Source organism: Klebsiella sp. GW_Kp181, from assembly GCF_040062315.1.
Classification (GTDB): Bacteria; Pseudomonadota; Gammaproteobacteria; order Enterobacterales; family Enterobacteriaceae; genus Klebsiella; species Klebsiella oxytoca.
Window position 1 is genome coordinate 1 of record NZ_JBEAFR010000058.1, and the last position, 57,170, is coordinate 57,170.

The window sequence follows — 57,170 nt, forward strand, 5'->3', positions numbered from 1 at the left end:
CTTGCGCGGGTCAACGGTAGCAGGTTGCTCTGCGTCCGGGGCAGGTTCAGCCGGGACTACCAGCTGCTCAGCCCTGCGCGCCCGCGCCTCGGCCTTACGGGCTTCGCGAGCGGCGATGGCTTCGCTGTTATCCGGTTTCTCGCCGGAGAGCACGATAATCGGCTGCGCCGCGTTGCGCTGCTTTTCACGTACGCGGGCAAGGGCGGCGTTAATCGCATCCTGATCTTTCGCTGCTGGCTGTACTGCTGCCTGCTTATGACGTTCCAGCCTTGCGGCTTTATCCCGTTCCAGGCGAGCCTGACGCGCCTCAAAGCGGACTTTCGCTTCCGCTGCGCGTTTCTCTTCTTGCGCAATGGCGTATATCTCGGCTTTCTCCTGGCGGAAGTACTGCACCAGCGGGATATTGCTTGGACAAACCCAGGCGCAGGCGCCGCACTCGATACAATCGGCGAGGTTATGGCTGGTGGCTTTGTCGTGCTGCTGCCCTTTGCTGAACCAGTATAACTGCTGCGGCAGAAGATCGGCCGGGCAGGCGTCCGCGCAGGCGCTACAGCGGATACAGCCTTTTTCCTCTTCCGGTTCGCCCATTTCGCTCGCCGAAGGCGCCAGCAGACAGTTGGTGATTTTGACCACCGGCACGTCGAGCCAGGGCAGGGTGAAGCCCATCAGCGGGCCGCCCATAATCACCATCGGATCGGCGCCTGGGCAGAAACCGGCATCTTTTAGCAGATGGCTGACCGGCGTACCCAGGCGCGCCCAGACGTTGCCCGGACGCGTGACCGCTTCGCCGGTTAAGGTGACTACGCGCTCCGTCAGCGGCTCGCCGTCTATCACCGCACGTTTCACCGCATAGGCGGTGCCGACGTTTTGCATCAATACGCCGATATCAGAGGAGCGCCCACCGTGGGGCACCTGTTTACCGGTGAGGATTTGCGTCAGCTGTTTTGCACCGCCTGAGGGGTATTTCGTCGGGATTACGCGCAGCGAAATACCGTGCGTGTCGGCGAGTACCGCGCGGAGCATCGAAATCGCCTGCGGTTTATTATCCTCGATGCCGATCAGCACCTGTGCAGGTTGCAGAATATGGGCAAGGATGCGAATTCCCTCAACGATTTGCGCCGCGCAATCCTGCATCAGGCGATCGTCAGCGGTGATATAGGGCTCACACTCCGCCGCATTGATGATTAATGTTTCGATTCTGTCGCCGCCCCCGCGCAGCTTAGTGCCGGTGGGGAAACCGGCGCCGCCAAGCCCGGCTACACCAAACTGGTGAATGCGCTCAATCAGCTCTTCGCGGGATTTATTCTGGTAATTGTTCCAGCCATCGCGCTCAATCCAGCGGTCTTCGCCATCGGCATCAATAATGACGCTCATTTCCGCCAGCGCGGAAGGGTGGGCGGTCGAGTGGGGGGCAATCGCCGCCACGATGCCGGACGTTGGCGCGTGCACCGGCAGCATTCTGCCCCAGCCGCGGGTTAGCGGCTGGCCGCGCAGGACGCGATCGCCCGGCTGGACGCAGAGCTCACCTTCCGCGCCGATGTGTTGTTTCAGCGGGATGACAAAACGCTGCGGCAGGGAAACCTGACGCAGCGGGGTACCGTTAGACTGGGTTTTCATTTCCGGCGGATGAATGCCGCCGTTGAAGTCCCAGACTTTGTCTTTGCGAAATGCGGAAAATAACTTAAACATGTTGTTCCATGGGAATAATGCGTACCGGGATGGTTTGAAGATCCCATTTCCAGGTTTCTGTCGTCGCCGCCACCGGGCGCAGTTCAATACATTGCGTCGGACAAGGCGCGACGCAAAGATTACAGCCGGTGCAGAGGTCGCTCATCACCGTATGCATAGCACGGGTGGCGCCGACGATGGCATCCACAGGACAGGCCTGAATGCATTTTGTGCAGCCGATGCAGTTCGCTTCGTCGATCACCGCCAGCATTCGCGCAGGTGCGGCTTCTTGCGCATCGCCGTCCGTAGGCTGCGGGTCGACGTTCAACAGCTCAGCGATTTTGAGCATCACCGCTTCGCCGCCGGGCGCGCAGCAGTTAATTTTCTCACCCTGAGTGCCTACGGCTTCCGCGTAGGGACGACAGCCGGGGTAGCCGCACTGACCGCACTGGCTCTGCGGTAGCAGGGCGTCAATTTTTTCCACCACCGGGTCATCTTCCACCTCAAAACGGCGCGAAGCGTACCCCAGAATTAAGCCGAAAATCAGCCCCAGCAGGCTAATGGCAACCACGGCTATCCAGACAGCATTCATTACAACTTCACCAAACCACTAAAGCCCATAAAGGCGAGAGACATTAAACCGGCAGTGACCAGCGCAATGGCATTACCGCGAAACGGCGCCGGCACATCGGCAACCACCAGACGCTCGCGGATGGAGGCGAAAAGCACCATCACCAGCGAAAAGCCGACGGCGGCGGCAAAGCCGTACAGCGCAGACTGCAGGAAATTATGCCCGAGGTTAATGTTGAGCAGCGCAACGCCGAGCACCGCGCAGTTGGTGGTGATCAGCGGCAGGAAGATGCCCAACAGGCGATACAACGCCGGACTGGTTTTACGCACCACCATTTCGGTAAATTGCACCACGACGGCGATAACCAGGATAAAGGCCAGGGTCCGTAAATAGACCAGGTCCAGCGGAATAAGGATCCAGGTATCAATCAGCCAGGCGCAAATTGAGGCCAGCGTCATCACAAAGGTGGTGGCGAGCCCCATTCCCATAGCGGCTTCCAGCTTTTTGGAAACCCCCATAAACGGGCACAGTCCCAGAAACTTCACCAGCACGAAGTTGTTAACAAGAACGGTGCCAACAAAGAGCAGTAAATAATCAGCCATTATTCGACCTGAAATAGAAAAAGCCGTCTATTATCGAATAAATCGATACCGGCGACAACAGGTTAACTGTGTGGTTATTACGGATTCACAAAGGTCCGCTTAACCCGTTCAGAACGCTTGAAATAGGGAGCCAGCAGCGCCGCAGCGAGAAGGGGAAACAGCAGCTGGCGCAGCGCCAGAGCGTCTGATATTGGGGAAAAGGCAAATGCTTTTACCGCCAGCAGAAGCGTAATCAGCAGCCAGATAATGTAATGCTTTGGCACCCCTTTCCGCCGCTTGAAAAAGGCAATGGTCAACCACAGCGTGTAGTACCACATGGCGATCGCGAAGGCCAGCGAAGCAATCCACAAGGCGAGATGTTCAGTACTCATATTGCGCAGCAGGGTATAAGTCTGGGAAGACGTCAGAGCATCAGCAAAAAACAGCAGCGACAATGAGGCGCTAAGCAGGGCCACCAGGAGCCATGCCAGCGGCGCCAGAAGCCATCCGCCAATACGTTCCACAGAGTCAGAGGACATTATTACTCCCGAATTTAACGCCAGTTATCAATAAAAGCAGGGCCGGAAGTATAAGCAACTGGCGTGAATGATGACAGTCTTTATTGCACGTAGCGCCAGACGGACTTGGGCACCTCGCCAATGTTGAACAATTTGCCGCCAGAAACCAGCTCCGCCCGACGATGGTCTGCGGCGCGATACATGTTGACGATCTCTTCGTTATCGGTCAGGGAATAGTTAAGGTGATCAAAAAGTTTTTCCAGACTTTCCAGCGTGCTGATTTTACGAAATTTTAATAAGTAGTCCTGAACGGTCATTTGCGTATCCATTTTATAATCAGAATAATTTAAGTTGAATATACCCATTCTGTGTAAACCTGTTCTCAACCGGCCGTTCCTTTTTTTCAGTAAACTGTATGGAATTATTTCGGTTGTAAATACCCGGAACAAGAACAGATGATGTTTCTGGCCTGGTAAAAAGGAATTTAAGAGTATTCCAGAACTGAATCAGGCGCCGGATGGCGCCTGGGAGAGAAGATTAACGCTGTTCGCCTCGGCTGGCAATAACGTTTTGGTACCAGAAAAAGCTCTTTTTACGTTTACGCGCCAGATTGTTCTGATGATCGACATAAACAAAGCCGTACTGTTTTTTATAACCGTTGAGCCAGCTTAATAGATCAATAAAGGACCAGGGATAATAGCCGCGCACGTCAGCGCCCAGTTCCAGCGCTTTTTCCAGCGCAGTTATGTGGCTACTCAGATAGTCAATACGCGGGTCGTCGACGATTTCGCCATCGATGATCGGGTCAATGGCCCCGAGTCCGTTTTCGGTGATGTAAATCGGTATGTCACCGTAGCGCGCTTTAATCATCATGATCCCGTCGGTTAACCCCTGAGGCCAAATTTCCCAGCCCCATTCGGTATAGGTACTTTGCGGGTTGCGTACAAAATAGAACAGCCCCTCGACGCCAGGTTCGCCGCCGGTCGGAACCTCCGGGGGCTGCGCTGAGACGGTTTCGCGGCGGTAGTAGTTCAGGCCGATAAAATCACAGCGGTTTTCACGCAGCAGCGCATCGTCGCCCGCGGCAAAAGCCGGAACGCCCCACAGCGTCTGGGTTTGTTGCAGGAGCTCTTCAGGGTATTGACCTTTTAGCACCGGATCGTAAAGCCAGTGGGTGTGAATAGCATCCGCCATCGCCGTCGCGCGCATATCCTCCTCGCTGTCGGTTAAAGGGGTATGCGGCTGCAGTACGTTGACAAAACCTATCTGCCCCTCGACTGCCATTTCACGAAACGCTTTCACGGCCAGCGCATGGGCGATAAAGACGTGGTGGCAGGCTTGAATCGCGCGCGCAGGGTCGCGCACCGCTGGCGGGTGGATGCCGTTAATATACCCATGCCCGATAAAGACGATAGTCTCGTTGAAGGTCGCCCACAATTTGACCCGCGAACCGAAGCGCTGATAGCAGAGGCGGGCGTACTCAGCGAACGCTTCCGCCGTACTGCGCGCTTCCCAGCCGCCTTCCTCCTGCAGCGCCTGCGGAAGATCCCAGTGATACAGGGTGATCATCGGTTCTATATTATGCGCCAGCAGCTCATCAATCAGATCGCTGTAGAACTGAACCCCAGCCTCGTTAACCTCGCCGCGGCCTCCGGGCAGCAGACGCGGCCATGAAATTGAGAAGCGATAGCTTTGCAGACCCATTTCCGCCATCAGCGCAACATCTTCGCGAAAGCGATGGTAATGGTCTACGGCGATATCGCCGGTGGTGCCCTGAAAAGTGGTGCCTGGGAGATGGGAGTAGATATCCCAGATAGAAGGGCCTTTGCCGTCGGCATCGTATCCGCCCTCAACCTGCCAGGCTGCGGTAGCGGCTCCCCATAAAAAATGCTGCGGAAATCCGGACATGAAGAAACTCCTTATCGATTGATAAGGAGAGTGTAATAAAACCCTGCACTGCTATGCAACCGGTTTCAGAAACCGGTTGCATAGTTGCGAAGCGGGTCACTGTTTATTTCGCCAGCGGCTTCGCCTGAACAGTATCAACGGTAGGTGGGGACTGGTAGTTATCAATATGATGAGCGATAACTAAAAGCAGGGCTGAGACGCCCAAAACAATCCAGCCAATAAGTTCTACAATACGGTTAAAAACGTTTTCCATAACTCTGTAGCAAATTGTGAAACCAGAAGGAAATGGTACTAGAGGATTGAAGTAACGCAAGTGTTACATGAACTTAGTTGCGCAAATGACGTAATGCTGCGCGATAACGCGGGCAACATGCGTTAACAGAGGTCATATCCGCAGCGTAACTGGGACACCGTTATTCTCATTAAGGGGGTAAAAATGAGTGATGCTATCCGGGTAGGATTAATCGGTTATGGCTACGCGAGCAAGACCTTTCATGCGCCGTTAATCAGCGGTACGCCAGGGATGACGCTGGCCGCCGTGGCCAGCAGCGATGAAAATAAAGTGCATGCCGATTGGCCTGCAATGCCGGTGGTTAGCGGGCCAGAGCGGATTTTGAACGACCCCAATATCGATCTGGTGGTGATCCCGACCCCAAACAACACCCATTTTCCGCTGGCAAAGGCCGCGCTGGAGGCGGGCAAGCACGTAGTCGTCGATAAACCCTTTACCGTGACGCTGTCACAGGCGCGTGAGCTTGAAGCGCTGGCAAAAAGCGGCGGGCGGCTGCTGTCGGTATTCCATAACCGCCGCTGGGACAGCGATTTTCTGACGGTAAAAGCGCTGATTAACGAAGGGCTACTGGGGGAAGTAGGATACTTTGAGTCTCATTTCGATCGCTATCGACCGCAGGTGCGTAATCGCTGGCGTGAACAAGGCGGACCGGGGAGCGGCATCTGGTACGATCTTGCCCCGCATCTGCTGGACCAGGTGGTAAATCTCTTCGGCCTGCCGGTTAGCATGCAGGTTGATCTGGCGCAATTACGTCCGGGCTCCCAGTCCACCGACTATTTTCATGCGGTTTTAGCCTGGCCGCAGCGTCGCGTCGTGCTGCACGGAACTCTGGTCGCTGCGGCGGAAACGGCGCGCTTTATTATCCACGGTTCGCGAGGAAGCTATGTGAAATACGGTCTCGACCCGCAGGAGGAGCGGCTGAAAAGCGGCGAACGCCTGCCGCAGGAAGACTGGGGATACGATATGCGCGACGGGGTGCTGACGCGAGCGGAGGGCGAGGACATAACCGAGGAGTCGTGGCTAACGCTGCCGGGTAACTATCCGGCCTATTATGCCGCTATTCGCGATGCACTTAACGGAAGCGGCACTAATCCGGTTCCGGCAAGCCAGGCGATTCAGATTATGGAGCTGATTGAGCTTGGCCTCGAGTCGGCCAGGCATCGAACGACGCTGTGTCTGAATTAGGTCATCCCGGCGACAACAACCGCCCGGCGTTGAATGACCCCCGTTTATCACGGGGGAGTCGATCAAGCCTGCTGAATGCGCTGCATCAGCGCTGCTTTTTCCCCGGCGCTTAAAAAGGCGAGTTCCAGGCCGTTGATCTGCGCCTGGCGAATCTGCTCGCGGCTCAGGCCGGCAGCCGGGGCGGCAACCGTATATTCGTGGATAATATCGACGCCCTGGACGGCGGGGTCGTCGGTATTAATGCAGGCCAACACGCCGTGCTCGAGGAAAGTTTTCAGCGGATGCCGGGCCAGCGACGGCACGGTGCTGGTCTGGATATTGGAGGTCAGACAGGACTCAATGCCGATGCGCTGCGCGGCGAGATAGTCCATCAGCGCCGGGTCCTGCACCGCCTTCACGCCGTGGCCGATGCGTTCGGCTCCCAGCTCGCGAATGGCCTGCCAGATGCTTTCTGGACCGGCGGCTTCGCCTGCATGGACCGTGATCCGCCAGCCCGCATCGCGCGCGCGGCGGAAGTGCTCCATAAACAGATTCCCCGGGAAGCCAAGTTCATCGCCGGCGAGGTCGAGGGCGGTAATGCCGTCGCGGTGGGCGAGCAGGGCTTCGAGCTCTTCCTCGCACGCCGCTTCGCCGAAGGTGCGGCTCAGAATACCGATCAGACGGGCTTCAACGTTAAAGTCGCGGCTGCCTTCTTTTACCCCAGCGATCACCGCTTCGACGACGCCCGCTACCGGCAGCTGGTGGGTCATCGCCATATAGCGCGGAGAGAAACGCAGTTCGACGTAATGCAGTCCGTTGCGCGCGGCATCTTCAAGGTTTTCATAGGCAACGCGGCGGCAGGCATCCAGAGAGGCGAGCATTTTTACACCCCAATCCAGCTTAGAGAGGAAGCTGACCAGGTCGGGCTCATTGCTGGTGACCTGTACATGAGGACGTAATGTTTCGAGCGTATTTGCTGGAAGTGCGAGGTTATACTGGCGGCCAAGATCGAGAATAGTTTGGGCCCGGATATTACCGTCAAGATGGCGATGGATGTCGGTTAATGGCAAAGTTAAATCAATCATGGTCGCACTCTTTTTTTAGTTAAAGTGCGCGTCATTGTACATCAGAACGATAAATGGTTAAAAGAGGAGAAAAATACCGAATAAATCAATGAAAAAGGGAGTGGTGAGGAAAGATTCCCCTCTCTCTGAGCCGCACGTCGCATTCGCTCATAGCAAAACGCTATTAATCATAGTGAATCAGTATTTAATTTCGCCCGTGTGATTTTCTATAGTCTCTGGCGCTGGTTTTCCTGCAATGAATGGCAGGCTATTTTAAAAAGGACCCTGGGAATATGATCTTTATGTTAAAAAAAATTGCAGTACCGCTGGTTGTCGCAAGCTCGCTGCTGCTGGCAGCCTGCAAACCTGGCGAGCAGGACCCTAACCACATCAAAGTGGGCATTAGCGCAGGCGTTGACCAGGAGGTCTGGGCGGTGGCGCAAAAAGTGGCAAAAGAGAAGTACAATCTCGACGTCGAAGTGGTGACGTTTAATGATTTCGTCCTGCCCAACGAAGCGCTGAACAACGGCGATCTTGATGCTAATGCTTTCCAGCATAAGCCTTATCTGGATAAACAAATTCAGGAGCGCGGCTATAAGCTGGTTCAGGTTGGCACGACGTTCGTTTATCCGATTGCCGCCTATTCGAAGAAAATCAGTTCGGTCGACCAGCTGCCCGATGGCGCGCAGGTGGCCGTTCCCAACGATCCAACTAACCTCGGACGCTCGCTGCTGCTACTGCAAAAGCAGGGGCTGATTACATTGAAGGAGGGCACCGGTCTGCTGCCCACTTCGCTTGATATCATTAATAACCCGAAAAACTTAAAAATCGTCGAGATTGAGGCGCCGCAGCTCACCCGCGCGCTGGACGACCAGCAGATAACTATGGCGATAATTAATACCACTTTCTCAAGCCAGGTGGGCCTGTCACCGTCGCGCAACGGCCTGTTTGTGGAAAGCAAAGATTCGCCCTACGTCAATATCTTTGCCAGCCGCATCGAAAACAAAGATAGCGAAAAGGTAAAAAATCTGGTGAAGGCCTACCAGAGCGATGAGGTGGCCGCGGCGGCAGAACAGCTTTATAAAGGCGATGCGGTTAAGGGCTGGTAATCGTTTCATACCCGGTATGGCGTCAGCCGCCGACGGGCAAGCGCATATAACGGCCGGTAGCGTGCTACCGGCTTTTTGATGGCTATTTTTGAATCAAATAGCGGATGGTTGGCCCATCTTGCTGAATATCGAGCACGGTATAGCCGTGATTTTTGGCATCCAGCGGGATATTGTTAATCGACTGCGGGCAGTCGCTGACCACTTCAAGAATTTCGCCTTTCTTCAGCGAGGGCATCGCTTCAAGCGTGGCGATGGCAGGATAGGGGCAGGGTTCGCCAACCATATCCAGGCGATAGTCCGGGACCAGAGTTTTCATGCGCTTTCCTTAACCGTTGAGGTGGCGAGAGATTTGCGGCGGAAAAAGCGTTTTTCCCAGCCAATAACCAAACCCAGCGCGATCAGCAGCAGGAGATAGGTCACCAGCAGGCCGCCGAAAGGCCCGAATGTCGCCAGCAGGTTGATTTTATCCCAGCTTGTGGCCAGCGCCGGGGAGAGTCCGTCCCAGTAGTATGCCAGGAGCGTTGAACCTATCACGTTGCCCAGCCCAACCCACCAGAAGTGCACCTGGCCTTCCACCGCGCGGTACATCCAGCCGGTTTCGCAGCCGCCCGCCAGGACGATTCCAAAGCCAAACAGCAGGCCGCCGATGACCGCGTTGGGGCCGGCCCACATAATTTTTGGTTCCATGCCAAGCTGCACGTAGCTGAAGATCCCGATGGCGCTGGCTGCCATACCGAAAATGATCGCCTTCGCCATATTGGTGCGTCCGGTGATCCACATATCGCGAAAGGCAGAGGTAAAGCAGATCTGCGCGCGTTCGATAAGCAGGCCAAACCCGACGCCAAACAGTAGCGCCAGGCCGAGCTTCGGCTGGTTAGCCGCGGTGAGCAGACCCCAGGCGATCATGGCAAAAAAGACCACCATCCCGAGACGGAACCGGCGTCGCGCCTGGTCAGGTTTTTGCGTCAGCGGCGACGCCTGCGACACTTTTTGCATCTTAACCGGAATACGGAAGATGGGCAGTAAGGTAAAACGCGCGCCGAACCAGGTGCCGATAGCCGTCGCGATGGCAAAGAACCAGGCGTGCAGAGAAAACTGCGGGATACCGGTGAAGAAGGCGGCCAGGTTACAACCCATCGCCAGACGGGCGCCGAAGCCGGCAATGATGCCTCCGGCGACGGCCTGCAGAATACGCACCCGGCTGCGAGGAAAACGCAGCTTCACGTTATTCGCCCACAGCGCAGCGGCGAAACAGCCGCCGAACATGCCGATGATCATCATGCCGTCGATGCGAGTGAGCGGGGTGCCCTCAAGATGAATGAGTTTGTAGTACCCCCACTCTTCGCTGTGCACGCCGATAAGTTGCAGCAATTGTCCGCCCCAGCGGGTAAATTCGCCGGTGACGGCCCAAAAAGTGCCGGTAATGCCGAAGTAGTAGGTTGAGAGAATCCCCGCGGCGATAACGGCGGGAACGGGTGACCAGAATTTAATCAGCCACGTCTGTTTGAATTGTTGCCATGTCATGAAGATGCCTCTGAACTCAGAAGGTATATTACCCGTAGCGGGTTGAAGAGGGGCGATACTACGCTGTTTAGTTCCTGAAAACGCTCGACAGGATCAAATTGACCGATAAAGAGAATATAAAAGGCCACGCGCTGGTGGCCTTTCACGACCGCTTATTCGCGGCCTGCTGTTAATGACGGTACGCGAATTCAGTTAAAGCCCAGACGAATCAGGTTCAGCGGGCTAAATAACCCTTCGTGTCCGTCTATTTCCACGCAATCAGCACGACGGATCTGCTCCGCCGTTTTACCTTCAGCGTGGATGGCCTTAATGACGCCCGTCGCGCCGCTATCGGCTACCATAACCATGCTGCCGGTAGAGATAGCATTACGGTTACGATCGTAAGTTTTCATAATTTCGTCCTCCTGATTAATACTTTGACGGGAATGAAAAGCGGCAATTAAATACACCTTTGCGGCGCGAATTTTTTTGCGTCTCGTCAAAATTTGGTCTCATTATGCCCGGAGACTCTTAGGTCGGGGGCAGGCAGGGGAGCGGGATTGAGACGGTTAATAAGCCAGAGGTTATTTTTTCCGCGGTCAGGTGAATCTCATCGGCGTGGCACAGAGAGAACTATGATTTTATTCGCGCTTAATGTTTGTACCGCGCAAAGCGCCGGTGAAATAAACGCCAGCGGTAGCGGGGAGCCCGCTACCTGATTATTGAAGGGAAAATAATTAGCGCAGCGAACGCAGGGCGGCGATTAATCCCTGCACGCCTTTTTCCAGCTTCTCGCGTGGGCAACCGGCGTTGAGACGGACAAAGCCCTTACCCTCTTCGCCGTAAGTGTAGCCGGGCATAATGGCGACCTTCTGCTCCTCGATAAGTGCTTTTTGCAGAGCGCGATCGTCAACGGCCAGCGGGCGCAGGTCAATCCACGCCAGGTAAGTCGCCTGCGGTGGCTGCCAGCCTAGCTCCGGAAACGCCTGATTCAGTTCGCCAGCGATGAAGCGCATATTTTCCTGCAAATAACCGCGCAGGGCATCCAGCCAGGGCGCTCCCTCGCGATAGGCGGCAATATGGGCGACCAGCGCCGGCACGGAAGGTGATGAGAGGCCATCGCGGCTCTTCAGCGCGTGCAGATAGCTTTCGCGCACGGCGGGATCGTCAATCAACCCGTATGCGCCGGTGAATGCCGGAATGTTGAAGCTTTTCGAGCCGGAGGTGAAGAGCGCCCAGGGGCTGCGGGCCACGTCGCACCACGGGATGTGCTGCTGCCCGTCCCAGACCATGTCCATATGGATCTCGTCGCTAATCACTTTTACCCCATGCTTCTCACACAGCTGCGCCATGGTTTCCAGCTCTTCACGGGTCCAGACCTTGCCGGTGGGGTTGTGCGGGCTGCACAGCAGCAGAACGGTATTACGCGGCTGAGCCAGTACCCGCTCCAGGGCCGCCATATCGCAGCGCCAGTGATGGTTGTCGAGAGAGAGCGGCACGGCCGCGACGCGCCGCTGGTTGCCTTCAATGGTTTTATAAAAGGCATCGTAGGCTGGAGTGTGTACCACGATGCCGTCGCCCACTGCCGACCACTGACGAATCATCTCCGCGACCATATAGATCACCGATGGCCCGTAAACAATCGCTTCGCGGTTGATTGGGCTATGAAAACGGCTGGCGAACCAGTGGCTCACCGCGCCGAGGAATTCATCATTTTTCCACCGGCTGTAGCCAAAAACACCGTGCCCCAGACGTTTGCTGACGGCATCAAGAATACAGGGGGCGGTGGCGAAATCCATGTCGGAGATCGTAAAGGGCAGCAGGTCGGCTACGCCAAAACGGTCGGCGACGTAATCCCACTGCGTGCACCAGGTACCGTGACGGTCGATCTGCTTTGAAAAATCAAACATCGCAACTTCCTTAATCCTGGCCCCCTGCCGCAAGGCGGGGGCGGAGCTTATGCCTCGACGGTATTCATCAGGACAGCCATTTCATCTTTTACCGACTGCACCTGCGGGCCAATCACTACCTGCAGGTTATGCTGGTTGAGCTGAACCACGCCGATGGCGCGATTCGCTTTCAGCGCGGCGCTGTCGACTTTGCTCATATCGTTAACCGACAGACGCAGGCGGGTAATGCAGTTATCGAGCGAAACGATATTTTCCGCGCCGCCGAGCGCGGCCAGAATCGCCGGAACGTTATACCCTGATTTGCCGGTCACGCCGGTGACAGCCTTCTCAAATGCGCTCGTTGTTTCAATATCGCGTCCCGGCGTTTTCAGGTTAAAGCGGGAGATCGCGAAACGGAAGATACCGTAGTAAACCGCAAACCAGATGGCCGCAACCACCGGTACCATGTACCACCTGGTGGACAGACCGTGCAGAATGCCGAATACCACAAAGTCGATAACGTTGCCGTCGGTGTTGCCGATTGTCACGCCGAGGATCGCCATTACGGTAAAGCCCAGGCCGGTCAGTAACGCATGGATAACGTAGAGAACCGGCGCGACGAACAGGAACAGGAATTCCAGCGGTTCGGTGGTGCCGCCTACCACGCAGGCGATAACGCCGGAAATCAGCAGGCCTTTAATCTTATGGCGATTTTCCGGACGCGCGCAGTGATACATCGCCAGCGCTGCGCCCGGCAGGCCGCCGAGGAATGCCGGCATTTTACCCTGTGACAGGAAGCGGGTCGCGCTCTCGGCGAAGCCGTGGCTGGTCGGGCAGCTTAGCTGGGCCTGGAAAATCGTCAGCGCGCCGCTGACGCTATGACCGCAAACGTCCAGGGTGCCGCCCGCTTCGGTAAAGCGGATCAGCGCCACCAGAATATGGTGCAGGCCAAAAGGCAGCAGCAGGCGTTCACCGGTGCCGAAGATCATCGGTCCGAAATCACCTGCGCTATTGATGACCTGGCCGAGTGCATTAATCCCCATGGCGAAAACGGGCCATATTAGCGGAATCACCAGACCGACCAGGCCGAGAACCACGGTCGTAATAATGGGCACAAAGCGGGTACCGCCAAAAAAGGCCAGCGCGTCGGGCAGGCGGATGTTATGGAAACGTTCGTGCAGCATCCAGACGATGATCCCGGCGATCACCGCGCCGAGGATCCCGGTGTCGATCGATTGAATACCGATAATGTTCTGGATGTTATTGGCTTTGAGGATGGCGGCATCGGTGGTCGGCAGAATACCTTTGGCCGTCAGCCAGAAGTTTACCGCCAGGTTCATTACCGCGTAGCCGACAAAACCGGCAAACGCGGCGACGCCTTTGTTTTCTCGCGCCAGACCCAGTGGAATGGCGATACAAAACATCACCGGCAGAAAGCTGAAGGCAAAGGAGCCGACTTTACCCATCCAGACGAAAACGGCCTGCAGCAGCGGCACGTCCAGCCACGGCAGAAGCGTCAGGACATCATGGCTGCTCAGAGAGCTGCCGATCCCCAGCATGATCCCGCAAAAGGAGAGTAATGCTACGGGTAACATGAAGGTTTTCCCGAGCTGCTGGAAAAACTCCCACAAGGTAATTTTGTTTGCTGTTTTCGCCGTCATAACATGAATCCTGGTTCTAAAAGTTATCGGTAGGATGCAACGCCACGAAAAGATAAAACGTTTTACCAAACTTTAGTGCGATAAAAATCACATATTCCAGCGATAATAAAGTTTATAAAGAGGGCATCCTGATAAAACGTTTTATCGACAGCCAAAGGGAGTCGGCCTGCAGTTATGGCTATCGCGAAAAAAATTACCATTAATGATGTCGCGCAGGCGGCGGGGGTATCCGTCAGTACCGTCTCGCTGGTACTGAGCGGCAAGGGGCGTATTTCGTTGGCAACCGGCGAGCGCGTCAATCACGCCATTGAACAGCTGGGCTTTGTGCGTAACCGCCAGGCGGCGTCCCTGCGCGGCGGCCAGAGCGGGGTGATTGGCCTGATCGTCAGCGACTTGTCGAAGCCTTTCTACGCGGAGATGACCGCCGGATTGACCGATGCGCTTGAGTCGCAGGGCAGAATGGTCTTCCTCACCCAGGGCGGGCACAGCGGAGAAAAAATGCTCCAGCGTTTTGATACCCTGGTTTCACAGGGGGTCGATGGCGTAGTGATTGCCGGCGCCATCGATCGGGGGGGCGAACTGCGCGATCGCGCGGCGGAAGCCGGAATGCCGCTGGTCTTCGCCTCCCGCGCCAGCTATCTCGACGATGTGGACCTGATCCGCCCGGATAATATGCAGGCGGCGCAAATTGTCACCGAGCACCTGATCCGACGCGGTCATCAGCGCATTGCCTGGCTGGGAGGGCAAAGTTCATCCCTGACGCGCGCCGAACGGGTTGGCGGCTACTGCGCCACCCTGCTGAAATATGGCCTGCCGTTTCATAGCGAGTGGGTGGTGGAGTGCGGCTCAAGCCAGAAGCAGGCGGCGGAGGCGATGACGGCCCTGCTGCGGCAAAACCCGACCATTAGCGCCGTGCTCTGTTATAACAGCGTGATCGCGACCGGGGCGTGGTTTGGCCTGATGCGCGCCGGGCGACAGAGCGGAGAGGATGGCGTTGAAAGCTATTTCGAACAGCGGGTCGCGCTGGCGGCATTTGCGGAATTACCCGAGGAGGCGCTGGATGATCTGCCGCTGACCTGGGTTACGACTCCCGCCCGGGAGATGGGGCAAAGCCTGGCGGAGTGTATTTTACGGCGTATGGAAGAGGGGCAGGGAGCGGCGCGAAACCAGATCATCTCTCCTCGGCTGATTACGCGTAAATAGCCCCTGGTGAGGGGCTATATGTCATTTATTGCTGCGGCGCGACTGGCGGTACCACTTCTTGCGGCAGCGTCTCCTGCGGCTCAGCGGGCGCCGGGACAGGGGGAAGCGCTAAACCGAACATCCCGGCAAACTCATCCAGCGGCATTTTCTGCCCGTTCAGCGTCACCTGGCCGTCAGCATACTGCAGGCTGGAGGTGATGGCGTTATCTTCCATAGTGGTAATACGGAACATCTGTCCCATCGCCGCCAGGCCTTTCACCTGCTGCTCTGCAAGCTTAGCGGCGTCGGCGGGCTGATAGCCTTCCAGCCCGGCAATCTGAGTCATAAACGCCGTCGCCATATCGACCGGGATCACCAGCTTGCCGTCGAGAGATTTGACGCTACGATCCACTTCCTCGGCCAGCGTCTGCGGCGGAGTGGTAGTCAGCGACGGATCTTTGAGCAGAATCGATAGATTCAGGGTGGTTTCGCCCTTCGCGTTGCGCCAGCTTAGCGGAGAAATGGTCAGGGACGGGCTGCCTTTCAGCATCATCGGCAGTGAGCTAAAGAAGGTTTGCGTTAGCGCCTGCTGGTACAGCTCAGGATTCTGCGCCAGCTGAGGGTCCGCCATCAGCGCCTGGGCGTCGGAATTGTACTTCTGGCTGAACTGATGGAAGGCTTCACCATCAATATTGTCCAGCTTCAGGGTCAGCCTGCCGCTACCGATATCCTGATTTTGCAGCTTCAGGCTGTTGACGGTGTAGTCCAGCTGGCTGTTAATCCCTTTGCCGTCAGCGGTCAGCGAAGAGTTGCCGTCGATTTTCATCCCTTCAAACAGCGCCAGCTCTTTTCCTTCAACGCCAATCGCCAGTTTTTCCAGCGAGATGGCCTGCTTGCCAATACGCTCGTTGAAGCTGGCCATTTCGGTGGAACCGTCGGTTTTCAGATTATTAAAGGTGAGCTGTACCTTCTGATTGTATTCGTTGACCGCGTTAATTTGCCCGCTGCCCGCTTCGCCGCTCAGGCTGAGGGTTTTTCCCTCTCGATCGGCGTTAAGCTGGAACTGGCCGCCGCTAAAAGTGACTTTCTCGTCGTCTTTCGCGTAATCAAGCGGTTTCAGCACGATAGCGGACTGGTTGTCGCCGCTGTAGGCGATGCGGGTATCGATAGTAAACGGCGTTTCGCCTTTTGCAATGTCAAACAGCGACTTGCTGGCCTCGTTGTTCACTAAGGTGGTTTTGACGGATGCCATCGCCGGGGCGAGGTTAAAGGATTTCAGTGAAGCCAGCGGGAAGGGGCCGTGATCGACAACTTCGTCAAACACCAGCGACTGTCCGGCGGCCAGCCAGCGGGGCGCTTTGCCGGCGATGGGTTTCAGGACCAGTTGTAAACGGCTGCTGAACAGACCGCGCTGATAGTCCTGATAGGTGAGCTCTACGCCAGCCTGCGGCGCGCTGCTTTGCAGCTGAGCATTCGCCTGCTGCACCATATCGGCAATGCGGCTTTCCAGCTGCTTCCCTGTGTACCACGCGCCGCCCGTCCAGACGACGCCCAGCGCGATGATAACTCCTGCTGCGACCAGCGATTTTTTCATAGCATTTGTCCATAAATGAAACCAGGCGGATTGGGCCGCCTGGTTGTGTTGTCATGATGAGTGAAAGTCTAGCAACTGTGGCTAAAAAGTTCAGTAACTTACTGGACCTTATTAAAGACGCGCGCCACGCGACCGCTGCCGCTGACCTGTACCGGTGATTCGTTGTGCGCCACGAAAGCCGACTCGCCCGGCTTCAGCGTCAGGCGCTGTTCGCCTTTCACGATCGTCGCCTCACCCTCGACGCAGAACAGGATCGCCGCGCTATCCTGGGCGATGGTTGACGCCTGCGCTGAAAGGTCGTGCAGCGAGAAAGCAAAATCGTCAACCGGGATGGGGAAGTCCAGCTCCGCGCCGTGAATGACCGGCTGGGTCAGGAGTTCGCCAGCGGGTTTGGGTTCAAATTTGACGTTTGCCACCAGCTCCGGAATATCAATGTACTTCGGCGTCAATCCCGCGCGCAGGACGTTATCGGAGTTGGCCATCACCTCCAGCGCCACACCCTGCAGGTAGGCGTGCGGCGTTTCCGCAAACAGGAACATCGCCTCGCCGGGATTCAGCTTGACCACGTTGAGCAGTAGCGGAGAGAAAAGGCCGCTATCGTCCGGATAGAACTCGGCGATCAGGCGGATAGTCTGCCACGGTTCTCCCTGCTCGCTGTCCAGCGCTCTCTGCAGTACGCTCAGGGCGTGCGCTTTTTCGTCGCCTTTCATGTTCAGCAGGCTGGCAAACAGCTGGCTCAGATGGGCGGCGTCAGGCTGCGCCAGGAACTGCGCTATTGCCGGATGTGCTTCAGCTACCGGCTGCAGCAGCTTCACGATTTCGGAAAACTCGCGGAAGGCGTTCATGGCAAGGAACGGCGTTAACGCGAAAACCAGCTCCGGCTTGTGGTTCGGATCTTTATAGTTACGTTCGGCGGCATCAAGCGGGATCCCGGCGGCATTCTCTTTGGCAAACCCGATTTCCGAGGCCCGTTTGTTCGGGTGAACCTGAATAGAGAGCGGCTGGGCGGCGCACAGCACTTTAAACAGGAACGGCAGTTCACCAAAACGCTCGGCAACTTTGGCGCCAAGCAGGGTCGTTTTATCGCTGTCGATTGCATCGCGCAGAGAACGCGGCGTTCCGGCGTCATCGAGAATTTGCGAGCTGCTCTTCGGATGCGCGCCCATCCACAGCTCCGCCATCGGCAGGTTGTTTGGGTTAGCAATGCCATAAAGTTCGGTTAAGGCGGTATGACTTCCCCAGGCGTAATTTTGCACTGAGTTGATGAGTTTTTGCATTCTCAATCCCTGTTTCCACTTGATAGTAATGGCACTATTAAACCAGCAAACGCCCGAGAAGCAACCGGTGCGAAGAAAAAGTCGTCCTTGTCTCAGTTTTTGTTAAAAAATTGTGTAGAATCGATCGACTCGCTTTTCTACGGGCAAATGGAGTGTCTGCCTGAAATATAATCAGCCAAGCAGTAAGTGAGAGCACAATGTCGAATAAACCCTTTGTATATCAGGATCCTTTTCCACTGAAAAAGGACGATACCGAGTATTACCTCCTCAGCAGTGATTACGTCTCCGTCGCCGAATTCGCCGGCCAGGAAGTTCTGAAAGTTGAACCTCAGGCGCTAACTTTACTGGCACAGCACGCTTTCCACGACGCCTCCTTTATGCTTCGCCCGGCTCACCAGCAGCAGGTCGCCGATATTCTCAACGACCCGGAAGCCAGCGACAACGATAAATACGTGGCGCTACAGTTCTTGCGCAACTCGGATATTGCCGCCAAAGGCGTGCTGCCGACCTGCCAGGACACCGGTACCGCAATTATCACCGGCAAGAAAGGTCAGCGCGTGTGGACCGGCGGCGGCGATGAAGCCGCGCTGGCGCAGGGCGTGTACAACACCTATATCCAGGATAACCTGCGCTATTCGCAGAACGCGCCGCTGGATATGTATAAAGAGGTCAACACCGGCACTAACCTGCCTGCGCAAATCGACCTCTACGCTACCGACGGCGAGGAGTACAAATTCCTCTGCATCGCCAAAGGCGGCGGCTCGGCTAACAAAACCTATCTGTATCAGGAAACCAAAGCGTTAATTACTCCGGCGAAGCTGAAAAATTACCTCGTCGAGAAGATGCGCACGCTGGGGACCGCGGCCTGCCCGCCGTACCATATTGCTTTTGTGATTGGCGGTACGTCGGCGGAGTCTACTCTGAAAACCGTTAAGCTGGCCTCAACGAAGTATTACGATGGTCTGCCGACCGAGGGCAACGAGCACGGCCAAGCCTTCCGCGATATTCAGCTCGAAAACGAGCTGTTGCTGGAAGCGCAGAACCTTGGCCTCGGTGCGCAGTTTGGCGGTAAATATTTCGCCCACGATATTCGCGTCATCCGCCTGCCGCGCCACGGCGCCTCCTGTCCGGTGGGCATGGGCGTTTCCTGCTCCGCGGATCGCAACATCAAAGCGAAGATCAACCGCGAGGGGATCTGGATTGAGAAACTGGAGAGCAATCCGGGCAAGTATATTCCCGAGCATCTGCGTCAGGCCGGCGAGGGAGAAGCGGTTAAGGTCAATCTGAACCAGCCGATGAGCGATATTCTGGCGCTGCTGTCGCAGTACCCGGTGTCGACCCGCCTGTCGCTGAGCGGTACGATTATCGTGGCGCGCGATATCGCCCACGCCAGGCTGAAAGAGCTCATCGATAATGGCGAGGAATTGCCGCAGTACGTCAAGGACCACCCGATCTACTACGCGGGCCCGGCGAAAACCCCTGACGGCTACGCTTCCGGTTCTCTTGGCCCGACCACCGCAGGCCGTATGGACTCCTACGTCGATCTGCTGCAGGCGCATGGAGCGAGTAAAATCATGTTAGCCAAAGGTAACCGTAGCCAGCAGGTGACCGACGCCTGTCACAAGCACGGCGGTTTCTACCTCGGCAGCATCGGCGGTCCGGCGGCGGTACTGGCGCAGCAGAGCATCCGTAGTCTGGAGTGCGTGGCCTGGCCGGAGCTGGGGATGGAGGCTATCTGGAAAATTGAAGTGGAAGACTTCCCGGCGTTTATCCTCGTGGATGATAAGGGCAATGACTTCTTCCAGCAGATCCAGAGTTCGCAGTGCGCCCGCTGCGTGAAATAAGCTCAGCCGCCCTTCGGGGCGGTTTTTTTATGCCGCTTAGCGGCACGAACCACCAAAACAACTTATAAATCTGACCCATACTTTACGCTTTAAGCAGGTGAGCTTTGTCGCTATTACGCACTTTGAATCCAAGGAGAAAGTAATGACAACGCATCGCAGTGAAAAAGACTCTATGGGCGCAATCGATGTGCCTGCCGATAGGCTTTGGGGCGCGCAGACTCAGCGCTCGCTGGAACATTTCCGCATCTCGACGGAAAAAATGCCGGTCGAGCTTATTCATGCGCTGGCGCTGACCAAGCGTGCGGCGGCGAAGGTGAATAACGATCTCGGTCTTCTGAGCGCAGAAAAAGCGCAGGTGATTATTCAGGCTGCGGATGAAGTGCTGGCAGGCAAGCATCCGGACGAGTTTCCGCTGGCAATCTGGCAAACCGGCTCCGGTACGCAAAGCAACATGAATATGAATGAGGTGCTGGCTAATCGTGCGAGTGAACTGCTGGGCGGGGTACGCGGGATGGAGCGTAAGGTGCATCCTAACGATGATGTTAACAAGAGCCAGAGCTCTAACGACGTTTTCCCGACGGCGATGCACGTAGCGGCGATGATTGCGCTTCGGGTAAAGCTGATCCCGCAGCTCAACATTCTGAAGCAAACGCTTAATGATAAATCCCTGGCCTTCAACGATATTGTCAAAATCGGCCGCACCCACCTGCAGGATGCGACGCCGCTGACGCTCGGCCAGGAGATCTCAGGATGGGTCGCCATGCTCGAGCATAACCTCCGGCATATTGACCATAGCTTGCCCCATCTGGCGGAACTGGCGCTGGGCGGCACGGCGGTGGGAACCGGGCTTAATACCCATCCGGAATACGCGGTACGCGTCGCCGCCGAGCTGGCGGCCCTGAGCGGCCAACCGTTTGTGACCGCGCCGAACAAGTTTGAAGCGCTGGCGACCGTTGATGCGCTGGTGCATGCCCACGGCGCGCTGAAAGGGCTGGCCGCTTCGCTGATGAAAATCGCCAACGATGTGCGCTGGCTGGCCTCCGGTCCGCGCTGCGGCATCGGCGAAATTGCGATCCCGGAAAATGAACCGGGGTCGTCGATTATGCCGGGCAAGGTTAACCCGACCCAGTGCGAGGCCCTCACTATGGTCTGCTGTCAGGTGATGGGTAACGATGTCGCGGTAAACATCGGCGGCGCTTCGGGCAACTTTGAGCTCAACGTTTACCGCCCGATGGTGATCCACAATTTCCTGCAATCGGTGCGGCTGCTGGCTGATGGGATGGCGAGCTTTAATGAGCACTGCGCGTCAGGCATTGAACCTAACCGCGAGCGCATCAGCCAGTTGCTCAATGAGTCGCTGATGCTGGTTACCGCCTTGAATACCCATATTGGCTACGACAAAGCGGCGGAAATTGCCAAAAAGGCGCATAAAGAAGGGTTAACGCTCAAGGCCTCCGCGTTGGCGCTCGGCTACCTGACGGAAGAGGAATTTGACCGCTGGGTGCGCCCTGAAGAGATGGTAGGCAGTATGGCTATTCGCTAGCCAGCCACAGGTGCAGTCGCGGAATCATTAGCCTGAGCGATTGCGCCTGCGGTTTATAACGATACTGCACGTTCCCGGCGTCATAGTTCAGAAGCTCTCCGATATCCGGCACGCTAACGCCCTGCTTGCCGGATATCAGCGCGATCATCGGCCCTGGACAGGCGTATTGCACCTGTTTTTGCTGCCCGCTATACCACACCCTGGCGATAGGCTGAACCTTTACCGGCCTCTTTATCTTCAGCTTCGCCCGCTGCGGCAGGGCGGCAATATCCTGGTACTCTCGCTCCAGCTTGCTTTGCCACTGTTCGCGCGTCCACGGCGGAACCGCGCGGGGCGACTGAAGACTTTTTTCCAGTTGCATGAGAACCTGGTCGCGGGTGAGATTTTTAATCACATGCTTATTGGCCCAGCCGAAGCGGATAGTGCTCGGGTCAATTAACGGGGTGAGCATGCGATAGGCGCTCAGCGTGATCAGTCCCGGCAGGTGGCGATGGACCCACTCAAATCGTGCGGTAGCGGGAAGACCGGAATCGACGGTGATAATCTTCTCGAAGGTCGCTTTAAGAACGTTGATATGGGCGATCTTGCGTAATAGTTCTGCCTGCTCGCAGGCCTCAGTTCGCAGGCAGATCGCGCCGGGCAAACGCACGGCAGCCTTACTGCTGCGGGTTTCCGACTGCTGCTGGATAAACAGGTGGCTATAGTGTTTGAGCGCCATCTCCAGCGCGGGTTTACCGGTGTGCTGAACCACGTTGATGTTCTCCAGCGGCTGGTGTTCGGCATCTTTGCTGACCGGCGGCAGCTCAAAGACGCGCGCAGCCAGCAGACGGCACTGGCTCAGGGCCTGTTTAAGCGCCTGCAGTTCACGCTCGAGCTGGCGAAAGGTGTCGTTCAGACGTTCAACGAGGTCATAGCTGGCCATATTTCTCCACCTTAGTTACAACATACTTTATGTTTTTTTAAACTATAGCAGACCTCAGCTCCTGCGCAAGGGCTCATCAGGCCGAGGTAAAATTCGGCAGCTGATGATAAACCGGCCAGCTAAAACAAAAACAGGCGCCACCGAGCTCGCTCGCCTGGCAATGGACTTCGCCAGCCATTGCCTGGGCAATACTGTGGACGATAGCCAAACCAAGACCGCAGCCGCCGGTGGCGCGATCGCGGCTGGGGTCGAGACGAACAAACGGCTCGAACACTTTCTCCCGCTCAGCGGGCGCGATACCTGGACCATCATCTTCGACGCGCAGCGTTGCGCGCGAACCCTGCAGCGTCAGGCTGACCTGAATACGCTGGTTACTGTAGCGCAGGGCGTTGTTCACGAGGTTATCCAGCACCCGTTCCATTAAGCGCATGTCCAGCGCGCCGTAATTTCCGTCCACGACTTCGCTTAGCGCAACGTCGCGCTGGGGATTCACCGCCTGAATATCTTCTACGCGATCGCCGAGCCACGCCGGGAAATTGGGGGTCGTCAGCTTCAGTTCATTCTGCGGGCGATCGAGGCGCGCATAGGTCAGCAGCTCTTCAATCAGGGCCTCCAGCTGGCCGATATCGCGATTTAACGCCTGTGATTCGGCTTCTGTAAGGTTCTCGCTCATCTCCAGGCGGTAGCGCAGACGCACCAGCGGGGTGCGCAGTTCATGGGCAATACCGTCGATCAGCTGTTTTTTGCTGGCGATAAGCGCATTGATATTATCGGCCATCTGATTAAACGCCACGCCCAGCCGTTCGAAGCTGGACATGCTATCGAAGTGGATCCGCTCGCTAAGATGCCCGTCGCCGAAGCGCTGAGCGGCGGTTTCGATACGCAGCATATCCTGCCAGTGGGGGCGCATCCAGATGAATACGGGAAAGGCCAGCGAAATAGCGATGAAGGCCATCAGAGCCAGATCCAGCAGGCGCATCTCATGCAAAAAATAGAGATACGGTACCGGGCCGACGGAGAGCACGTAGTGGCTACGAGGGATGCGCTGAATAAAGGTGTACTGATCGTCCAGGGCTACGATATCGCCAGCGCGCAGATGCTGCATCGAGTTTTCCGAGAGCTTGAATTTGCTGATAGGCTCGATATGCAGATCGAATGAAAGATTAAGGTCCAGCTCTTTGAGCGTTTTGCTCCAGTCGCGCGGCGGGATCTCGCGCAGCTCGCTGCGCATCAGATACAGCGAGCTCTTCATCAAATCATCCAGCGACTGGCGGCCTGCTCGCTCGGCGGTAAATTTGTACACCAGGCCGACCATCATCGTCATTACCAGAAAACAGACGAACAGCAGGAGGTAAAACTGCACAAACAGCTTTTTCATAGCCAGATCCGTAAATTAATTGTCCCACGCGTGCGGGGCGAATAAATAGCCTTTATTGCGTACCGTTTTGATGCGATAAGGCTCAGTCGCGTTGTCGAGAAGCTTTTTGCGCAAACGCGAAATGGCGACGTCGACGCTGCGGTCCATACCATCGTAGCTTACGCCGCGCAGGTTTTTTAATAGCGCATCCCGATCCATAATTTGTCCTGCGTGGGTCGCCAGCTCCCATAACAGATCGAAATCCGCGGTGGACAACGCGACGTTTTCCCCGCTGAGCATAACCTGACGATTGACCGGATCGATACTCAGCGAACCAAAAGCGATCGCTTTATGCGGCGTCAGCGAGGAGGGGACGCCGCTACTGTCCTGGGGGGGGACATGCTGGCGCAAATGCAGACGCAGTCGGGCTAACAGCACCGCGGGTGGCGTTGTTTTCAGAATATAATCGCTGGCGCCCATTTCGAGCGACAGGATATGGTTCATATCGCTATCCAGTGACGTAAGCAGCACGATGGGCCCTTGCCACTGGCCGCGTAAATCCCGGCACAACGTCATCCCATCTTTACCAGGCAGCATGATATCCAGCAGCACCAGATCGGGCTTTTCGCGCGCGATAACCTCTTCGGCACGGTCACCGCGAGGCTCAACCACGACGTCCATATCATGTTTCCCGAGGTAGGCCGCAATCAGCGCGCCTACTTCGGCATCATCCTCAACGAAAACAATTTTATTCATAGCGTGTATGCTTACACTCATCTCTGGCTGATTGAATTTGTTGCCCTTAGGCGCGGTCAGTGCCACGCTTAAGGCATCATCAGGGCGTAGCCCGTTAATTCACTGTTGCCATTGTAAACTATTCGGGCATCAATATGAGCTATGAGTTAGCGATGAAATTCGCTATGATGGCTGAATTCGCGCAATGATTGATCAGATTTATGCTTTGCCGCGCGTTTTGCGCATCGTGCTGGATGCGGGCAGGACTGCCTGAAGAGCTTCTGCCCGTACAAAATAGATGCTGCTAAATTAAGGTGAGATCGAAGCTGCCTTATTCCATGCTCTTTTGCCTGGCACCGTAGGGGCAGAGGACGAATTTGCAGATGCTTCTTCGGTTGCAAATTAGCAGCGTTGGATTTTGATTGCCGGGGCACTGGATAAACTTTGTCAGCGTTGACCATAGCTTTTCGCTATAGGGAAAAGCATGAATAACCTGTAAGTCGCCGGGCTCACCGTTTATGAAGACGTCATCTTGCGTGATGTTAATAACCGAACCGATGTTCAAAAAATAATCTCCATTATACCATATAATTAATTTCAGATTTCTGGCACTGGCCGCAACTGAAAATCCTGTTCCAGTTAAAGGACATACAAGACTATTTTCAATATTCCACTCCATGCTAGACGCTCTCCAGTAATTCACGAGCATTTTCGCGTTGATAAATATAGTTTAATGAGTTTCAGAGGCTTTTGGATTGTGTATAACGCAGGTCCGAACATGAAGATTCCTTTAGCTGGTTCTTATTCAGGCTAATATAAAATGATTGCGGTTATATGAGTGTCTAATACTAGTAAAGATAATAGCAACAAGTAAAAAATTCGAAAAACTCGGCAGGAGTGAACTAATAAACTGAAATGCATGTTATGAACAGAATTATATTCTGCAATGGATATTATGTTTAGATCGAAAGATCGTAAAATCAGTTAATTACGATCTTATTCACTGCGGTTGCTTTGATTAATGGCAAAGTATGCTTTTATATGAAATCGGTTTTATATTGATCTAAGTCAATAAATTGTGCCTTATTGTGCTCTTTTTCTCAAAAAAGGCTACGTGCGCTATTTAAGGTTATGCGCAAGTAGAATAACGCAAAAGCAAACGATTTAGATGAAAAACCATCCATGTCAATAAATGGTTTCTACCATATTTAGTAGGTATTGATGTGTATCATTTAGCTTCAGATAATAGCTACATTTAACGCACGATATAATTGATATTTATTTCTTTCGTCGGCCCGTAAAAACGCAAGGTCGGCATTCAGGAAGGGGGCTTTGCCTGCGGAGGCTGCAAAAAAGAAATACGCTAAATGGATGAGCAATAATGCTTGCGATAAATCTTAATTCGCTATAATGAACGAAAAATCGACTAATCCTTTACGCCTCGTTTGATAAAATAATTTATTTAAGCTCATGGGGTTAGCAGGCGTAAAATTAGCCGGAAATAGCAGACTCTGTTGCCTGGTAAATTGTCACTACGGCAAGCATTAATAACTGTTCATAAGGCATCAGAGTGATAGGCGAGGCCATTGCGATGATGGGATTCAGGGCGCTGTCGGATTCTGCGCCATGGTGTCTGCGTTTGCACATTTATCAACAGCGGGACTTAGGTTATGCTGCAGGTTCTTGTTGTTTAAATGTTAAGGCAAAGGAATGGGGCTGTTGATAAAAGCGCTGCTCGGCGCGCTGGTCGTCGTGTTGATCGGCGTACTTTCTAAAACGAAGAATTACTATATCGCCGGCTTGATTCCGCTCTTTCCCACTTTCGCCCTGATTGCGCACTATATCGTTGCCAGCGAGCGAGGGATCGAGGCGCTGCGAACCACCATCGTATTCGGGATGTGGTCGATCATTCCGTACTTTATCTATTTGCTTTCGCTATGGTATTTCACCGGCATCATGCGCCTGCCGTTTGCTCTGGCAGGCGCGGTGGTGTGCTGGAGCCTGTGCGCGTGGCTGTTGATTATCGGCTGGAGCCGTTTTCACTAGCGCAGATGTCGTCCGCCGTCGACGGCAAACGAGCGCCCGGTAACGTAGTGACTGCCGAAGAGATACTCGATCAGATCAACGATCTCTTTTTCACCCGGCGCGATTTTCATCAGCGATTTGTCGAGGGCCTGTTTGCGGTACTCCGCATCATCGCCTTCATTAAATAAAATCAGCGATGGGGCGATGGCATTAACTTTGATTTCCGGCGCCAGCTTACGAGCGAACGAGCGGCTCATATTATCCATTGCCGCCTTGCTGGCCGCATAGGCAATATGCTTGTCGCTGCCGCGCTCCACGACGTAGTCGGTAATGTGAATAATATCGCTGGCGGCCTGTCCGTGACCGCGTAGCAGGCTCTCCAGCGCATGGTTGAGCAGGTAAGGGGCGTTGACGTGAATTTGCATCATGCTGGCGAGCACCGTGGTTAACGGGATCCCCGGTTTTTCAGCCATCCAGCCGCTGGCGTTATGAATGACGGCGCGCAGGCCGGCGGCGGCCTGCGCTTTTACTTCTTCGGCGAACGCCAGAATGCTGTCGTCAGTGCTGAAATCCGCGTGCAGACAAACGGCACCCGCATTACGCAGTTCGTCGATGGCCGGATACCATGTGCGGTAGCTGATCATAACGGGCTGCTGCCGGGCCAGAAAATGGCGAGCCAGGGCGAGACCGATGCGACGGCCTCCACCGGTAATCAGGATCGGGCGAGGCTGGATGTCAGCCATGGGTATCTCCTATGAGTTCAGCGGCAGGGTAACCGCTTACCCTACCAACATCCACGTTGCCGGTACGGCGGCAACCAGCAAAAAACCAATTAATGCCAGGTCACGGCGTTTAAGCGGGCGATCGTGCTGGTGTGTACGACGGGCATACAGGAACACCAGAAGACCCGGAGCGTAAAGTATCACTGACAACAATAAATGCACAGGGCCGGACGCATATAATAACCATAAGCCATAAATGCAGGCTCCGACGCCTACCGCCTTGTGCAGCGGACGCCGGGCAATCTTCAGCAGAAATGCGCCGACCAGAAAATAAGGGACCAGAATCATCTCTGAGGCGATCGTCAGCAGCGTGTTGTAATCCGAGCCGGTCAACCAAATCAATACCAGTGAAGCCTGCACGCTGATATTGGTGAGCCACAGCGAAGACGACGGCGCATTGTTTTTGTTGGTGCGCGCGAACAGACGCGGAAAGGCTTTATGGGTTGCAGCCAGGTAGGGGACTTCCGCCGCCATTATCGTCCAGCTCAGGTAAGCGCCGCAGACGGAGATAATCAGCCCGGCAGCGATCACGATCTCGCCCCACGGGCCCATCATTTGCACCATCAGCCCGGCCATTGACGGATTGCGTATTTCCGCCAGCTCGCTCCGCGGTACGACGCCTAAAGAGAGAAGCGTCACCAGCAGGTAGACCGCCAGCGCGGAGAGTACCGCCAGCAGCGTTGCGCGTCCGACATCCCGTTTATTACGCGCGCGAGCGGAAACCACGACCGCGCCTTCCACGCCGATGAATACCCACAGGGTGATCAGCATGGTGTTTTTCACCTGCTCCCATACCGGCACGCCCAGCGCCAGACCGCTAAAATCAATCCGGAAGGTCTCCATGCGAAACGCAAAGGCGGCCAGCGCGACAAATGCGCCGAGCGGCAGCAGCTTGGCAAGCGTCGCGGCGAGATTGATACCCGCCGCCGTCTGGACGCCGCGCAGCACCAGGAAATGGACAATCCACAGCAGCGCGGATGCGCCGACGATAGCTTGCCAGGTGTTGCCATCGCCGAACAGGCGTAGCTCGGGAGTATCGGTAAAAAAGCTTAGCGCCGAGAACACGATAACCAGATAGGAAACATTCGCGATAACCGCGCACAGCCAGTAGCCCCAGGCGGAGCAGAAACCAATCAGTTCACCGAAGCCTTCGCGGGCGTAGGTAAATATGCCGCCATCGAGGTCGGGGCGGATGCGGGTAAGCAGCAGCATAGCGAAGGCGAGGAACAGGATCCCCACGCCGGTAATGCCCCAGCCAATCAGCAGCGCGGAAGGACTGGCGACGGCCGCCATGTTTTGCGGCAGACTGAATACACCCGCGCCCAGCATCGAGCTGAGTACCAGCGCGGTCAGGGCGCTAAGGCCCAGTTTCTTTTCCATGGCGTTCCCGAGGTGACAATCATCAATCTAAGAATATTTATTTGGCGGAATCGCATAAAAATGGAGGATTACGCTAAGGCGCGGGATTTTACGGAGTGTTTTGTATGCATGCAATGGAGATAAATGAAAAAAAAAGAAAAGGCGACAGATCGCCGCCTTTTTGTTCAGTTCAGACGCCGTTATTTATACAGGTCGGCGCTGATAGTGATGTTGCCACCGCGCTCCTGCCACTGGCGTGTGATGTGATAGTACTTCGCGCCTTTCTTCGCGGCGCGCTTAGCCGTCTGGTAGGAGATTTCCGTCATGTTACCGAAATTACCGGTGAACTTGATGCTGTCATAAGGAACCATCTGCGCGGCGGTAATTTTGTTCACTTCCTCAACTTTGGTGCCGTCCGGGAGCGTGACGGTGTAACGTCCACCTTTAGAGGATTGCGTTTCAAAGAAACGGCCTACGCCAGTGCCGGAACCGACCGCTGCGGTCGTCGCAACGCCCGGAATTTCCACTTTCTTAGCCGCTTCTCCGCCTTCTGCCAGCGCGGCGCGTCCGGCTTCTGAATCGGCCGGGATCGCATCCGGGCTTTGCAGAACGCGCTTTTTGGCATCCGCTTTGTAGATATAAGCGGTGATACGCTGGTTGCCGCCCTGGTTAGCATCAACCTGGCGCACGATAAAGAAAGAGGCGGCGCCCTTGGCCTTAGCCGCTTTAGTGATGGCGTCGTTGACTTCCGGCTGGCTGCGGTAGAAACCTTGCACGGTAACGGTATCGAACGGTTCCAGCTCAACGGCCTGGTCTTTCGGTAATTCCATCACGCCGTTGATAATGCGATTTTTAGGCGCGTCGGCCTGCGGGGCGTTTTCTTTATAAAAATCGGCCGTTACGCGCAGGTTGCCGCCGCTGCCAAAATCAGACGTGTCGACAACATAAAAGGAAGCTGCGCCTTCTTTGTCCGCTTTACGGGAAACTGCCTGCACGGCGTCGCCAATGGCGTTAAAACGACCGGTGACCACTACGCGATCGTAGGGCTTCAGCGCCGCCGCCTGCTCCGGGGTCAGCTCGGTCGCTGCGTGGGCAGACAACGCGGTTGTAGCCAGAAGAGCAGACGCCAGGAGTGAGTTCTTAAGCTTCATAAAAATAATCCTTTGCCTTGCGCAAACCATGTACTGGTGTTGTTGTTGACTGAAAACGTTTGATTATTGCATTTATCGTGAGTGACTGTCTGCGTCAATTTTCAGTTGTCGCTCTAAACGTATAGTGCAGAAATATAACATTTTTCGATATGTTGAAAAAACAGCCGCTTGACCAGCAAAATCGATAATCAATATCACTTTCATAAGTTAACGTAATGTTAATACTATGATCCAGATGGCGATAAATGGTGAATTAACCCCTCATCCAGGCGAATTATCAGGTGCTGGCATGAAAATGAGGTAAATATTGCTGCCTGACACGGTTAGCCGTGCGTTTTACCAATAAAATCAAAATTTCTGTTTTATCGCTGTAGATCACAATCGGTATTTTCAGTAGGTTATAAAAAGTTTGTTACTGTTTCATTTTTTCAGACATATGTTGCCAGGCGCGTTCATCCGCCTTCGCAACGGTCGTTTGTAAGAAAAGTAAACCATCATCAAAAACCGATGGAAGGGAAAACTATGCGTATTGGTGTACCAAGAGAGAGACTCGCCCTGGAAACCCGGGCCGCCGCAACGCCGAAAACGGTGGAGCAGCTGCTGAAACTCGGGTTCAGCGTCGCGGTAGAAAGCGGCGCCGGTAAACTGGCCAGTTTCGACGACGAAGCCTTCGTTCAGGCTGGAGCGGAGATCGTGAGCGGTAATGACGTGTGGCAGTCTGACGTCATTCTGAAAGTTAACGCCCCTGATGACGATGAAATTCTGCTGCTGAATCCGGGCACGACGCTGATCAGCTTCATCTGGCCCGCGCAAAATCCGCAGCTGATGGAAAAACTGGCGGCGCGGAATATTAACGTGATGGCGATGGATTCGGTGCCGCGTATTTCGCGCGCGCAGTCGCTGGATGCGTTAAGTTCGATGGCCAACATCGCCGGCTACCGCGCGATTGTTGAGGCCGCCCATGAGTTTGGTCGCTTCTTTACCGGGCAGATTACCGCAGCAGGTAAAGTTCCTCCTGCGAAGGTAATGGTCATCGGCGCAGGGGTTGCCGGGCTCGCGGCCATCGGTGCGGCGAACAGCCTGGGCGCGATTGTCCGCGCGTTCGATACCCGCCCGGAAGTCAAAGAGCAGGTGCAGAGTATGGGCGCCGAGTTCCTTGAGCTGGATTTTAAAGAGGAGGCGGGCAGCGGCGACGGTTATGCCAAAGTCATGTCCGAAGCCTTTATCAAAGCCGAGATGGCGCTCTTTGCCGCGCAGGCCAAAGATGTTGATATTATTGTCACCACCGCCCTGATTCCGGGCAAACCGGCGCCGAAGCTGATCACCCGCGAAATGGTTGACTCCATGAAACCGGGCAGCGTAGTGGTGGATCTGGCATCACAAAACGGCGGCAACTGCGAATACACCGTACCGGGCGAAGTGGTCACCACCGCTAACGGCGTGAAGATCATCGGTTATACCGATCTGCCGGGACGTCTGCCGACGCAGTCGTCGCAGCTGTACGGCACTAACCTGGTTAACCTGCTTAAACTGCTGTGTAAAGAGAAAGACGGCAATGTCGTTATCGATTTTGATGATGTCGTTATCCGCGGCGTTACCGTGGTTCGCGAGGGTGAAATCACCTGGCCCGCTCCGCCCATTCAGGTTTCTGCTCAGCCGCAGGCGGCAGCGAAAAAGGTTGAAGCGCCAAAAGCAGAGGAGAAACCGAGCTCGCCGCTGCGCAAGTATGCGCTGATGGCGCTGGCGATTATTCTGTTCGGCTGGCTGGCAAGCGTCGCGCCGAAAGAGTTTCTCGGCCACTTTACCGTCTTCGCGCTCTCCTGCGTGGTCGGTTATTACGTAGTCTGGAACGTCTCCCATGCGCTGCATACGCCGCTGATGTCGGTCACCAACGCCATCTCCGGCATTATCGTCGTCGGGGCATTATTGCAGATAGGCCACGGCGGCTGGGTCAGCTTTCTGAGCTTTATCGCGGTGCTGATCGCCAGCATTAATATTTTTGGTGGTTTCACCGTCACTCAGCGCATGCTGAAAATGTTCCGCAAAGGATAAGGGGTAACAAATGTCTGGTGGATTAGTTACAGCTGCATACATTGTTGCCGCGATTCTGTTTATTTTTAGCCTGGCGGGGCTTTCCAAACACGAAACCTCCCAGCAGGGCAATTACTACGGTATTGCCGGGATGGCGATTGCGCTGGTGGCGACCATTCTGGGGCCGGACAGCAGCAACGTCGCGTGGATCCTGCTGGCGATGGTCATCGGCGGCGCTATCGGTATTCGTCTGGCGAAGAAAGTCGAAATGACCGAGATGCCGGAGCTGGTGGCGATTCTGCACAGCTTCGTTGGCCTGGCGGCGGTGCTGGTTGGCTTTAACAGCTATCTGCAGCACGAAACCGGTATGGAACAGATTCTGGTCAATATTCATCTGACCGAAGTGTTCCTCGGCATCTTCATCGGTGCGGTCACCTTTACGGGTTCCGTGGTTGCCTTTGGCAAGCTGTGCGGCAAGATGTCCTCTAAGCCGCTGATGCTGCCGAACCGCCACAAGCTGAACCTGGCGGCGCTGGTCGTATCCTTCCTGCTGCTGATCGTCTTCGTGCGTACCGACAGCATTGGCATGCAGGTGCTGTGCCTGCTGGTGATGACCGTCATCGCGCTGGCCTTTGGCTGGCACCTTGTGGCCTCCATTGGCGGCGCGGATATGCCGGTGGTGGTGTCAATGCTGAACTCCTACTCCGGTTGGGCGGCGGCGGCGGCGGGCTTTATGCTCAGCAACGACCTGCTGATTGTCACCGGTGCGCTGGTGGGTTCTTCCGGTGCGATTCTGTCTTATATCATGTGTAAGGCGATGAACCGTTCGTTCTTCAGCGTTATTGCCGGTGGTTTTGGTTCTGACGGTACGGCGTCCACAGGAGATGAAGAAGTGGGCGAGCATCGCGAAATCAGCGCTGAAGAAACCGCTGAGATGCTGAAAAGTTCCCAGTCGGTCATTATCACTCCGGGCTACGGCATGGCGGTTGCGCAGGCCCAGTATCCGGTAGCGGAAATCACCGAACGACTGCGCGCGCGCGGAATCAAAGTCCGGTTTGGTATTCATCCGGTCGCCGGACGTCTGCCGGGCCATATGAACGTCCTGCTGGCGGAAGCGAAAGTCCCGTATGACATCGTGCTGGAAATGGACGAGATCAACGATGATTTCTCCGACACTGACACCGTGCTGGTTATCGGCGCTAATGATACCGTTAACCCGGCGGCGCAGGACGATCCGGGCAGCCCAATCGCCGGTATGCCGGTGCTGGAAGTGTGGAAAGCGCAGAACGTGATTGTATTTAAGCGTTCAATGAACACCGGCTATGCTGGCGTACAGAACCCGCTGTTCTTCAAAGAGAACACCCACATGCTGTTTGGCGATGCCAAAGCCAGCGTCGATGCGATTCTGAAAGCGCTGTAGAGTCAGGTCTTTTAAAACTTGTGCTTCTTAAGCCGTCTCTTCTGAGACGGCTTTTTTATATAGCCAGCGAAGCCATGATTTGCTCATAAAATCATCAGTTCAGAGTGATATAATACGCCTGTTTTTCACCCAAACTGAGGATATTATGGATACCGAGTTAACCCCCACGCAACTGGCTATCGAATTTCTGCGTCGTGACCCCGCTGCACTAACCCCCGCGCAGTATCTGAAAAAGCTGAAACTACTGGAACTTGAGTTTGCTGATTTGATGGCGCTCTCATCCATGGAGCTTAAAGAAGAGATCGATCACGCCTGGCGTTTAGGTATCCACTAACGTTTTCGTTACCGATATAACTGTTGAAATAAGGGCCATGAGGCCCTTTATTTTTGCTATCGACATTGCAAAAAAATCCCCCGCGCGGGCGGGGGATGATTGTTATGACAGCGATAAACGGCGCTGGTTAATCGTCTTCTTCGTCATCAAGCTCAACCGGCGTCTGATACTGATCCGGTTTCAGCGCCAGCAGATCGCAGCGCAGGTGGTCGATTACCTGTTCAGCGGTATTGCCGAGGAAGGCCGCTGAAAGCCCGGTACGGCCAATCGTACCCAGCACCACGATCCCCGCCTGGAGATGCTCCGACAGGTCTGGAATGACCTCTTCAGGTAACCCTTTTTCAACATGAGTACGGTTTTCATCGATGCCGAATTTCTGCCGCAGCGCTTTCATGGCCAGCAGGTGCTGGCCGCGAATGGCGTCGTTGTAGACGCTGGGGTCAAAATCCGGTAGCTCAATGGCAATATTGATAGGCGTAACCGGATAGGCGCCCACCAGATGGACCTCAGTATGGTTAACCTGTTCCGCCAGCTCAATGGTTTCTCTTACCAGCTTTTCATTGAGCGCGTTGTGGTAGTTCTCTTCACTGGCGAGATTAACCGCCACCAGCGCTTTGCCGCCTTCCGGCCACGGCTGATCTTTAACCATCCAGACCGGGCACGGACATTTGCGCAGCAGATGCCAGTCCGTAGGCGTGAAAATCACCGCTTCCAGCTTGTCGTGCTGGTGCGCCATCTTCAGAACCAAATCATGCTTCTCGCTTATGATTTCCTGAATAATGGCTTCGAAGGGGCGGTTATGCCACACCACTTTGATGTCAATGGGTACGCCGGACTCAATATAAAATTTGGCCTGCTCGCGAATCCAGGCGGTACGCTGCCCGATTACGCCCTGGCGCATAGCGGTACGCTCGTCCGGGGAGAGCAGTGTGGTCATTTCATAGGAAAAATCATAGATCGGCAAAAAGGCTTTGATGCGTCCACCAATCCGTTGGTGCAGATACACCGCACGCCGCAATGCAGGCTGGTCGTCCTGATTGGGGTCGATTACTACCAGCATGTTCTGATACTTCGCCATACAGGGTCTCCTTACAACTGTAACTACAGTCTGTAATTAAAAAGATAACCTATATGGATGAAAAGAAACAGGGGATAAGCCTGGCCAGATCAACAAATGAGAAAAAAATTCGCGATCTGGCCGGATAGGAAGGAACTATCAGGCGACGTTGCGGGCCTGACCAGCAAGCTGCGCCAGCAGGTCGCTGTTTTCGATGGTGATGTATTTTCCTTTAACCGCCAGCATACCGCTTTTCTGGAAACGACCCAGCAGGCGGCTGATGGTTTCAACCGTCAGGCCCAGATAGTTGCCGATATCGCCGCGCGTCATGGTGAGGCGGAACTCACGCGGGGAGAAACCACGCTGTGCAAAACGGCGAGACAGGTTGTAGATGAAGGCCGCCAGGCGCTCTTCTGCGTTCTTTTTAGAAAGCAGCAGGATCATATCCTGATCGCCTTTGATCTCACCGCTCATCAGACGCATCATCTGCTGACGCAGATTCGGCATCTTGCCGGAAAGGTCATCCAGCGTTTCGAACGGAATTTCGCAGACCATTGAGGTTTCCAGCGCCTGAGCAAAGCTCGGGTGGTGGCCGGTGCCGATAGCGTCAAAGCCGACCAGATCGCCCGCAAGATGGAAGCCGGTGATCTGCTCATCACCCTGTTCGGTAATGGTGTAGCTTTTAATGGTGCCAGAACGAATTGCATACAGCGATTTCAGCTCATCACCGGCTTTGAACAAGGTCTGTCCTTTCTGGATAGGCTTTTTCCGCTCGATAATGTTATCAAGCTGATCAAGCTCATGCTCGTTCAGAGTAAAAGGGATGCAAAGCTGGCTAATGCTGCAATCCTGGCAATGGATTGCACAACCGCCAGACTGAATGCGTCGTATAATTCGCTTTTCCGGGATCATAAGTCTGCTCAGGCTTTAATTGATATTGGTCAATTTTAACATCTTTTTGGTGAGCAGGTAAGCCTCGAACCTCTGAAACACGTAATATTAAGAGGGTAAATCCATTTTGTTAGTTATCCATTTGATTATTAATAAGTTATCTGGCTAATTTGGATTGTAAAGTTACCGGAAACTTCCAAAAAAGCACTTACGGTCAAAGAAGCAGATACCCCTCATGGCGCAATAACCACTCTTTTCGCTGCACGCCGCCGGCATAGCCGGTCATGGTTCCGTTGCGTCCGATCACCCGATGGCAGGGCACCACTATGCTGACCGGATTTGAGCCATTAGCAGCGCCCACGGCGCGCGCTGCGCCCGGTCGACCCAGCGCCTCCGCCAGTTGACCGTAATGCATGACCTGACCGCAGGGGATAGTGCGCAGCGTTTTCCAGACTTCCTGTTGAAAAGGGGTGCCTGCGGTGGCGGTAGGAAGCGTATCAATAATGGCGAGATCGCCCGCGAAATAATCACTGAGCTTACTGCTCAGGTTACCGGGATTGCGGGAATCAACGCGTTGGTAACCTTCATGCCGATAATGAACATCCAGCAGTTGCTCCATGCGCTCGCGATGCTGATCCCACTCAACGGCCCGCAGGTTGAACTGCTCATCGCAAATCACCCAGAGCGGCCCCAGCGGGGTGTCAATTTTATCTTGTAGCAGCGTCAGCATCGGTAATCCTTCATCGAGGTTAGTTTGACAGGACATCACCATAGCATGAGGCGAGGTTGGCAAACTATACCCCGAAAAGGTCAACAGAGAGGGTCAACATGGACTATTAATTATGATGTGAGTAAAGCGATGTTTATTGCGGTATTCACTAACTGGCGCGCGGGCAATGCGATGTTATCCGGCGGCGAATTTTCCTGTACAGAGAGGGCTATTTACCGGCAGGCGCCGGTACTCTTTATGAATTGACTGGCATTCTTTGAGGCCATATTTCCTGGCGTTTCTTCGCTGTTTTTTCAACAAAGGTGGTGATATGCAATATATGATGACTGGCGTTGTAGTAGTGATTATCAGCGGCTTAGCAATTCATCTGATCTCTTTGGCGATTGAGGGCCTGTATAAAGTTATCCGTAACCGCACAACCTGGCGCTAACGTTTGGCGGCCTTCCCTGGCCTTTGGCGACGTTAAGGCAATCGCGGATAAATACCCGGACCGATAGGGAGTCCCGCGAGATACCAGACCACCAGCAACAGTAGCCAGACGACAAGGAAAATGAGTGGATAAGGCAAGACCAGCGAGTAGTAGGTCCCCAGTTTAGCCTCGGGCCGGTAGCGCTGTAAGAAGCCGAGAAATAGCGGCACAAACGGCGATACCGGCGCCAGCGGCAGCACCGATGAGTCGGCAATACGAAACAGAATTTGCGCGAATGCCGGATGAAAGCCCAGCAGCATAAACATCGGCACGAAGATCGGCGCCAGAATCGACCAGATTGCCGAACCGCTGGCGATGAACATACACAAAAAGGCGGATAGCAGCGCCAGGCCGACGAACGCCGGCACGCCGCTCATTCCCGCGCTCTCCAGCAGGTCCGTTAAACCGACGGCCATAAATTTTCCCATATTGCTCCAGTTAAACATGGCGACGAACTGGGCCAACGGGAAGACCATCACGATAAAACCTGCCATCTCTTTCATGGGTTCAATCATCAGCGGAGGCAGATCGGCCTGGCGGCGAATTTTGCCGGTGGCAATGCCGTAAGCCAGTGAGACGACGAAGAAGAAAAAGATGATGAGCGGGACGATCCCTTTTATAAATGGCGAAGGCATCACGGTATGCTTAATGGGGTCACGCAAAATACCGTTTTCCGGCACGACCATCAGCGCGATGACCGCCATGAATAACAGCGCGGCAATACCGGCCACGCGCAGGCCGAAGCGCTGTTCTGGCGTTAACGATTGCAGCGTTTCATCGCTTTTGCCTTGCCATTGACCTAAGCGCGGCTCGACCAGCTTATCGGTAATCAATCCACCGACCAGAGTGAGAACGATCACCGAAGTTGCCATAAAGTACCAGTTATCGATCACGCTGACGTGCAGCGAGGCGTCAAGGGTTTTGGCCGCTTCGGTACTGATTCCTGAGAGCAGGACATCGGTGGTGACGATGAGCAGGTTGGCCGTGAAGCCGCAGCCGACCCCGGCGATTGCCGCCAGCAGCCCGGCAACCGGGTGGCGGCCGACGGCGAGGAACATCAGGGCGCCTAACGGCGGCATAATCACCAGCGCGGCATCGGAAGAGATATGGCTAAAGAAGGCGATAAACAGCACCATATAGCTGGCGTAACGGGCGCTAACGTGTGATGACATTTTTGCCATCAGCGAAGGCAGCAGGCCCACTCGTTCAGCAAATCCAGCCCCCAGAACCAGAGCCAGAATGGCTCCCAGCGGCGCGAAACCGCTGAAGTTTTTAATCACGTTCGGCAAAAACCAATGTAATCCTTCAATGCTGAGCAGATTTTTCACCACCACTCGCGAGCCGTCGGTGGGGTTCTGGACGCTGACGTTCAGCGCCGACAGGATGGCGGTGGCGGCCATTAATACCACGATCAGATAGATAAACAGTAAAAACGGATGCGGGACCTTATTACCAATTTTTTCAACCCAGCCATAGAGCTTACCGGTGGGGGAAGGCGACGGTATGGATGACATACTCATGGGCGTTCCTCAGTTGTCGTTGTTGTGTTGTTTGTCTCTTAACCCCAGGGCGTGTCAGCAGTTGTTTTTTTGCGCTTAACGCGTTGCTGTACTCCATCCGGAGGTCTTTTATTATTTTAAAATCGAAGGTTTAACGTCCTGCGGGATCGGACACCGGTAGGGCCTTTCGGCTAAAACCTGTGCCAGTTCCTGCTGACTGGTAGTCAGTAGCGACCTGTCGCTGAACAAACGAATGGCCGTTGCAGCCAGTATTTTCCCCGCCAGAAGCATCCCTTTGTGAGCGATGGAGGTTCTGCCCTGGCTCACCAGTTGCCAGGTATGCAGCGGCGTCCCGACGGCAAAGCAGGGGCTGAAGCATTGGGCTACGGGAGCTTTCCAGCTTACGTCGCCGACGTCGGTAGAGCCCGCAAGGATGTTATCAGTAGCCGCCCACGGCGCCACTTCATCGATAAGGATCGTCTCGCGGTGGCGGCGGGCGAATGCTTTCCCCTTGTCTCCGCTGGTATCGGCAATGTTTTTCAGGCTGTTATGAATATCGTTAGCGCTTAAGGTCGCGCGAATTTCGGCGGCGAAAGCGCGCTCTTCCTCGCTCCAGTGCGGCGTGCCGTAATGGCATACCGCCTGATACATCGCCGCTTCCAGGGTGCGGTTGGGGAGATAGCTGGAACAGGCTTTTTCGAAGCGACAGCTGACGCTGGTCTCGGTCATCAGCGCGGCGCCCTGGGCGATTTTTTCGATCCGGGCGAAGATTTGCTGTGCGTCGGCCATTTCCGGGGCGCGAATGAGATACAGCACTTCCGCCTGCGCCTGAACAACGTTAGGAGAGACGCCGCCGGTATCGGTGATGGCGTAGTGCACCCGCGCCTTTTCGATAATATGTTCGTTAAGGAAGTTGCTGCCGGTGGTCATCAGCGTCACGGCATCCAGCGCGCTGCGGCCAAGATGCGGAGAGTTTGCCGCGTGCGCCGCGGTGCCGGTAAACCGCCATGCCGCCTGAATGTTGGCAAGGGTACTGGTGCTGAACATCCCGGCCCAGGCTTCCGGGTGCCAGGTCAGGGCGGCGTCGATGTCATCGAATAACCCCTCGCGGACCATAAAGGTCTTCCCGGAACCGCCTTCCTCGCCGGGACATCCGTAGAAACGAAGCGTGCCGACGCCGCCTTGTTGCAGCAGCCAGTTCCTGGCGGCGACCGCCGCGGCGAAAGCCGCCGTACCAAGCAGGTTATGCCCGCACCCGTGGCCGTTTTCCCCCGGCGTTGGAGATGCGGGCGCTGCGCAGTAAGCCTGCTGGTTGAGCCCCGCCAGGGCGTCAAATTCGCCGAGCAGGGCAATTACCGGTTGGCCTTCACCAAAGCTGGCGATAAAGGCGTTGGGGATCCCGCCCGCATTGCGGGTCAATTGAAAACCTTCCGCTTCCAGCGCATCGGCCAAACGCGCGGCGGACCAGAACTCCTGAAAGCGGGTTTCCGGATGATCCCAGATATCATCGGCAATGGCGCAAAAATCGTTGCGCCGCCCCTCAATAATGTCATCGACAAATTGATAAACCTGTTCCATTACACACCTCGCTGCCAGGGAAAGTTCAGGGCGATGCGCGCTAACGTGGCGACGGCCTGGGTCATCACGCTTTCGTCGAAATCGAATTTTTCGTTGTGGTGGCCAGCGCTCAGTTCCGTGCCGAATATCATGTATGAGGCGAGACCGCCGCGCTCCTGGACCCGGGCCATCATCAGGGTGGCATCTTCGGAACCCGCCGGGGCAGCGATACGATCGACGGCCTGCTTAACGCCGGGGACCTGCGCTGTCTGTTGACGCAGATAGTCCACCCACGCCGGCGACGGGGCGCTGGAGGTGGCCGCGCCCATCAGGTGCAGCTGGTAGCTGGCTGCATACATCGTCGCCGCGCCGGCGATAGCCTGCTTGGCCCGCTCAAATACGTACTGGTTAATAGCGTCGGTTTCGCCCCGGGTTTCGACTTTTAATAGCGCGGAGGAGGGAACTACGTTACGCCCGGTACCGGCCTGCATGACGCCGACGTTAACCCTTGATGCCCCGGCGCTATGTGGCGCGATGGCATGCAGGGCAAGGGCGGCTTGAGCCGCAGCCAGCAGCGCATTACGTCCATCTTCAGGTTTACCGCCAGCGTGGGCGGCGACGCCGCTGAACTGCACATCGAATTTGGTGGTGGCCATAAAGTTATCGCCGCCGCAAACGACGGTGCCGGCAGGGACGCCGGTACCGATATGAATGGCGGTGAAGTAGTCCACGTCATCAAGTACGCCCGCCGCCACCATGGCGCGAGCGCCGCGGGTACCTTCTTCTGCCGGCTGGAAAATCAGCTTAATCGTCCCGTTGAGCTGCGCGGCATATTCCTTGAGCACGTGCGCCAGCCCCAGGCCGATTGCGGTATGACCGTCGTGGCCGCAGGCATGCATCATGCCTTCGTTGCAGGAGGCAAAACGATCGCGATGCGGACGATGATTATCGTCGTGCTGCTCGTTGAGATCGAGCGCATCCATATCGACGCGAAACGCCAAAGTCGGCCCGGGCCGCCCGGTGTCGAGCGTCGCTACCACCCCGGCGAAGCCGCCTTCAAACGCAGGTAGCCAGCGCCCCGGTGCACCCTGGGCGCGAGCGCGCTGGAACGCCTGCGCCAGCGTCTCTTCATCAGGCAGCCCCATACGGCTATCGGCATCGATAACGTCGCGCCCCAGCGCCAGCTGATAACCCAGAGCGTCTAATATCTCCGCCACCTTGCTGGCAGTGCGGAACTCCAGCCAGCCGGATTCCGCATGCAGGTGAAAATCGCGACGCCATTCGATCATTTTTGGCGCCAGCTGGCGGATGAATTCATTAAGTTGCGGCATAACCTTTCCTGTCATAATCAAAAACTGTGATAGTGTTCACGAAGTGATAGCGTTTGCTTATCGCTATGCCCTTTCATGCATACTCACCCTTAACCTGCCACAGCATGATCGATTACAGTAGATGTCATTTTCTTCTGTCTGATAAACATTGGTTATCACTTGCGATATGTCATTTCAGATTAAATTTCATCAGATTCGCGCCTTTGTTGAGGTCGCGCGTGAAGGCAGTATTCGCGGCGCCAGTCGGGCGTTGGCGATTTCGCAGCCGGCATTAACTAAAGCGATTAAAGAGCTGGAAGAAGGGCTCTCCGCACAGCTGTTTGTGCGCCGTAGCCAGGGGGTGGCGCTGACTGAAAACGGCGAAAGCTTTTATCAACATGCGAGCCTGATTCTGGAAGAGCTACGGGCGGCGCAGGATGAGTTGCTGCAGCGCCAGGGAGAAAAGGCCGGGCAGATTAATATCGGCCTTGGCGCCAGCGTAGCGCGATCGCTGATGCCTTCGGTCATTTGCCGTTTTCATCAGCAGCATCCGCTGGTGAAGGTGCGGATTATGGAAGGTCAGCTGCTGGCGATGATTAATGAACTGCGGCAGGGTGAGCTGGACTTCACTATCAATACTTACTATCCCGGTCCGTACGATCATGAATTCAGTTTTGAGAAGCTATTTGAGAAACCCTTTGCGGTATTCGCCCGCGCCGGTCACCCGGCGGCAAAAGCGACTTCACTCAAGGCGTTGCTCGAACATCACTGGACGATGCCGACGCCGCGTGGCAGCTATTTCAAACAGTTACAGGAAATGTTTAACCAGGCCGGACTGGCGCCGAAAGTGGATATCGTTTGCGAGACTTTCTCTTCGTGCATCAGTCTGGTGGTGAAAAGCGATTTTCTCAGCATTCTGCCGGTAGAACTGGGTAACGACCCGATGATGGCGGATAAGCTGGTGATGATCCCCATCTGCGAAGCATTACCCAAAGCCACCTACTATCTGATTCAGCGCCGCGATATGCGGCAAACGCCTTTGACGGCATCATTAATCACCCTGTTTCGTCGCCAAAGCCGTCAACTGTTTCCCTAATCGCCTCGGGCCTCCGATTTGCCAGCATAAATGGCTAAACGCGTTGAGGAGGCGTCGTGAGGCGGCTATAGTACCCTCCCGGTAGTAGCTGGAGGAACGCGCATGAACCTTGACGACAAATCCCTATTTCTTGGCGCCATGGAGGACGTTCAGCCTCTGAAACGCAACAACGATGTTCACTGGCATCCCGAGCGGAAAACCCGCGTCGTACAGCGGGTTGACACCCTGCAGCTGGATAACTTTTTGACCACCGGTTATCTCGATATCGTGCCGCTGGCCACCGCGCTGGAGTTTAAACGCGAAGGGCTGCAAAGCGGCGTGCTGGAGAAGCTCCGGCGCGGCAAATATGGCCAGCAGGCGAGCCTTAATCTGCTGCGTCAGCCGGTGGAAAAGTGCCGACAGATGTTATTTGCTTTTGTGGTTCAGGCGCAAAAAGAGGGGCTGAGGAATCTGCTGATCGTTCATGGCAAAGGGCGCGACGACAACGCGCACGCCAATATTATCCGTAGCTACCTGGCGCGCTGGCTGGTGGAGCTACCGGAAGTCCAGGCGTTCTGCGCGGCGCTACCGCACCACGGCGGCAGCGGCGCCTGTTACGTGGCTCTACGAAAATCGCCCGAGGCTAAGCTGGAGAACCGGGAGCGCCACGCCAAGCGCAGCCGCTAGCGCATCAGCAGCGTTAATTCCCGGGCTGCCTTCTGGAGCTCGGGTAATACGCGTTCGAGCATCTCCTGGGCGGAAACCTGTCCGGCGTGCACCCCGACGTTCAGCGCCGCCTGAATCTGGCCCTGGGGATTAAACAGCGGTACCGCCAGCGAGCGCAGCCCCATCTCCAGCTCCTGATCGTTGAGCGCATAACCCTGCTGACGTACGCGTTTGAGCTCAGCGCGCAGCCTGGCGACCGAATCAACGGTTTGCGGGGTGTAGCGAATCATCGTAACCCGACCCAGCATATCGTTCAGCTTCTCTTCCGGCTGATAGCTCAGGAGCACGCGCCCCATTGACGTTGCCCATGCCGGCAGGCGGCTGCCGATGTCCAGGTCGATGGTCATAATTCGCGAGCTGGAGGCGCGGGCGATATAAAGAATATCGTCGCCGTCGAGGGTGGCGATAGAGCAGGATTCATTGAGCATTTCGCTTAAATGCTTGAGTACCGGCTGCGCCGAGCGCGCCAGCGGCGTGGAGGCCAGCCAGGCGTGGCCCAGCGCCAGAATTTTCGGCCGCAGCTGGAAATTTTTACCATCTTCGGCGTACACAAACCCCAGCTTGCTCAGCGTATACAGACAGCGACGTACCGCCGCGCGCGGAATGCCGGTTTTTTGACTGATTTGCGAAATAGAGAGCAGCGGGCGCTGCGGAGTGAACGCCTGGATCACTTCCAGCCCGCGCGCCAGCGAGGCCATGAAGTTGGGATCGCCCTTAAACGGCTCGCTATCGCCGGTCAATAAATCGTCTGGATGTTTCTCCATTTTCTTCTCCCAATTTGCCGTCGATCACATTCTTTCGCTAAACATACACGATGTTCGATTATCGCACCATATTTCGATTATCGCCCTTGACCAGCATCGTTAAGCGGGTCACATTTTGTGCGAACAACGAATAAAAGTGCGATTACCGCACATACGGGAGCGACCTGATGATTGATAAAAGCGTGTCGACGCTAAGTGATGCCATCGCCGGGATCCACGACGGGGCGACGATTATGATTGGCGGTTTTGGCCCCGCCGGCCAGCCAACGTACCTGATAGATGCCTTGATAGAACAGGGGGCCCGCGATTTAACCATTATCAACAACAATGCGGGCAATGGCGAAGTGGGACTGGCGGCGCTGCTGAAAGCCGGGCGGGTGCGCAAAATGATCTGCTCGTTCCCTCGGCAGGTTGACTCGCAGATTTTCGATGACCTCTATCGACGCGGCAAAGTCGAGCTGGAGCTGGTTCCGCAGGGGAACCTCGCGGCGCGTATTCAGGCGGCAGGGGCGGGCCTCGGCGCGGTTTTCACTCCAACCGGCTACGGTACGCCGCTGGCGGAAGGGAAAGAGACTCGCGAGATCGACGGGCGTCACTATGTGCTCGAATATCCTATCAAGGCCGACTTTGCGTTGATCAAAGCCCATCAAGGCGACCGCTGGGGAAACCTGGTATACCGCAAGGCGGCGCGCAACTTCGGCCCGATTATGGCGACCGCCGCGAAAACCACTATCGTGGAAGTCTCGCAGCTGGTGCCCCTCGGTAGCCTTGACCCGGAGAGCATCATTACCCCGGGCATTTTTGTTCAGCGCGTCTTCTCCCTGGAAAACCTGATTGCCGCTAAAAGCGCCTGAGGACCCCGTTATGCAAAAACTGACTCGCGATGAGATGGCCCAGCGCGTGGCTCGCGATATACCTGAAGGCGCTTATGTCAATCTGGGGATCGGCTTGCCTACCCGCATTGCTAACTATCTTCCCGCTGATAAAGAAATCTTTCTGCACAGCGAAAATGGCCTGCTGGGGATGGGGCCGAAACCGCTACCGGGGGAAGAGGACCCGGAGCTGATTAACGCCGGAAAAGAGTATGTGACTTTGCTTGAGGGGGGCTGCTATTTCCATCACGGCGACTCCTTCGCCATGATGCGCGGCGGTCATCTCGATATCTGCGTACTCGGCGCTTACCAGGTCTCCGCCAGCGGCGATCTGGCGAACTGGAGTACCGGCGCGCCCGACGCGATACCTGCCGTTGGCGGGGCGATGGATCTGGCCATTGGCGCTCGTCAGGTCTTCGTGATGATGGATCATCTGACCCGCGACGGTGAATGCAAGCTGGTAGAGCACTGCACCTATCCGCTGACCGGCGTCGGCTGCGTAAGCCGCATCTATACCGATCTGGCGGTCATCGATATCAGCGAAAGCGGCCCGGTGGTACGGGAAATCTTTAACGGCCTCTCTTTTGAGGAACTGCAGCGCATCACTCCGGTGACGCTGACTTTTGCACAACTGGCGGAAAGCGCGTAAGGAACCTATGATGAATCAGGCATTTATCTGTGATGCGGTGCGTACGCCGTTTGGTCGCTTTGGCGGTACTCTTGCCACCGTACGCGCCGACGATCTGGCGGCACTGCCGCTCAAGGCGCTGCTGGAGCGCAACCCGGGCCTCGATCCGGCGCGCATTGATGATGTGATTTATGGCTGCGCTAACCAGGCGGGTGAAGATAACCGCAACGTCGCGCGGATGGCGCTGCTGCTGGCTGGCTTGCCGGAAAGCGTGCCGGGCAGTACCGTCAATCGCCTGTGCGGTTCCAGCCTCGATGCGATCGGCATCGCAGCGCGCGCGATTAAAAGCGGCGAAACTCAGCTGATGGTCGCCGGCGGCGTGGAGAGCATGTCGCGGGCGCCGTTTGTGATGGGCAAGGCCGAAAGCGCCTTTAGCCGCACGATGCAGATGGAAGATACCACCATCGGCTGGCGCTTTATCAACCCGCAGATGAAAGCGCTGTACGGCGTGGATTCGATGCCGGAAACGGCGGAAAACGTGGCCGGTGATTTCGCCATTTCTCGTGCCGATCAGGATGCGTTTGCGCTGCGCAGCCAGCTGCGCACGGCGGCGGCGCAGGAAGCGGGGCGATTTGCCGACGAGCTGATCGCCGTCTCGGTGCCGCAGCGTAAGGGTGAACCGCTACTCTTTAGCCGCGACGAGCACCCGCGCAGCACCACGGCGGAGGCGCTGGCCAAGCTGCGCGGCGTGGTGCGCGCCGACGGTACGGTGACGGCAGGCAACGCCTCCGGAGTTAACGACGGCGCCTGTGCGCTGCTGTTAGCCAGCGAGCAGGCGCTGACCGCCAATGATTTACAGCCGCTGGCGCGCGTAGTGGGCGTCGCGACGGCAGGCGTTGCGCCGCGGATTATGGGATTTGGTCCGGCGCCGGCGGTGCGTAAAGTGCTGGCGCAAACCGGGTTAACGCTTGGGCAGATGGACGTCATTGAACTGAATGAAGCCTTTGCCGCTCAGGCGCTGGCGGTCACGCGCGATCTGGGTTTGCCCGACGATGCGGCGCACGTCAATCCTAACGGCGGCGCGATTGCCCTCGGTCATCCGCTGGGCGCCTCCGGCGGTCGTCTGGCAATGACTGCAGCGTATCAACTGCGTCGTACCGGCGGGCGCTATGCGCTATGCACTATGTGTATCGGCGTTGGTCAGGGGATCGCGCTGATAATTGAACGCGTTTAAGGAGCCATAATGAGTTTGTTGACCCCGATGCTGCGTACCAGCCCGCTGACAGACTGGTTCAGCGATGTACAGCGGGTGCAGGGGATGCTGGACTTTGAGGCCGCTCTGGTTCGCGCCGAGGTCGAATGCGGCCTCGTGCCGCAGACGGCGCTCAATCCCATCATCGAGAGCTGCCGGCACGAAAAAATCGACTTTTCCGCGCTGGGGCAGGCCGCCGCCAGCGCCGGGAATCTGGCGATCCCGCTGGTCAAACAGCTGACCGCTCGGGTCAAAGAGCGGAATGAGGCGGCAGCGCGCTACGTGCACTGGGGGGCCACCAGCCAGGATGCTATCGATACCGGTTTTATTCTACAGCTGCGCGGCGCGCTGGCGGAAACGGAATCTCTGTTACAGCGTCTGCTCGACGCATTAGCCCGTCAGGCGGAGCGCCATCAGGATACGGTGATGCCTGGCCGTACCTGGATGCAGCATGCGCTGCCGGTCACTTTCGGCCTGAAGCTTGCTGGGACGCTGGATGCGCTGCTGCGCTGGCAGGTGCGTCTGCGAGAGATGCGGGCAAGGGTGCTGGCGCTGCAGTTTGGCGGCGCAGCGGGCACCCTGGATTCCCTAAAAACGCAGGCGCCGCCGATCGCCGCCGCGCTGGCGAAAGCGCTCGACCTGCTGCTTCCGGACGCGCCCTGGCACAGCCAGCGCGACCGGATGCTGGAAGTCGGGGCATGGTACGCAGGCGTATGCGGTACGCTGGGTAAATTCGCGAATGATTTTTCTCTACTGATGCAAACCGAAGTGGCAGAGGTGGGTGAACCGGTTGCCGAAGGGCGCGGCGGTTCGTCAACCATGCCGCACAAACGTAACCCGATCTCCTGCGCCGCTATTTTGACCGCCGCTCAGCGAACGCCGGGCCTGGTGGCGACGCTGTATGCTGGCCAGATCCAGCAGCATGAGCGGGCGTTGGGCGGCTGGCAGGCGGAATGGGAAACGCTGCCGGAGCTCATCACCCTCGTCGGCGGCGCGCTGACGCAGAGCGAGGCGCTGGTCAGCGACATGCAGGTCTTCGCGCATAAGATGCGCGCCGACCTTGAGATGACCCACGGTCTGATTATGGCTGAGGCTGTTACCCTGGCGCTGGCGGAATTTATCGGTAAAGCCGAGGCCCATCACCGGGTTGAAGCGCTGTGTCGTCAGGCGCTGGATACGTCTCGCTCATTGCTGAGCGTGCTGGAAAACGATCCGCTGGTCAGCGAGCATCTCTCCGCCAGCCGCTTAACCCAACTGCTGGACCCGGCAACGGCGACCGGCAGCTCAGCACTCTTCGTGCGCCAGGTCGTGGCGCGATATAAGGAGCAACGTCTTGAATGTTGATTATCAGATTGACGGGCCGCAAGACGCGCCGGTCATCGTTCTCTCTAACTCGCTGGGCACCACCCGGGCGATGTGGCAGCCGCAGATCGAGGCGTTGACGCAGCATTTTCGCGTGCTGCGCTACGATACCCACGGTCATGGCGCCACGCGTAAAAATGGTAAAGTGACGCTGGCGCAGCTCGGCGAAGATGTGGTTGCGCTGCTCGATCATCTTAATATTGCCAAAGCCTGGTTTTGCGGAATTTCCATGGGCGGTCTGACCGGTCTGTGGCTGGGACGCTTTGCTCCGGAACGTTTTTACGGGCTGGTCGTCGCCAACACCGCCGCGCGTATTGGTGACCAGGCAAGCTGGCTGTCGCGCGCCCGCGCGGTGCGTCAGGAAGGTATGGAAGTGGTGGCCGCAGGCGCGGCGGATCGCTGGTTTACCCACGCGTTTCGTCAGAAGACGCCGGAAGTGGTGGCAGCGCTCTGTCACCAGTTGACCCATATCGATGCGGAAGGCTATGCGGCCTGCTGTGAAGCGCTGGCCGCCGCCGATCTGCGCGCTGAGGTCGGGCAGATTGCCGTTCCGGTGCTGATCGTTGCCGGTGAAAGTGACCCTGTCACGACAGTGGCCGATGCGAACTTTCTGCATCAGCAGATCGCGGCCTCTGAGGTAGTGGTGCTGGCGGCATCGCATTTATCGAATATCGAAGCGCCGCGGGCGTTTAGCTCGGCGCTGCTGGGCTTTATTGAGGGGGAACAACAGCATGGACGATAAACAGCGTTATCAGCAGGGAATGACGGTTCGTCGCAAGGTGCTTGGCGATACGCATGTCGATAAGACGCTGCAAAAGCTGACGCCGCTGAATGAAGAGTTCCAGGACTTCATTACCCGCTACGCCTGGGGAGAGACCTGGACCCGACCGGGGCTCGATCACCATACCCGCAGTATGATCACCATCGCCATGCTGATTGCCCTGAATCGCGAGGCTGAGCTGAAAATGCATCTGCGGGCGGCGTTTAATAACGGTGTTACCCGCGATGAGTTAAAAGAGTTAATTATGCACTCCGCGCTTTACTGCGGCCTGCCCGCGGCCAACGCGACGATGCATCTGGCGCAGCAGGTGTTTGATGAGATGGATGCTGTTTAGCCGCCACCCGGCAGGTTTGTCGCTCATCTCAGGCCGTCACGCGACGGCCTTCGACAGTGACCCGCCGCCAGGGGCGGGTAATATCACCCTCTTTGCTGTGAACAGCCCGCGCACTGCTTATTCTGGATCTGCTGGAAGAAATCGTTGCCTTTGTCATCCACCAGAATAAATGCCGGGAAGTTTTCCACTTCGATTTTCCAGATGGCTTCCATACCCAGTTCCGGCCAGGCCACGCACTCCAGGCTCTTAATACTCTGCTGCGCCAGTACCGCAGCCGGGCCGCCGATGCTGCCGAGGTAAAAACCGCCGTGCTTGCGGCAGGCGTCGGTCACCTGCTGGCTGCGGTTGCCTTTGGCCAGCATGACCATGCTTGCGCCGTGGGATTGCAGCAGATCAACGTAGGAATCCATACGGCCAGCGGTAGTCGGGCCAAGGGAGCCTGACGCATAGCCTTCCGGAGTTTTCGCCGGGCCCGCGTAGTAAATCGGATGATCTTTAACGTACTGCGGCAGTTCCTCACCGTTATCGATAAGCTCTTTCAGCTTCGCGTGGGCGATATCGCGGGCCACAATAATGGTACCGTTGAGCGTCAGACGCGTTGAAACCGGGTGGGCGGAAAGCTGGGCCAGAATCTCGCTCATCGGCTGATTAAGGTTAATGCTGACGACCCTGCCTTCACCCTGCTGGCGCAGGTGTTCAGGAATATACTGGCCCGGATTGCTCTCCAGTTTCTCAATCCAGATACCGTGGCGGTTGATTTTGGCTTTGATATTGCGATCCGCTGAACAGGAGACGCCCATGCCTACCGGGCACGACGCGCCGTGGCGCGGCAGGCGGATGACGCGAATATCGTGAGCGAAATATTTACCGCCGAACTGCGCACCGAGGCCGAGGTTTTGCGCTGCGAGCTGCAGCTCATTTTCCAGCTGAATATCGCGGAAGGCCTGGCCGTGCTCGTTGCCTTCGGTCGGCAGGCCGTCGTAATACTTCGTTGAGGCCAGCTTAACGGTTTTCAGCGTGGCCTCTGCCGAGGTGCCGCCAATCACAAAGGCAATATGGTACGGTGGACAGGCGGCCGTGCCGAGCGTGCGCATTTTCTCGACGAGATAGTTTTTCAGCTTCGCCGGGGTGATTAACGCCTTGGTTTCCTGATACAGATAGGTTTTGTTGGCCGAGCCGCCGCCTTTGGCCATACAGAGGAATTTATATTCGTCGCCGTCAACGCTATAGAGATCAATCTGCGCCGGAAGATTGGTGCCGGTGTTGACCTCTTTATACATATCCAGCGCGGCGTTCTGCGAATAGCGCAGGTTGTCTTCGGTATAGGTGTTATAGACCCCGCGGGCGAGGGCCTCCTCATCGCCGCCGCCGGTCCATACGCGCTGGCCTTTCTTGCCCATAATAATCGCCGTACCGGTATCCTGGCAGGTGGGCAGCACGCCTTTCGCCGCGATTTCAGAATTGCGCAGAAACTGCAGAGCCACGTATTTATCGTTGTCGCTGGCTTCAGGGTCGAGAAGGATTTGCGCGACCTGTTTCTGATGATCCACCCGCAGCATAAATGCCGCATCGTGGAAGGCCTGCTGCGCCAGCAGAGTGAGGGCCTGAGGATCGATTTTGAGGATCTCCTGGCCTTCGAACTCGGTCACGGAAACGTGATCCTTGCTCAGCAGATAGTATTCAGTCTTATCTTGCGCTAACGGAAAGGCTTCCTGATAGACAAAAGGTTTAGTCGACATTGCTTTGCTCCCTAAGAGTAAAACCGCCGGAGTTGGCCCCGACGGTTATGAATCAGAACATCATGGACATCCACGGATAGCCAATCAGCAGCAGGGCAGCCAGGAAGATGGCGCCGAAAATCGTACCAAGACGCCAGTAGTCTTTGGTCGGCAGATAGCCGCTGCCGTAGTAAATCGGGCTGGGGCCGGTACCGTAGGGGGTAATAATCCCCATCACGCCGAGCGAGGTCACCATCAGCAGCACGAAGACCTGCATGTTCATACCCGGGATGGTGGAGGCGATAGTCAGCATCGCCGGCAGCAGCGCGGTAGTGTGGGCGGTGGTACTGGCAAACAGATAGTGCAGCAGATAGAACGCCAGCAGGAGGATAACGGTAGCCACGCCCGGAGAGATGCCGCTCATTAGCGCGCCGCCTTCTTTACCCAGCCAGGCGATAAAGCCGGTGGAGGAGAGACCGTCGGCCAGCGCCACCAGGGTCGCAAACCAGGCGAAGGTATTCCATGCCGCTTTATTACTGGTGATATCGTTCCATGAGAGTACGCCGGTCCACAGCATCAGCACGATAACCAGCAGGGCGGCCAGCGCCGGTTCAATCCACTCGGCGGCGAAGATCCACATCATCAGCGCGAAGCAGACGAAGACCAGCAGCAGGATTTCATTGCGCGACAGGCGGCCAAGTTTTTCCAGCTCGCGGGCGGCCCACAGCGGCACTTCATCGTTGACTTTGACTTCTGGCGGATAGAACCAGTAGGCCAGCAGCGGCATTGCCAGAATCAGCAGGATACCCAGCGGCAGGAAAGCGATAAACCAGGTGCCCCAGGAGATATTGATGCCAACAATGCTTTTCACCAGCGCCAGAGCCAGCAGGTTCGGCGCCAGCGCGGAGAGAAACATCGAGCTGGTGATACAGGCGGCGGTGATCGCCACCCACATCAGGTAGGAGCCGATGCGGCGCGCGCTTGGGTCATTGGGTTTCGAGCCGTACAGCGGGGGCAGGTTAGCGATTATCGGGTAGATGGTCCCCCCGCTGCGCGCGGTGTTGGAGGGGGTGAACGGCGCCAGTAGCAGATCGGCGAAGGTGATGGCGTAGCCCAGCGTCAGGCTACGGCGGCCAAGATATTTCACCAGAATGAGCGCCAGACGGCGGCCAAACTGGGTCTTATCGTAGCCTGCGGCAAACATAAAGGCGCCGAAGATCAGCCACACGGTGGAGTTACCGAAACCGCTCACCGCCCATTTAAAGGAGGCGCCGGCAAGCTTAAAGCCGGGTGCGGCGAGCTGTTCAGGACTGAACAGCAGCCACTGGCTGCACAGGGCAATCACCACCACGCCGGTAATACCGATGACCGCGCCGGGCAGCGGTTCAAAGATTAGACCGACGATGACGCCGACGAAAATGGCAAAGTAGTGCCAGGCGTAAGGGGGCAGGCCCTCGGGCACCGGGATGAACAACAGCAGGACGGCAACGATAATGGGCATCACCATCATCAGTAGACGTTTATAAGCAGCCTGGGGGGCTGCACCGGCAGGCGGTATGGTTGTCTTTTTCTCTTTCATAATGAGTATCTGCAAGTAGTTAAAAATTAGGTTTTGTCACCGACCAACCTTTCGATTTCTTTAGTTGCAAAACTTACTTTAATTATTAATCGTCGATTCTGGTTATGCCGATGACCATTATTTAACGCTTTTTGTTGGGCGCTAAATTAAAAAGATTGGTTATTTATATATTGCGCTTTCATGCGGTATTGCAATTGATTGAGATCAAAAAAAGCGGGTTGTTGAGCAAATTTTTATTATCTCTAATAACCCTGTTTAGTGAGGTGTTTATTTGTATGAAATATAGATAGATGTTAAATATAAATTGAGCGCGATAAAGTAATTTAAATTTATCTTGTTGAAATATATGTGTATTTATTGGTTTCCTGGTGGGGGATTATGTTAACAATGGTTTCCTGATTGTTATGATTAGTCCTGTTTTTGTGAATAAGTTATTTTTAATTAATAATACAAAGGAGGTATTGGTGTTATTGCTGGTATTAAATAGTTTTTTAACTAATGTAATATCTTTGGTAACTAAAAAAATCGCTATATTATGGGCATGACTTAAGGGATTACTAAATACAAGCAAAAACAATTCCGTCGCCTGATTCTCAATTTTTAATATTTATAATCTGGAGCGTCATTATGACCAGTTATCCACGAATTTTGCGTCCTTTTACTTTACCGAACGGTACCGAGCTTAAAAACCGCCTGTTAATGGCGCCGATGACAACCTGTACCGGTTATTTTGACGGAACCGTAACCAGCGAACTGGTGGAGTACTATCGCGCTCGCGCCGGCAGTATCGGCACCATCATTGTTGAATGCTGCTTTATCGATGATTACGGCCTGGCGTTCCCGGGCGCTATCGGCATCGATAACGATGAAAAAATAGCCGGACTGGCGAAAATCGCCGCCGCTATCAAAGCGGAAGGCTCAAAAGCGATTCTGCAGATTTACCACGGCGGCCGGATGGTCGATCCGCAGCTTATCGGCGGACGCCAGCCGGTCGCGCCCAGCGCCATTGCCGCGCCGCGCGATGGCGCTGCGACGCCGCGCGCGCTGAGCGGTGATGAAGTTGAAGGCATGATCGCGAAGTTTGGCGACGGCGTGCGCCGCGCTATTCTGGCCGGGTTCGACGGCGTAGAAATTCACGGCGCGAATACCTATCTGATCCAGCAATTTTATTCGCCAAACTCTAACCAGCGCGACGACGAGTGGGGCGGCAGCCGCGACAATCGAGCGAAATTCCCGCTGGCAGTGCTGGATATCACTCATAAAATGGCCCGCCAGTACGCCGACGATGCCTTTATCATCGGCTATCGTTTCTCCCCGGAAGAGATGGAAGTCCCGGGCATCCGTTTTGATGACACCCTGTATCTGCTGGAAAAGCTGGCCGCCCGCGGCGTGGATTATCTCCACTTCTCCGTTGGCGCAACGCTGCGCCCGTCGATTGTCGATACCACCGATCCCACGCCGCTAATTGAAAAATATTGCGCCATGCGCTCTGAAACCCTGGCTCAGGTGCCGGTGATGGGCGTGGGCGGGGTCGTTAACGCAGCCGATGCGGAGCAGGGGCTGGATCATGGCTATGATCTGATGGCGGTGGGGCGTGCCTGCATTGCTTACCCTGACTGGGCGGCGCGCATTGCCGCCGGCGAAGAGCTGGAATTGTTTATTGACAGCACCCAGCGTGAAGCTCTGAACATCCCGGAACCGCTGTGGCGCTTCTCGCTGGTGGAGGCAATGATCCGCGATATGAGCATGGGCGACGCCAAATTCAAACCGGGGATGTTCGTCGAAACCGTTCAGGACGACGCCAACGAGCTGGTTATCAACGTCAGCCTTGAAAACGACCGCATCGCCGATATCGAGCTGGCGGCAAGCCCGGTGCAGACCGTCGAGTTCACCACCAGCTTTGAAGAGATCCGCGAACGTATTCTCAGCGCTAATACCCCGCACGTGGATGCGATTTCCGGCGCAACCAGCCAGAGCGAAGCGGTGAAAAAAGCGGTGTCCAAAGCGATGCTGAAGTCCAGTAAAGCGCTGGCCGCCGAAGAGGGCGCGGGCGAAGCGGCGCCGAAAAGCTACGATGTGGTGGTGGTCGGCAGCGGCGGAGCCGGGCTGGCGGCGGCGATTCAGGCGCACGATGAAGGCGCGAGCGTGCTGATCGTTGAAAAAATGCCGACCATTGGCGGCAACACGATTAAAGCTTCAGCCGGGATGAACGCCGCAGAGACCCGCTTCCAGCGCGTGAAAGGTATTGAAGATAGCAAAGAGCTGTTTTACCAGGAAACGCTGAAAGGCGGTAAGAACAAAAACGACCCGCAGCTGCTGCGCCGCTTCGTGGAAAATGCGCCGGAAGCCATTGAGTGGTTGGCGCGTCGCGGCATTATGCTTAACGATATCACCACTACCGGCGGGATGAGCATCGACCGCACCCACCGTCCGCGCGACGGGTCGGCGGTCGGCGGCTACCTGATCAGCGGCCTGGTGCGTAATATCACTAAACGCGGGATCGATGTCCTGCTGGATACGTCGGTTGAAGAGATCCTGATGACCGACGATGAGGTGAGCGGCGTACGCCTGCTTAACGATGAACAAGAAACCGTTGTGGTACAGACGAAGAGCATTGTCGTGGCTACCGGCGGCTTCAGCGCCAACAGCGCGATGGTGGTGAAATACCGCCCGGATCTGGCCGGCTTCGTGACCACCAACCATAGAGGGGCGACCGGCGGCGGTATCGCGCTGCTTGAACGCATCGGGGCCGGGACGGTGGATATGGGCGAAATCCAGATTCACCCGACCGTCGAGCAGCAAACCTCGTATCTGATTTCCGAGTCGATCCGCGGCGGCGGGGCGATTCTGGTGAACCAGCAGGGCAACCGCTTCTTCAACGAAATGGAGACCCGCGATAAGGTTTCCGCCGCGATTATCGCGCTGCCGGAGCACTTCGCTTATATCATCTTTGACGAGCACGTCCGGGCGAAAAACAAAGCCGCCGACGAGTACATTGCTAAAGGTTTCGTCACCAGCGCCAGCTCGCCGCGCCAGCTGGCGGAGAAACTGGGGATGGATTACCATGCCTTCCTCGATACGCTGGAACGCTATAATGGCTTTGTTGAAAAACAGCATGACGATGATTTTGGCCGCACTACCGCGCTGCGCGCGCCGATTAATGAAGGCCCGTACCATGCGATTCGCATCGCCCCGGGGGTTCACCACACGATGGGTGGCGTGACCATCAATACGGAAACCGCGGTATTGAACGCCGGTCAACAGCCGATTGCGGGCGCTTTTGCCGCAGGTGAAGTGGTTGGCGGCATCCACGGCGGTAACCGCATCGGCGGTAACGCAGTGGCCGATATCATTATCTTCGGTACCCTCGCGGGCCATCAGGCGGCGAAACGCGCCAGAGGTTAAGCGTCAGCGACACCTGCCGGGCTGGCAAATAGACGGCCCGGCTTCTTATCTCTCAGGAGTATGATATGTCCGACAACCGCGTCTACAGCTACTCCGCCGTGCTGATGGGTTCGCCCATTCTCCTCAAGCTCTACGTTCACGATGAACCGCTCGCTTCACGCGTTTTTCAGCTGATTAAGGGCTACGAAGATCTTTTCACCGTTAACCGCGCGCACTCCCAGGTGATGGATATCAACCAGGCCGCCGGGCGGCATCCGGTGACGGTAAGCCGTCCGGTCTACGCGCTGATCAAATGCGCCAAAGCCGCCAGCATGGTGCGCGACAGCGCGTTTAACCTGGCGATTGGCCCGCTGGTGAAGCTGTGGCGCATCGGCTTTCAGGGCCGCAGCGTGCCCGCGGCACCCGATATTGCCGCCCGGCTGGCGCTAACGCGTCCGCAGGATGTGATCCTCGATGATGCCGCCAGTAGCGTCTACCTTGCGCGGACGGGGATGGAGATCGATCTGGGGGCGATTGCCAAAGGCTATATCGCCGATCGGGTGCGCGACTATTTGCAGCAGCAAGGCATAAACGCCGCGCTGATTAATCTCGGCGGCAACGTCCACACGCTCGGTGAGTGGTCTATCGGGCTGAAAAAGCCGTACTCAGCGGCGGATGCGCTGATCGGCAGCATTGCGGTGGCGGGGCAGTCGGTGGTGACCTCGGGCATTTACGAACGCTATTTCGAGCAGGATGGCAAACGCTGTCACCATATACTCGATCCGCGCAGCGGTTATCCGCTGGATAATGAGCTGGAAAGCGTAACCATTATTTCCGCCGACTCGCTGGACGGCGATATCTGGACGACCCTGATTTATGGCCTTGGCGTGGAGAAAGGCTGCGCGGCCCTGCGCCAGCGTGAGGATATCGAAGCGATTTTCGTTACCAAAAACCGCGACGTTATCCTCTCTTCACAGCGCCGGTTCCGCTTTCAGCTGCTGGATGACGGCTACCGGCTTAGTGACTGTACTGCTTAAGCAGATTGTACTGCTCGGCTATCAGGTGATAGCGATACACTGGACGTCCGGTGGCGCCATAATGAATGCTGGTATAGAGAATGTTAATTTGCGCCAGCCAAATCAGATATTTACGGCACGAGACCCGAGATATGTTCACCGCCGCCGCCAGTTCGTCGGTGGAAAACTCTACGTCCGGGTGGGCATCAATCCACTGACAGAGGGTGCGCAGCGTCTGCGGGGTTAAGCCTTTCGGCAATTTACGGGCATCCGCGGCATCCGGCACATTGCCGTGCAGCAGCCGGTCAACGTCCGCTTGTTCGTAATAGGGTTGACCGGTCATCAGCTTACGTTTTTCGCGCCAGGCAGTCAGGGCCTCTTCAAAACGCGGAAACTGGAAGGGTTTGATCAGATAGTCCACCACGCCGTAGCGCATAGAAGCCTGAACCGTCGCGGCGTCAGCGGCTGAGGTGATCATAATCACGTCGATGGCCCGTCCCGAGGCGCGGATAGCGGGCAGCAGATCCAGGCCGCTATCCTGCTGCATATAGACATCCAGCAGCACCAGGTCTATCTCCAGATCCTTGTCGTTAATCATCTCCCTGGCTTTACTCAACGTAGACGCGGTGCCGCTACAGCGGAAGCCGCTGACTCGTCCCACGTACAGGCGGTTCAGTTCAGC

The 57,170-nt window shown here is 56.0% G+C and carries 51 protein-coding genes (1 of these 51 running past the window's edge); 19 read left to right on the forward strand and 32 right to left on the reverse strand.

From position 1 onward, the window contains the following. The 7 genes from rsxC to blr form a co-directional block, all read right to left on the reverse strand. Window positions 1-1,689, reverse strand: a 1,689-nt coding sequence (rsxC, locus tag ABLV11_RS14095) for an electron transport complex subunit RsxC (protein WP_348855367.1), incomplete at its 3' end; no start/stop codon positions are given. Continuing rightward, a complete protein-coding gene (gene rsxB / locus ABLV11_RS14100; protein WP_348855368.1) occupies window positions 1,682-2,260 on the reverse strand; it encodes an electron transport complex subunit RsxB in 579 nt (192 codons plus the stop codon). The genes rsxC and rsxB, both read right to left, overlap by 8 nt. Then, window positions 2,260-2,841 carry an electron transport complex subunit RsxA gene (gene rsxA, locus ABLV11_RS14105; RefSeq protein WP_004102633.1) on the reverse strand — a complete coding sequence of 194 codons (582 nt, stop codon included), beginning with the start codon at window positions 2,839-2,841 and terminating at the stop codon, window positions 2,260-2,262. Before rsxA ends, rsxB begins: the two co-directional genes overlap by 1 nt. Window positions 2,842-2,918: 77 nt before the next feature. Further along, the gene (locus tag ABLV11_RS14110; protein ID WP_004113417.1) at window positions 2,919-3,359 is read right to left on the reverse strand and encodes a DUF2569 domain-containing protein; all 441 of its coding nucleotides are present in this window, start codon (window positions 3,357-3,359) and stop codon (window positions 2,919-2,921) included. Between the two features lie 80 nt (window positions 3,360-3,439). Continuing rightward, window positions 3,440-3,655, reverse strand: coding sequence for a transcription modulator YdgT (gene ydgT / locus ABLV11_RS14115; RefSeq protein WP_004102628.1), 216 nt, complete (start codon window positions 3,653-3,655; stop codon window positions 3,440-3,442). A gap of 220 nt (window positions 3,656-3,875) precedes the next feature. Beyond that, complete coding sequence (locus tag ABLV11_RS14120; RefSeq protein WP_224299296.1) at window positions 3,876-5,246, reverse strand: GH1 family beta-glucosidase; 1,371 nt, start codon at window positions 5,244-5,246, stop codon at window positions 3,876-3,878. Between the two features lie 103 nt (window positions 5,247-5,349). Beyond that, window positions 5,350-5,499: a division septum protein Blr gene (gene blr / locus ABLV11_RS14125; protein WP_017145752.1), complete on the reverse strand. Its 150-nt coding sequence runs from the start codon at window positions 5,497-5,499 to the stop codon at window positions 5,350-5,352. 183 nt (window positions 5,500-5,682) lie between these two features. Between blr and ABLV11_RS14130 the strand changes: the two genes are divergently transcribed. After that, a complete protein-coding gene (locus tag ABLV11_RS14130; RefSeq protein WP_224330205.1) occupies window positions 5,683-6,723 on the forward strand; it encodes an oxidoreductase in 1,041 nt (346 codons plus the stop codon). A 62-nt stretch (window positions 6,724-6,785) separates the two neighbouring features. On the opposite strand, the gene add is transcribed toward ABLV11_RS14130, so the two are convergent. After that, window positions 6,786-7,787, reverse strand: coding sequence for an adenosine deaminase (add, locus tag ABLV11_RS14135; protein WP_224330203.1), 1,002 nt, complete (start codon window positions 7,785-7,787; stop codon window positions 6,786-6,788). 272 nt (window positions 7,788-8,059) lie between these two features. Between add and metQ the strand changes: the two genes are divergently transcribed. Then, the gene (metQ, locus tag ABLV11_RS14140) at window positions 8,060-8,875 is read left to right on the forward strand and encodes a methionine ABC transporter substrate-binding lipoprotein MetQ (RefSeq protein WP_105890354.1); all 816 of its coding nucleotides are present in this window, start codon (window positions 8,060-8,062) and stop codon (window positions 8,873-8,875) included. Window positions 8,876-8,957: 82 nt separating this feature from the next. On the opposite strand, the gene yedF is transcribed toward metQ, so the two are convergent. The 5 genes from yedF to malX form a co-directional block, all read right to left on the reverse strand. After that, complete coding sequence (gene yedF, locus ABLV11_RS14145; protein ID WP_004102619.1) at window positions 8,958-9,191, reverse strand: sulfurtransferase-like selenium metabolism protein YedF; 234 nt, start codon at window positions 9,189-9,191, stop codon at window positions 8,958-8,960. After that, entirely contained in the window at window positions 9,188-10,399 is a 1,212-nt protein-coding gene (yedE, locus tag ABLV11_RS14150; RefSeq protein ID WP_126489198.1) for a selenium metabolism membrane protein YedE/FdhT, read from the reverse strand. Before yedE ends, yedF begins: the two co-directional genes overlap by 4 nt. A gap of 188 nt (window positions 10,400-10,587) precedes the next feature. Further along, a complete protein-coding gene (gene ydfZ / locus ABLV11_RS14155) occupies window positions 10,588-10,791 on the reverse strand; it encodes a putative selenium delivery protein YdfZ (protein WP_004102617.1) in 204 nt (67 codons plus the stop codon). A 324-nt stretch (window positions 10,792-11,115) separates the two neighbouring features. Then, on the reverse strand, window positions 11,116-12,288 hold the full coding sequence (locus ABLV11_RS14160) for a MalY/PatB family protein (protein ID WP_004102615.1): 1,173 nt from the start codon (window positions 12,286-12,288) through the stop codon (window positions 11,116-11,118). A gap of 47 nt (window positions 12,289-12,335) precedes the next feature. Further along, window positions 12,336-13,928 carry a maltose/glucose-specific PTS transporter subunit IIBC gene (gene malX, locus ABLV11_RS14165; RefSeq protein WP_004113412.1) on the reverse strand — a complete coding sequence of 531 codons (1,593 nt, stop codon included), beginning with the start codon at window positions 13,926-13,928 and terminating at the stop codon, window positions 12,336-12,338. A 174-nt stretch (window positions 13,929-14,102) separates the two neighbouring features. Here malX and ABLV11_RS14170 point away from each other — a divergent pair, with 174 nt between their 5' ends. After that, the gene (locus ABLV11_RS14170; RefSeq protein WP_148407588.1) at window positions 14,103-15,131 is read left to right on the forward strand and encodes a Mal regulon transcriptional regulator MalI; all 1,029 of its coding nucleotides are present in this window, start codon (window positions 14,103-14,105) and stop codon (window positions 15,129-15,131) included. Window positions 15,132-15,156: 25 nt separating this feature from the next. Here ABLV11_RS14170 and ABLV11_RS14175 read toward each other — a convergent pair whose 3' ends face one another. Together ABLV11_RS14175 and manA are read right to left on the reverse strand one after the other, a co-directional pair. Further along, entirely contained in the window at window positions 15,157-16,704 is a 1,548-nt protein-coding gene (locus ABLV11_RS14175) for a YdgA family protein (RefSeq protein WP_126489195.1), read from the reverse strand. A 98-nt stretch (window positions 16,705-16,802) separates the two neighbouring features. Continuing rightward, window positions 16,803-17,981, reverse strand: a complete 1,179-nt coding sequence (manA, locus tag ABLV11_RS14180) for a mannose-6-phosphate isomerase (RefSeq protein WP_017145758.1) — start codon at window positions 17,979-17,981, stop codon at window positions 16,803-16,805. A 197-nt stretch (window positions 17,982-18,178) separates the two neighbouring features. On the opposite strand from manA, the gene fumA (ABLV11_RS14185) reads away from it, so the two are divergent. After that, a complete protein-coding gene (gene fumA / locus ABLV11_RS14185) occupies window positions 18,179-19,825 on the forward strand; it encodes a class I fumarate hydratase FumA (RefSeq protein ID WP_004102605.1) in 1,647 nt (548 codons plus the stop codon). Window positions 19,826-19,967: 142 nt separating this feature from the next. Beyond that, window positions 19,968-21,368 (forward strand): class II fumarate hydratase, encoded by a 1,401-nt coding sequence (gene fumC / locus ABLV11_RS14190; RefSeq protein WP_004102603.1) that lies wholly within the window; start codon window positions 19,968-19,970, stop codon window positions 21,366-21,368. On the opposite strand, the gene tus is transcribed toward fumC, so the two are convergent. The 4 genes from tus to iraM form a co-directional block, all read right to left on the reverse strand. Further along, window positions 21,358-22,290: a DNA replication terminus site-binding protein gene (gene tus, locus ABLV11_RS14195; protein ID WP_224330199.1), complete on the reverse strand. Its 933-nt coding sequence runs from the start codon at window positions 22,288-22,290 to the stop codon at window positions 21,358-21,360. The genes fumC and tus overlap by 11 nt on opposite strands. Before the next feature lie 76 nt (window positions 22,291-22,366). Beyond that, window positions 22,367-23,668: a two-component system sensor histidine kinase RstB gene (gene rstB, locus ABLV11_RS14200; protein WP_004113401.1), complete on the reverse strand. Its 1,302-nt coding sequence runs from the start codon at window positions 23,666-23,668 to the stop codon at window positions 22,367-22,369. A 15-nt stretch (window positions 23,669-23,683) separates the two neighbouring features. Beyond that, window positions 23,684-24,403 (reverse strand): two-component system response regulator RstA, encoded by a 720-nt coding sequence (gene rstA, locus ABLV11_RS14205; RefSeq protein WP_004102597.1) that lies wholly within the window; start codon window positions 24,401-24,403, stop codon window positions 23,684-23,686. A 310-nt stretch (window positions 24,404-24,713) separates the two neighbouring features. Next, window positions 24,714-25,061: an anti-adapter protein IraM gene (gene iraM, locus ABLV11_RS14210; protein ID WP_004102595.1), complete on the reverse strand. Its 348-nt coding sequence runs from the start codon at window positions 25,059-25,061 to the stop codon at window positions 24,714-24,716. Between the two features lie 1,031 nt (window positions 25,062-26,092). On the opposite strand from iraM, the gene ABLV11_RS14215 reads away from it, so the two are divergent. Continuing rightward, window positions 26,093-26,428, forward strand: coding sequence for a GlpM family protein (locus ABLV11_RS14215; RefSeq protein WP_004102593.1), 336 nt, complete (start codon window positions 26,093-26,095; stop codon window positions 26,426-26,428). On the opposite strand, the gene folM is transcribed toward ABLV11_RS14215, so the two are convergent. The 3 genes from folM to ydgH all read right to left on the reverse strand — a co-directional run bounded on the left by folM (window position 26,425) and on the right by ydgH (window position 29,699). After that, window positions 26,425-27,150 carry a dihydromonapterin reductase gene (gene folM, locus ABLV11_RS14220; RefSeq protein ID WP_016810119.1) on the reverse strand — a complete coding sequence of 242 codons (726 nt, stop codon included), beginning with the start codon at window positions 27,148-27,150 and terminating at the stop codon, window positions 26,425-26,427. The genes ABLV11_RS14215 and folM overlap by 4 nt on opposite strands. 36 nt (window positions 27,151-27,186) lie before the next feature. Then, window positions 27,187-28,569, reverse strand: a complete 1,383-nt coding sequence (locus tag ABLV11_RS14225; protein ID WP_016810120.1) for an amino acid permease — start codon at window positions 28,567-28,569, stop codon at window positions 27,187-27,189. 179 nt (window positions 28,570-28,748) lie between these two features. Further along, window positions 28,749-29,699: a DUF1471 family protein YdgH gene (gene ydgH, locus ABLV11_RS14230; protein WP_004102587.1), complete on the reverse strand. Its 951-nt coding sequence runs from the start codon at window positions 29,697-29,699 to the stop codon at window positions 28,749-28,751. A gap of 522 nt (window positions 29,700-30,221) precedes the next feature. On the opposite strand from ydgH, the gene pntA reads away from it, so the two are divergent. The 3 genes from pntA (at window position 30,222) to ABLV11_RS14245 (ending at window position 33,484) form a co-directional block, all read left to right on the forward strand. Then, entirely contained in the window at window positions 30,222-31,751 is a 1,530-nt protein-coding gene (gene pntA, locus ABLV11_RS14235) for a Re/Si-specific NAD(P)(+) transhydrogenase subunit alpha (protein WP_070557515.1), read from the forward strand. Between the two features lie 10 nt (window positions 31,752-31,761). After that, window positions 31,762-33,150, forward strand: a complete 1,389-nt coding sequence (gene pntB / locus ABLV11_RS14240) for a Re/Si-specific NAD(P)(+) transhydrogenase subunit beta (RefSeq protein WP_004102583.1) — start codon at window positions 31,762-31,764, stop codon at window positions 33,148-33,150. A gap of 145 nt (window positions 33,151-33,295) precedes the next feature. Continuing rightward, a complete protein-coding gene (locus ABLV11_RS14245; protein WP_004102581.1) occupies window positions 33,296-33,484 on the forward strand; it encodes a YdiH family protein in 189 nt (62 codons plus the stop codon). Between the two features lie 127 nt (window positions 33,485-33,611). Here ABLV11_RS14245 and uspE read toward each other — a convergent pair whose 3' ends face one another. The 6 genes from uspE to ABLV11_RS14275 all read right to left on the reverse strand — a co-directional run bounded on the left by uspE (window position 33,612) and on the right by ABLV11_RS14275 (window position 41,018). Next, window positions 33,612-34,562, reverse strand: a complete 951-nt coding sequence (gene uspE / locus ABLV11_RS14250) for a universal stress protein UspE (protein ID WP_004102579.1) — start codon at window positions 34,560-34,562, stop codon at window positions 33,612-33,614. Window positions 34,563-34,700: 138 nt separating this feature from the next. Next, the gene (gene fnr / locus ABLV11_RS14255) at window positions 34,701-35,453 is read right to left on the reverse strand and encodes a fumarate/nitrate reduction transcriptional regulator Fnr (protein WP_004102577.1); all 753 of its coding nucleotides are present in this window, start codon (window positions 35,451-35,453) and stop codon (window positions 34,701-34,703) included. A 193-nt stretch (window positions 35,454-35,646) separates the two neighbouring features. Then, complete coding sequence (gene ogt / locus ABLV11_RS14260; protein ID WP_134884026.1) at window positions 35,647-36,162, reverse strand: methylated-DNA--[protein]-cysteine S-methyltransferase; 516 nt, start codon at window positions 36,160-36,162, stop codon at window positions 35,647-35,649. A gap of 462 nt (window positions 36,163-36,624) precedes the next feature. Continuing rightward, window positions 36,625-38,151, reverse strand: a complete 1,527-nt coding sequence (gene abgT, locus ABLV11_RS14265) for a p-aminobenzoyl-glutamate transporter (RefSeq protein ID WP_017145760.1) — start codon at window positions 38,149-38,151, stop codon at window positions 36,625-36,627. 111 nt (window positions 38,152-38,262) lie between these two features. Continuing rightward, window positions 38,263-39,708 carry a M20 family metallopeptidase gene (locus ABLV11_RS14270; RefSeq protein WP_348855370.1) on the reverse strand — a complete coding sequence of 482 codons (1,446 nt, stop codon included), beginning with the start codon at window positions 39,706-39,708 and terminating at the stop codon, window positions 38,263-38,265. Next, entirely contained in the window at window positions 39,708-41,018 is a 1,311-nt protein-coding gene (locus tag ABLV11_RS14275; protein ID WP_024274262.1) for a M20 family metallo-hydrolase, read from the reverse strand. The genes ABLV11_RS14270 and ABLV11_RS14275 overlap by 1 nt, the downstream gene beginning before the upstream one ends. Window positions 41,019-41,184: 166 nt before the next feature. Here ABLV11_RS14275 and ABLV11_RS14280 point away from each other — a divergent pair, with 166 nt between their 5' ends. Both ABLV11_RS14280 and smrA read left to right on the forward strand, forming a co-directional pair. Continuing rightward, window positions 41,185-42,093, forward strand: a complete 909-nt coding sequence (locus ABLV11_RS14280) for a LysR family transcriptional regulator (RefSeq protein WP_004102561.1) — start codon at window positions 41,185-41,187, stop codon at window positions 42,091-42,093. A gap of 102 nt (window positions 42,094-42,195) precedes the next feature. Beyond that, on the forward strand, window positions 42,196-42,759 hold the full coding sequence (gene smrA, locus ABLV11_RS14285; RefSeq protein ID WP_123829692.1) for a DNA endonuclease SmrA: 564 nt from the start codon (window positions 42,196-42,198) through the stop codon (window positions 42,757-42,759). Here the strand turns inward: smrA and ABLV11_RS14290 are convergent. Next, window positions 42,756-43,562, reverse strand: coding sequence for an IclR family transcriptional regulator C-terminal domain-containing protein (locus ABLV11_RS14290; protein ID WP_004102558.1), 807 nt, complete (start codon window positions 43,560-43,562; stop codon window positions 42,756-42,758). The two genes, smrA and ABLV11_RS14290, sit on opposite strands and share 4 nt — an antisense overlap. A gap of 167 nt (window positions 43,563-43,729) precedes the next feature. Between ABLV11_RS14290 and ABLV11_RS14295 the strand changes: the two genes are divergently transcribed. The 6 genes from ABLV11_RS14295 to pcaC are packed head-to-tail and all read left to right on the forward strand — an operon-like array spanning window position 43,730 to window position 48,791. After that, complete coding sequence (locus ABLV11_RS14295; RefSeq protein WP_004102556.1) at window positions 43,730-44,416, forward strand: 3-oxoacid CoA-transferase subunit A; 687 nt, start codon at window positions 43,730-43,732, stop codon at window positions 44,414-44,416. A 10-nt stretch (window positions 44,417-44,426) separates the two neighbouring features. Further along, a complete protein-coding gene (locus tag ABLV11_RS14300; protein WP_004102554.1) occupies window positions 44,427-45,083 on the forward strand; it encodes a 3-oxoacid CoA-transferase subunit B in 657 nt (218 codons plus the stop codon). 10 nt (window positions 45,084-45,093) lie between these two features. After that, window positions 45,094-46,296 (forward strand): 3-oxoadipyl-CoA thiolase, encoded by a 1,203-nt coding sequence (gene pcaF / locus ABLV11_RS14305; protein WP_210615037.1) that lies wholly within the window; start codon window positions 45,094-45,096, stop codon window positions 46,294-46,296. A 9-nt stretch (window positions 46,297-46,305) separates the two neighbouring features. Continuing rightward, window positions 46,306-47,658 carry a 3-carboxy-cis,cis-muconate cycloisomerase gene (locus ABLV11_RS14310; RefSeq protein ID WP_064407163.1) on the forward strand — a complete coding sequence of 451 codons (1,353 nt, stop codon included), beginning with the start codon at window positions 46,306-46,308 and terminating at the stop codon, window positions 47,656-47,658. Continuing rightward, complete coding sequence (pcaD, locus tag ABLV11_RS14315; RefSeq protein ID WP_064407166.1) at window positions 47,648-48,418, forward strand: 3-oxoadipate enol-lactonase; 771 nt, start codon at window positions 47,648-47,650, stop codon at window positions 48,416-48,418. The genes ABLV11_RS14310 and pcaD overlap by 11 nt, the downstream gene beginning before the upstream one ends. Beyond that, window positions 48,408-48,791, forward strand: coding sequence for a 4-carboxymuconolactone decarboxylase (gene pcaC, locus ABLV11_RS14320; RefSeq protein ID WP_004113382.1), 384 nt, complete (start codon window positions 48,408-48,410; stop codon window positions 48,789-48,791). The genes pcaD and pcaC overlap by 11 nt, the downstream gene beginning before the upstream one ends. Before the next feature lie 83 nt (window positions 48,792-48,874). Here the strand turns inward: pcaC and fumA (ABLV11_RS14325) are convergent, their stop codons facing one another. After that, complete coding sequence (gene fumA, locus ABLV11_RS14325) at window positions 48,875-50,530, reverse strand: class I fumarate hydratase FumA (protein WP_224330196.1); 1,656 nt, start codon at window positions 50,528-50,530, stop codon at window positions 48,875-48,877. Window positions 50,531-50,582: 52 nt separating this feature from the next. After that, on the reverse strand, window positions 50,583-52,088 hold the full coding sequence (locus tag ABLV11_RS14330; protein WP_017145769.1) for an anion permease: 1,506 nt from the start codon (window positions 52,086-52,088) through the stop codon (window positions 50,583-50,585). 627 nt (window positions 52,089-52,715) lie between these two features. On the opposite strand from ABLV11_RS14330, the gene ABLV11_RS14335 reads away from it, so the two are divergent. Next, complete coding sequence (locus ABLV11_RS14335) at window positions 52,716-55,493, forward strand: flavocytochrome c (protein WP_004113380.1); 2,778 nt, start codon at window positions 52,716-52,718, stop codon at window positions 55,491-55,493. Between the two features lie 65 nt (window positions 55,494-55,558). After that, window positions 55,559-56,509, forward strand: coding sequence for an FAD:protein FMN transferase (locus ABLV11_RS14340; protein WP_023321094.1), 951 nt, complete (start codon window positions 55,559-55,561; stop codon window positions 56,507-56,509). On the opposite strand, the gene dcuR is transcribed toward ABLV11_RS14340, so the two are convergent. Then, window positions 56,490-57,170, reverse strand: partial view of a two-component system response regulator DcuR gene (gene dcuR, locus ABLV11_RS14345; protein ID WP_016807965.1) — the 3' portion only. It continues 39 nt past the right edge of the window; only the last 681 of its 720 coding nucleotides appear in the window; the start codon falls outside the window, past its right edge; its stop codon occupies window positions 56,490-56,492. The genes ABLV11_RS14340 and dcuR overlap by 20 nt on opposite strands.

Coding starts and splice junctions, on each gene's coding strand:
- pntB (WP_004102583.1), top strand. CDS start 31,762: ATGTCTGGTGGATTAGTTACAGCTGCATACATTGTTGCCGCGATTCTG.
- ABLV11_RS14275 (WP_024274262.1), bottom strand. CDS start 41,018: ATGCCGCAACTTAATGAATTCATCCGCCAGCTGGCGCCAAAAATGATC.
- ABLV11_RS14280 (WP_004102561.1), top strand. CDS start 41,185: ATGTCATTTCAGATTAAATTTCATCAGATTCGCGCCTTTGTTGAGGTC.
- fumA (WP_004102605.1), top strand. CDS start 18,179: ATGTCGAATAAACCCTTTGTATATCAGGATCCTTTTCCACTGAAAAAG.
- ABLV11_RS14225 (WP_016810120.1), bottom strand. CDS start 28,569: ATGGAAAAGAAACTGGGCCTTAGCGCCCTGACCGCGCTGGTACTCAGC.
- rstB (WP_004113401.1), bottom strand. CDS start 23,668: ATGAAAAAGCTGTTTGTGCAGTTTTACCTCCTGCTGTTCGTCTGTTTT.
- ABLV11_RS14130 (WP_224330205.1), top strand. CDS start 5,683: ATGAGTGATGCTATCCGGGTAGGATTAATCGGTTATGGCTACGCGAGC.
- ABLV11_RS14110 (WP_004113417.1), bottom strand. CDS start 3,359: ATGTCCTCTGACTCTGTGGAACGTATTGGCGGATGGCTTCTGGCGCCG.
- ABLV11_RS14290 (WP_004102558.1), bottom strand. CDS start 43,562: ATGGAGAAACATCCAGACGATTTATTGACCGGCGATAGCGAGCCGTTT.
- ogt (WP_134884026.1), bottom strand. CDS start 36,162: ATGCTGACGCTGCTACAAGATAAAATTGACACCCCGCTGGGGCCGCTC.
- manA (WP_017145758.1), bottom strand. CDS start 17,981: ATGCAAAAACTCATCAACTCAGTGCAAAATTACGCCTGGGGAAGTCAT.
- malX (WP_004113412.1), bottom strand. CDS start 13,928: ATGACGGCGAAAACAGCAAACAAAATTACCTTGTGGGAGTTTTTCCAG.
- ABLV11_RS14335 (WP_004113380.1), top strand. CDS start 52,716: ATGACCAGTTATCCACGAATTTTGCGTCCTTTTACTTTACCGAACGGT.
- ydgH (WP_004102587.1), bottom strand. CDS start 29,699: ATGAAGCTTAAGAACTCACTCCTGGCGTCTGCTCTTCTGGCTACAACC.
- ydfZ (WP_004102617.1), bottom strand. CDS start 10,791: ATGAAAACTTACGATCGTAACCGTAATGCTATCTCTACCGGCAGCATG.
- rsxA (WP_004102633.1), bottom strand. CDS start 2,841: ATGGCTGATTATTTACTGCTCTTTGTTGGCACCGTTCTTGTTAACAAC.
- fumC (WP_004102603.1), top strand. CDS start 19,968: ATGACAACGCATCGCAGTGAAAAAGACTCTATGGGCGCAATCGATGTG.
- ABLV11_RS14120 (WP_224299296.1), bottom strand. CDS start 5,246: ATGTCCGGATTTCCGCAGCATTTTTTATGGGGAGCCGCTACCGCAGCC.
- metQ (WP_105890354.1), top strand. CDS start 8,060: ATGATCTTTATGTTAAAAAAAATTGCAGTACCGCTGGTTGTCGCAAGC.
- rstA (WP_004102597.1), bottom strand. CDS start 24,403: ATGAATAAAATTGTTTTCGTTGAGGATGATGCCGAAGTAGGCGCGCTG.
- ABLV11_RS14170 (WP_148407588.1), top strand. CDS start 14,103: ATGGCTATCGCGAAAAAAATTACCATTAATGATGTCGCGCAGGCGGCG.
- iraM (WP_004102595.1), bottom strand. CDS start 25,061: ATGGAGTGGAATATTGAAAATAGTCTTGTATGTCCTTTAACTGGAACA.
- folM (WP_016810119.1), bottom strand. CDS start 27,150: ATGGCTGACATCCAGCCTCGCCCGATCCTGATTACCGGTGGAGGCCGT.
- rsxB (WP_348855368.1), bottom strand. CDS start 2,260: ATGAATGCTGTCTGGATAGCCGTGGTTGCCATTAGCCTGCTGGGGCTG.
- smrA (WP_123829692.1), top strand. CDS start 42,196: ATGAACCTTGACGACAAATCCCTATTTCTTGGCGCCATGGAGGACGTT.
- yedE (WP_126489198.1), bottom strand. CDS start 10,399: ATGACATGGCAACAATTCAAACAGACGTGGCTGATTAAATTCTGGTCA.
- tus (WP_224330199.1), bottom strand. CDS start 22,290: ATGGCCAGCTATGACCTCGTTGAACGTCTGAACGACACCTTTCGCCAG.
- ABLV11_RS14330 (WP_017145769.1), bottom strand. CDS start 52,088: ATGAAAGAGAAAAAGACAACCATACCGCCTGCCGGTGCAGCCCCCCAG.
- add (WP_224330203.1), bottom strand. CDS start 7,787: ATGATTGATTTAACTTTGCCATTAACCGACATCCATCGCCATCTTGAC.
- pntA (WP_070557515.1), top strand. CDS start 30,222: ATGCGTATTGGTGTACCAAGAGAGAGACTCGCCCTGGAAACCCGGGCC.
- blr (WP_017145752.1), bottom strand. CDS start 5,499: ATGGAAAACGTTTTTAACCGTATTGTAGAACTTATTGGCTGGATTGTT.
- abgT (WP_017145760.1), bottom strand. CDS start 38,151: ATGAGTATGTCATCCATACCGTCGCCTTCCCCCACCGGTAAGCTCTAT.
- pcaF (WP_210615037.1), top strand. CDS start 45,094: ATGAATCAGGCATTTATCTGTGATGCGGTGCGTACGCCGTTTGGTCGC.
- uspE (WP_004102579.1), bottom strand. CDS start 34,562: ATGGCGAAGTATCAGAACATGCTGGTAGTAATCGACCCCAATCAGGAC.
- ABLV11_RS14175 (WP_126489195.1), bottom strand. CDS start 16,704: ATGAAAAAATCGCTGGTCGCAGCAGGAGTTATCATCGCGCTGGGCGTC.
- ABLV11_RS14300 (WP_004102554.1), top strand. CDS start 44,427: ATGCAAAAACTGACTCGCGATGAGATGGCCCAGCGCGTGGCTCGCGAT.
- ABLV11_RS14295 (WP_004102556.1), top strand. CDS start 43,730: ATGATTGATAAAAGCGTGTCGACGCTAAGTGATGCCATCGCCGGGATC.
- yedF (WP_004102619.1), bottom strand. CDS start 9,191: ATGAAAACTCTGGTCCCGGACTATCGCCTGGATATGGTTGGCGAACCC.
- pcaC (WP_004113382.1), top strand. CDS start 48,408: ATGGACGATAAACAGCGTTATCAGCAGGGAATGACGGTTCGTCGCAAG.
- fnr (WP_004102577.1), bottom strand. CDS start 35,453: ATGATCCCGGAAAAGCGAATTATACGACGCATTCAGTCTGGCGGTTGT.
- ABLV11_RS14245 (WP_004102581.1), top strand. CDS start 33,296: ATGGATACCGAGTTAACCCCCACGCAACTGGCTATCGAATTTCTGCGT.
- fumA (WP_224330196.1), bottom strand. CDS start 50,530: ATGTCGACTAAACCTTTTGTCTATCAGGAAGCCTTTCCGTTAGCGCAA.
- ABLV11_RS14340 (WP_023321094.1), top strand. CDS start 55,559: ATGTCCGACAACCGCGTCTACAGCTACTCCGCCGTGCTGATGGGTTCG.
- ydgT (WP_004102628.1), bottom strand. CDS start 3,655: ATGACCGTTCAGGACTACTTATTAAAATTTCGTAAAATCAGCACGCTG.
- ABLV11_RS14215 (WP_004102593.1), top strand. CDS start 26,093: ATGGGGCTGTTGATAAAAGCGCTGCTCGGCGCGCTGGTCGTCGTGTTG.
- ABLV11_RS14160 (WP_004102615.1), bottom strand. CDS start 12,288: ATGTTTGATTTTTCAAAGCAGATCGACCGTCACGGTACCTGGTGCACG.
- ABLV11_RS14310 (WP_064407163.1), top strand. CDS start 46,306: ATGAGTTTGTTGACCCCGATGCTGCGTACCAGCCCGCTGACAGACTGG.
- ABLV11_RS14270 (WP_348855370.1), bottom strand. CDS start 39,708: ATGGAACAGGTTTATCAATTTGTCGATGACATTATTGAGGGGCGGCGC.